Here is a 56849-nt window from a genome sequence, read left to right as displayed (position 1 = left end):
ACGACAAGGCCGCCGCCACCGAAGCGCTGGCCTTGATCGCGTCCACCGAAGAAGTGGCAGATGCCCAGGTCTTTGATGCGCGGGGCCAGTTACTGGCGCGTTGGCAGCGACCGGAAAACGGGCTGTTCTCCGGGCTGGAAATGCAGATCGCTCGCGGCATTCTGGAAAAACCGATCAGCCTGTCGATCGTGCATCAGGACCGTGAAGTCGGCCACGTTCTGCTGGTCGGCCATGGTGGCAGCCTGATGCGATTTTTGCTCAGCGGTCTGGCAGGGATCATCCTTTGTACCGCGATCAGTGCCTGGGTCGCGCTGTATCTGGCGCGCCGCCAGTTGCGCAGCATCACCGGCCCGCTTCGCAGCCTCGCGGCGGTGGCCCATGCCGCTCGCAGCGAGCGCGCGCTGGATCGACGCGTACCGCCAGCGCAGATCGCCGAGCTGGATAACCTCGGCAACGACTTCAATGCCCTGCTCGACGAACTCGAATCCTGGCAAACCCACCTGCAAAGCGAGAACGAAACCCTCGCCCATCAGGCCAGCCACGATAGCCTTACCGGCTTGCCGAACCGGGCGTTTTTCGAAGGTCGGTTGATTCGCGCGCTGCGCAATGCCGGCAAGCTCAACGAACGGGTCGCGGTGTTGTTCCTCGACAGCGACCGCTTCAAAGGCATCAATGACAACTTCGGCCACGCCGCCGGCGATGCGGTGCTGGTGGCGGTCGCCAACCGGGTACGCGCGCAGCTGCGTGAAGAGGATCTGGTGGCACGGCTGGGCGGCGATGAGTTCGCCGTGCTGCTCGCGCCGCTGCACAAGATCGAAGATGCCGAGCGTATCGCAGACAAGATTCTTGCCAGCATGGACATGCCAATTGCACTGCCAGGCAATACCAGTGTGGTGACCTCGCTCAGTATCGGCATTGCGGTCTTTCCCGATCATGGCGTCACGCCAGGCGCCTTGCTCAACGCCGCCGACGCGGCGATGTACCAGGCCAAGCGCTTGTCGCGTGGCGCTCAATTCACTGCCGGGTCGGAGAACCCGGTCGTCAATTTTCAAACCAGGAGCTGATTCCCGTGTTCACATTTCCCGCTCGATTGTTTTCCGCCTTGCTGATGATTGCCGTATTGGCGTTGACCGGTTGCCAGACCGCACCGCAAAAAGGCCTGACCCCGGCGCAGATCGCCGTACTCAAACAACAGGGCTTCGAGCCGACCGACGAGGGCTGGGCGTTCGGCTTGTCGGGCAAAGTGCTGTTTGGCAGTGATGTCGAAAGCCTGAACTCGCAGAGCACCGAGATCGTCGAACGCATCGGCAAGGCGCTGGTGGGGATCGGCATTGAGCGGGTGCGGGTCGACGGTCACACCGATGCGTCCGGTAAAGAAACCTACAACCAGCAACTGTCGCTGCGTCGGGCCAAGAGCGTGGCCAAGGTGCTGACCACCGTCGGCATGAAGGAAGAGAACATCCAGTTGCGCGGATTGGGCAGCAGTGAGCCGGTGGCGTCCAACAACACCGCCGCAGGACGCACCGAAAATCGCCGGGTGTCGATTGTGGTCAGCGCCGATTAATCGGCGAACTGCATCTCCCGCGTCTGCCCCATCAGCAGACCCTGATTGCGCTCGGTCACCTCGCGGATGTAATCCCACAACAGGGTGATCCGCTTGAGTTTCCTCAGGTCCTCCCGGCAGTACATCCAGAACTGCCGGGTGATGTCGATTTCCTCGGGCAATACCGGCAGCAGGCGCGGATCCTGCGCGGCGAGGAAGCACGGCAGAATCGCCAGTGAACGCCCTTGCTGCGCCGCGACGAATTGCGCGATCACGCTGGTGCTGCGCAGATGGGCGCTGGCGCCGGGCAGCACGTTCGCCAGGTACAGCAGCTCCGAGCTGAACGCCAGGTCATCCACATAACTGATGAATTGATGCTTGCCCAGATCGGCCGGGCGGCGGATCGGTGGGTGTTGGTCGAGGTAGTCCTGGGTGGCGTAGAGCTGCAACCGGTAGTCGCAGAGTTTGCAGCACACATACGGGCCGTGCTCCGGGCGTTCCAAGGCGATGACGATGTCGGCTTCGCGTTTGGACAGGCTGATGAAGTGCGGCAGCGGCAGGATGTCCACCGAGATCGCCGGGTAGGCGTCGACGAAATGGCTCAACTGCGGGGTGATGAAAAAGCTGCCGAAGCCTTCGGTGCAGCCCATGCGCACATGCCCGGAGAGGGCCACGCCAGAACCCGAGACCTGCTCACACGCCATGTGCAGCGTGCTTTCAATCGACTCGGCATAACCGAGCAGACGCTGGCCTTCGCTGGTCAGCACGAAACCGCTGGTGCGCGACTTTTCGAACAGCAATGTGCCCAACGCGGCTTCCAGCGAACTGATGCGCCGCGACACGGTGGTGTAGTCGACGGCGAGCCGTTTGGCCGCGGTGCTGGCCTTGCGGGTGCGGGCGACTTCGAGGAAAAACTTCAGGTCGTCCCAGTTCAGCGACCCCAGGGAGGTGATGTTTTTTTGCATGATGGACGGGCTTATATGTGCGTTCTTATTAGAAGTTTGCACATCTATACTCCAAAAACAGTCCGACAACCAATTCGTGACACACGCCTCATCTCAAGGCGAACCTATCGCCTTGGCTCCTACGATAAAAACAAGTTTCGGAGACCAGCATGAACGCATCGCTTACGCCCAACGAAACCACGGTCCAGAAGGTCAAGCTGCTGATCGACGGCGAGTGGGTCGAATCGCAGACCACCGAGTGGCACGACATCGTCAACCCGGCGACCCAGCAAGTGCTGGCCAAGGTACCGTTCGCCACGGCCGCTGAAGTCGATGCCGCGATCAGTGCCGCACACCGCGCCTTTCAGACCTGGAAACTGACCCCGATCGGCGCGCGCATGCGCATCATGCTCAAGCTGCAGGCGCTGATCCGCGAGCACTCCAAACGCATCGCCGTGGTGCTGAGCGCCGAGCAGGGCAAGACCATTGCCGACGCCGAGGGCGACATTTTCCGTGGCCTGGAAGTGGTCGAGCACGCCTGCTCCATCGGCACCCTGCAAATGGGCGAGTTCGCCGAAAACGTGGCGGGCGGCGTCGATACCTACACCCTGCGCCAGCCAATCGGTGTGTGCGCCGGCATTACGCCGTTCAATTTCCCGGCGATGATTCCGCTGTGGATGTTCCCGATGGCCATCGCCTGCGGCAACACCTTCGTCTTGAAGCCTTCGGAGCAGGACCCGCTGTCGACCATGCTGCTGGTGGAACTGGCGATCGAGGCCGGCGTTCCGGCGGGCGTGCTCAACGTGGTGCACGGTGGCAAGGACGTGGTTGATGGCCTGTGCACCCACAAGGACATCAAAGCCGTGTCGTTCGTCGGTTCGACCGCAGTCGGCACCCATGTCTATGACCTGGCGGGCAAGCACGGCAAACGCGTGCAATCGATGATGGGCGCGAAGAACCACGCCGTGGTGCTGCCGGACGCCAATCGCGAGCAAGCGTTGAATGCGCTGGTCGGCGCCGGTTTCGGTGCGGCCGGTCAGCGCTGCATGGCCACGTCGGTGGTGGTGCTGGTCGGTGCGGCGAAACAATGGCTGCCGGATCTGAAAGCGCTGGCGCAAAAACTCAAGGTCAACGCCGGCAGCGAGCCGGGCACCGATGTTGGCCCGGTGATCTCGAAGAAAGCCAAGGCGCGGATTCTCGATCTGATCGAAAGCGGCATCAAGGAAGGCGCCAAGCTTGAGCTCGATGGGCGCGACATCAAGGTGCCGGGTTACGAGCAGGGCAACTTCGTCGGCCCGACCCTGTTCTCGGGCGTGACGACTGACATGCAGATCTACACCCAGGAAATCTTCGGCCCGGTGCTGGTGGTGCTGGAAGTCGACACCCTCGACCAGGCCATTGCGCTGGTCAACGCCAACCCGTTCGGCAACGGCACAGGCCTGTTCACCCAGAGCGGTGCGGCGGCGCGCAAATTCCAGACGGAAATCGACGTCGGCCAGGTCGGCATCAACATCCCGATTCCGGTGCCGGTGCCGTTCTTCAGCTTTACCGGGTCACGTGGTTCGAAACTCGGCGACCTCGGCCCGTACGGCAAGCAAGTGGTGCAGTTCTACACCCAGACCAAAACGGTCACGGCGCGCTGGTTCGACGACGACAGCGTCAACGACGGCGTGAACACCACCATCAACCTGCGCTGAGGAACGGCCATGAAAATCGCATTTATCGGTCTGGGCAACATGGGCGCGCCGATGGCGCGCAACCTGATCAAGGCCGGCCACTCGCTGAACCTGGTGGACCTGAACAAGACCGTGCTGGCGGAATTGGCGCAACTGGGCGGCAGCATCCGCGCCTCGGCCCGTGAAGCGGCCGAAGACGCTGAACTGGTGATCACTATGCTCCCGGCGGCGGTGCATGTGCGCAGCGTCTGGCTCGGCGAGGACGGTGTGTTGGCCGGCATTCGCCAGGGTGTGCCGGCGGTGGATTGCAGCACCATCGATCCACAGACTGCCCGTGATGTCGCGGCCGCAGCGGCCAAGCAAGGCGTGGCGATGGCGGATGCACCGGTCTCCGGCGGCACCGGTGGCGCGACCGCCGGCACGCTGACCTTTATGGTCGGCGCGACGCCCGAGCTGTTTGCCACCCTGCAACCGGTTCTGGCGCAGATGGGCCGCAACATCGTGCATTGCGGTGAAGTCGGCACCGGGCAAATCGCCAAGATCTGCAACAACCTGCTGCTGGCGATCTCGATGGTCGGCGTCAGTGAAGCGATGGCCCTTGGCGATGCACTGGGGATCGACACCACAGTGCTCGCCGGGATCATCAACAGCTCGACCGGGCGTTGCTGGAGTTCGGAAATGTACAACCCGTGGCCGGGCATCGTTGAAACAGCTCCAGCCTCGCGTGGTTATAGCGGCGGCTTCGGGGCCGAACTGATGCTCAAGGATTTGGGGCTGGCCACCGAAGCGGCGCGTCAGGCGCACCAACCGGTGATGCTCGGCGCGGTGGCGCAGCAGTTGTATCAGGCGATGAGCCTGCGTGGGGACGGCGGGAAAGACTTCTCGGCGATCATCAACAGCTATCGCAAGCCGCAATAAACAGGCAGCAAATTGTGGGGGTGATCTTCTGTGGCGAGGGAGCTTGCTCCCGCAGGTCTGCGCAGCCGGGCGGGAGCAAGCTCCCTCGCCACAGGTTTTTATAGGACGCACAAAAGATCGCAGCCTTCGGCAGCTCCTACATGGGGAAATGTACCCCTGTAGGAGCTGCCGAAGGCTGCGATCTTTTGCTTGTCAGGCGAAGACAAAGTATTTGCGCACGGTCTCGACCACTTCCCACGTGCCTTTCATCCCCGGTTCAACCACGAAGATATCGCCGGCGCGCAGATGGATCGGCGCCATGCCGTCCGGGGTGATGATGCAATAGCCTTCCTGGAAGTGGCAGTACTCCCACTTCACATAATCGACCCGCCACTTGCCTGGGGTGCAGATCCAGGTGCCCATGATCTTGCTGCCGTCTTCGCTGGTGTAGGCATTGAGGTTGACGGTGTGCGGGTCACCTTCGAGTTTTTCCCATTTGCAGGCGTCGAGAACCGGCAGCGGGTGGGTGTCGCGCAAAACGGTGATGGGGGCGGTCGCGGTCATGAGAACTCCGGGCAGTGGGCGGATGGCAAAGAAACCAGCTCGCACCCTATAGCGCCCGATTGCCGCTCAGTTGTCTGTGCTCGACATCGAGCTGCTCAGAAACGCGCAAACCGTCACAGATTCTCCAGCGGGCATTCGGCCCGCGCCCGTTCAAGATCGATTTCGAAGCCTTCCAGCTGGGCGTATTGCCGCGTCAGCTCAGCGATGCTGCTGTTGATCTCGCGTTTTTTTGCCTCGATGGCCTGTTGTGCCAGATCCCACGGCATGGCTTGACCATGATGCGCGGCGAATAGTGTCTGCAATTCCCGCAGCCGGAAGCCCATTTCTTTTGCGCATTTGATGAAGATCAGCAGTTCGATGCTCTGCTGGTCGTAGAGGCGGTATTTCCCCAGGCGCCGGGGCTTGGGCAGCAGACCGATCGCCTCGTAGTGACGAATGCTTTTGATGGTGGTGCCGGCACGTTGCGCGGCTTGGCCGATGTACATAAAAGTCCTTTTTCAATGTGAAACCCTGCGGCGCATTATCGGCAGACTCAGCCGCGGGCGATAGCGTGCGCCTGTTGCAGCCAGCGCTGGCGCTGTCGATCACTGGAGTCAAGCAGCGGGCCGAAGGTCAGCGTGCGCAGGGGTTTGATACCACAGAACTGCAGGGTGGTCTTGCGCACCTGATGCAGTCCCGGCATGCGGTAGATCCAGCGGTAATACCAGGAGGGCGTGTCCATCGTCACCAGCAAATGCGCGGTGCGCCCCTTGAGCAATTGCTCGGGGAACGCTTTGCCTTTTCGGTATTTGAAGGCGAATCCCGGCAGCAGTACGCGATCAAAAAAACCTTTGAGCAGCGCCGGAATACCGCCCCACCAGATCGGGTAGACCAGCACCAGATGTTCGGCCCAGAGGATGTCGGATTGCGCGCGGCTCAAGTCTTCTTCCAGCGCTTGATCCTGTTGATAACCCTGGCGCAGCACCGGGTCGAAAGCCATTTCCCCCAGACGCAACTGACGCACCTGGTGTCCGGCATCAAGCGCCGATTGTGCATAGCGCTCGGCGAGTGCGGCGCAGAAGCTCGACGCGCCGGGATGGCCGAGAATCAGCAGAATGCGTTTGCCCATGGTCATGCTCCTTGCCGTTGAACGCCAAGGATGAAGTCTGCCCCTCAGGGGAGAGTCAAGGCTTTCAGCAAGGCTTTGGCATAACCGGGCAGGGTGCTGAAATCCCGAGCGCAGAGCATCAGGGTGCGACGCGCCCATGGCTCATTGAGGGCAATGCTCTTGAAGGTGCGCGGCGTCGCGCGTTCGATGGCGGCCACCGGCACGATGGCGAGGCCGGCGCCTCGGGCGACCATGCGCAGCACCCCGTCGAAACCGTCGGCGCGGATGCGTACCTGCATGCGCGAGCCGCTGTGCAGCGCCTGTTCTTCGAGGTAGATCGCCAGTGCGCTGTCGGTGCTCAGACCGACGAAATCATGCTGCAGGGCGTCGCTGAAGCTGACTTCGGCGGCGTCGACCAGTGGATGCCCGAGCGGCACGATCAGCCGCAACGGGTCGTCGCGAAACCGCTGGGTCTGCAGATCGGTGGTGTCCACTGCATCGGAAACGATGCCGATATCGGCTGCGCCCTGGCGCAAGGCGTGGGTGATGCGCGCACTGGGCAGTTCCTGCAGGTCGATGTCGAGGTTGGGATGCTCGCGCAGAAAGTCTGCGAGCACTTCCGGCAGGTATTCGGTGATGGCCGTGGTGTTGCACAACAGCCGCACCTGACCTTTGACGCCCTGGGCGTACTCGGCCAGATCCTGCTGCATGCGCTCGGCCTGTTGCAGGAGGATCCGTGCGTGGCGAGCCAGCGCCTTGCCGGCCGGTGTCGGTGTGACACCACGGCGCCCGCGTTGCAGGAAGTCAGTACCCAGTGAGGCTTCCATGGCCCGGATCCGCGCGCTGGCGGCGGCGAGCGAGAGATGGCTGCGTCCGGCACCAGCGGTGATGTTGCCGCTGTCGAGGATGTGCAGGTAGAGGCGCAGGTCGGTGAGGTCGAAGTGCATGGGGCAGCCTCTGGTTTTTGTGGTGTCTGGGCGGCCCCCATCGCTGGCAAGCCAGCTCCCACAGGATTTGTATTGTGCACAAATCCTGTGATCCACACTGAAACCAAGCTGGCTTGCCAGCGATGAGGCCAGAAGTCTTGATCGAATACGTAGCCTTCTGCATTGGCAGAGGCAGCCTCAGTATATGGCAGATTTTCAGCACACTCGCCAAAGCGCACAGTAGCGCCATGAACACACTTCTTGATTTCTACCAGAACCTCGGCCTGGCCTTGTCATTGCTGGTCCTCGCCACGTTCATCATGGCCGGCCTGATCAAAGGCGTGATCGGCCTCGGCCTGCCTACGGTCGCGATGGGCCTGCTCGGTCTGGCTATGGCGCCGTCGCAGGCTGCGGCATTGCTGATCATTCCGGCGACGCTGACCAACGTCTGGCAACTGGCATTCGGCGGGCATTTGAGAGGGTTGCTCAAACGCCTGTGGCCGATGCTGCTGATGATCTTCCTCGGCACCGGTATTGGTACAGGGTTGATCGGCATGACGGGTGGGCATTGGGTGGTGCGCGGGCTAGGTGCGGCGTTGTTGCTGTATGCGTTGAGCGGCTTGTTGCTGCCGACGCTGCAGGTCAATCCTCGGCATGAGCCGTGGCTCGGCCCGGTGTGCGGGGTGGTCACGGGCGTCATCACATCGGCCACCGGGGTGTTCGTGATCCCCGCCGTGCCTTACTTGCAGGCGCTGGGTTTGAACCGTGATGAACTGGTGCAGGCGCTGGGCCTGTCGTTCACGGTCTCGACCCTGGCGCTGGCCGGCGGCTTGTTCTGGCGCGGTGCGCTGGGCGCGGCTGAGTTGAACGCCTCGCTGCTGGCGCTGATCCCGGCGCTGCTGGGCATGTGGCTCGGCCAATGGCTGCGCCAGCGGATCAGCGCCGGGCTGTTCAAGCGCGTGTTTTTTCTCGGACTGGGCGCGCTCGGCACCCATCTGCTGATCAGCGGTTAGCCGACGACGTGCTGAGCATCTCGATCGGGCGGATATCGAAATCACGCTCCAGGTACGTCATGCGGTTGTCGAAAAACTCGCGCATGTGCGGCAGGTTCGAGTGCACGTCCAGATGCGCCTGGCTTTCCCAGATCTCGTAGAAGATGAACAGCGTCGGGTCCTGCTTGTCGCGCAGCATGTGGTACTCGATGCAGCCGGGTTCGGCGCGGCTCGGCTCGACATAGGCGCGAAACAGCGCTTCGAAGGCCTCGGCTTTTTCCGGGCGGGTCTTGGCGTGCAGGATGAAACCGTGGCGTTCACTCATCGAAACAACTCCTCAAATGCTGATGGCCGGAAATGCTATTGCAACAATCGGTATTCGATTCGTGCTTTTTGATCAAATGTATTTTGCGCCGACGTGGCTTATTCCGCGCGAGATGGGTGGTTAACCTGCCGCCATTCGTTTTTCCATCTTTCTCCAGCCCATGGCTGCACGAGGCGTTCTCATGAAAAAAGTGTTGTTGCTCAATGGCGGCAAAAAATTCGCTCACTCCGACGGTCGATACAACGCCACCCTGCACGAAACCGCGCTGAGCGTGCTGGATCGCGGCGGCCTGGATGTCAAAACCACGTTCATCGACGAGGGCTACGACGTCGCTGAAGAAGTCGCCAAGTTCCTCTGGGCCGATGTGATCATTTATCAGATGCCGGGCTGGTGGATGGGCGCGCCATGGACCGTGAAAAAATACCTCGACGAAGTCTTCACAGAAGGCCACGGCAGCCTCTATGCCAGCGATGGTCGCACCCGTTCCGACGCGTCGCAAAAGTACGGCAGCGGCGGCCTGATTCAGGGCAAGCAATACATGCTGTCGCTGACCTGGAATGCGCCGCAGCAGGCCTTCGATGACCCGACTGACTTCTTTGAAGCCAAGGGTGTCGACGCGGTGTACTTCCCGTTCCACAAGGCCAACCAGTTTTTGGGCATGACTGCTTTGCCAACGTTCCTCTGTGTGGACGTGATGAAGCGTCCGAACATCGAGAATGATGTGGCGCGCTATGAGCAGCATCTGAAAGAGGTGTTTGGCCTCAAGGCTTGAGTGAATCAAGCTACTATCGAATAGCTTGGCCAAGTCCTGTGGCGAGGGAGCTTGCTCCCGCTGGACTGCGCAGCAGTCCCACAGAACTTGCGACCGCTGCGCGCTCGAGCGGGAGCAAGCTCCCTCGCCACAATGAATATGCATTCGATTAGAGAGTTTCCGTGAAAGCCAGATCCGATGAGTTGCAGATTTTCGTCTGCGTGATCGAGTGCGGTTCGATTTCCGCTGCCGCCGAGCAGGTCGGGCAGACGCCGTCGGCAGTCAGCCGCACGTTGTCGCGGCTGGAAGCCAAGCTCGACACCACGCTGATCAACCGCACCACGCGGCGCATGGACCTGACCGAAGAGGGCAAGTATTTCTTCGAGCAGGCCAAGCTGATTCTCGATCAGATGGATGCCCTCGAAGAGCGTCTGTCCTCACGCCAGCAAACCCCGTCCGGACGCCTGCGAATCAATGCCGCGTCGCCATTCATGCTGCACGCCATCGTGCCCTACATCGACGAGTTTCGCGGGCTGTACCCGGACATCCAGCTCGAACTCAACAGCAACGACCTGATCATTGACCTGCTGGAACAAAGCACCGACGTCGCCATCCGCATCGGCACCCTGGCCGATTCGACGTTGCATGCGCGTTCGTTGGGTTGCAGTCCGTTGCTGATCGTCGCCAGTCCGGCCTATCTGGAGAGGCGCGGAGCGCCGCAGCAAGTGGCGGACTTGAGCGAACACACTTTGCTCGGCTTCACCCACAACGAAGGCCTCAACCAGTGGCCGCTACGATACGTGCACGGTGACCGCTGGCCGATCACCCCGGCGATCAGTGCTTCCAGCGGCGAGACCGTGCGCCATCTGGCGCTGGAGGGCCAGGGCATTGCCTGCCTGTCGCACTTCATGACCATCGACGACATTCGCGCCGGGCGCCTCAAGGTGCTGCTGGCGGAATTCAACAGCGGTTATCGCCAGCCGATCAACGCCGTGTACTACCGTAACTCGCAACTGGCGCTGCGCATTCAGTGCTTCCTCGATTTCATCCAGAGCAAACTCGCGGCCTACGCCAGCGCCGACTTCAAGGGCTGATTCGTGATCCCTGCGCAAGAGTGAATTGGGCGAGGACGGGTTTTTCCATCGGGGTGACCGGTCGATACTCGCTGCATCAATTACTCACGCAGGGAGTTTCTCCATGAACGTATTCATCACCGGCGCCGCCGGTTTTATCGGCGGTTCCATCGCCACCGGTCTGGTTCAAGCCGGCCACCACGTCACGGGCCTGGTGCGCAGCACCGAACAGGCCGATGAGCTGAAAGCACTGGGCATCACCCCGGTGATCGGCACCCTCGAAGACAGCGCGTTGCTGGCCGGGCAGGCTCGCGCCGCTGACGCCGTGATCAACGCCGCCAGCAGCGACCATCGCGGAGCGGTCGAAGCCTTGCTCGACGCCTTGCGCGGGTCGAACAAAGTGTTCCTGCACACCAGCGGATCGAGCATCGTGGGCGATGCGTCGGGAGGAAAATCCAGCGACGTCATCTACTTCGAAGACCACCTGCCGGCACCCACCGTCGACAAGGCGGCCCGCGTGGCGATCGACAACCTGATCCTCGCGGCAGCGAAGGACGGGGTGAACTCGGCGGTGATCTGCAACACCCTGATCTACGGCCACAGCCTGGGTGTGCAGCGCGACAGCGTGCAATTGCCGCGACTGTTGAAGCAGGCGCGCAAGAGTGGTGTGGTGCGTCATGTCGGCACCGGGCAGAACATCTGGTCCAACGTGCACATCGAAGACGTCGTCGCCCTGTACCTGCTGGCGCTGACCAAGAACGTGCCGGGCACCTTCTACTTTGTCGAAAGCGGCGAAGCGTCGTTCATCGACATGACCACCGCCATGGCCCAGGCCTTGAATCTCGGCAAGCCACAAGACTGGCCATTGAAAGACGCCGAAGCCGAATGGGGCTATGAAATGGCCAACTACGGCCTCGGCTCCAACAGCCGGGTACGCGGCAAACACGCCCGCGAACTGCTGGGCTGGGCGCCGAAGCGTACGTCGGTGGTGGAGTGGATTCGTAACGAAATGGTGTGAATCCTGCTGCAGCGCATCAAGCCCTTCGCGAGCAGGCTCGCTCCCACAAATAGAACGCATTCTGGCTGAAGGAATGCAATCAACCTGTGGGAGCGAGCCTGCTCGCGAAAGCGCTGGATCAGACAACAGAAAAGTTGAATGGCACGCCGTCATCGCCCGTTTTTTTGTCCCGGTAAACCCCCGCAAATACGCCGCATGCCAGTGGAATTTAATTTTTAGCAGGGCCTTCGACGGGCGCTCGGGAAATAACCGACTAGGCTGCTACCCCGGTGAAACGAAGGCGGCTGCGATGCCTGTCGCCCTCGACGTGTTGCAGGCATGAGGCCTGTTCAGCACAGCACCGCCCCTGGAGTTTTCTGGCAAAAGGAATTTGCGATGGCAGCACACATTGATGCCTTCTTCTGAAGGTGTATCTCCCGGCGGACACACATGAATCCGCTTACTCCCCGTGAGTGATGGTCGGCCATGACGGCCGGCATCTGTCATTGACTCTGGTTGGCGCATTGCACGCTACGCGCGTGGGCGAAGCCGTCACCTCAATTGGCGAAGACAAGGAATAGTTATGATCATTTTGGGTGTTACGAACAACGATTTGGCGGGTGCTTGCCTGGTGCGTGATGGTCAGATTCTGTCCGCGGTCAGTGAAGAGCGGTTCACCCGCATCAAGGACCATAAAATCTGGCCGGCCAAATCCATCGAGTTTGTGTTGAGCCAGGCCGGTGTATCACTGGAAGACGTCGATCATGTCGCCTACGGATGGAACGCCGGCTTCAGTGCCGACAAACATCTTGAGCTGTATTTCGACCGCATCGTTGAAGAGGTCAGGAACAACCCGCAAGGCTTGGCGCAGTTCCGGCAACGGGTGACCGACGAAATAAACAACGACAAGGAAAAGCGCGGCGAATTTGACCAGTTCATCGCTGCCAATGGTTTGCAGGGCAAGGCGTACTACATCGATCACCACGAATGCCATGCGCTCGGTGCCTATGTCTGCTCGCCGTTCGAAGATGCGTTGACCCTGACCTGCGACGGACGCGGCGACTTTCAATCGCTGACCGTCACCTGGTACAGCCCCACGGAAACCACCGTGCTGCAACGTGAAACCAGCATCGACAGCCTGGGCTATTTCTACGGCCGCATCACCCACCTGCTCGGTTATAAACCTAACCGGCACGAGGGCAAGGTCACGGGGCTGGCGGCCTTCGGTGATCCGCAGAAACTGTTGGGGGTGATGCAGCAGATGATCCGTTTCGAAGACGGACGCATCAAGGCCTGCTGCGGCGATCTGTTCCTGCCGTCCTACAACACCTACAGCGAGCCGTTGGAAACCCTGTTTGCCCGGGAAACCCCCGAGGACATCGCCGCCGCCGTGCAGCGTCACAGCGAAGACCTGCTGGTGGCGACCGTCACTCATCATCTGGCGCAGCGCGGCAGCGCCAACCTGTGCCTGGCCGGCGGCGTGTTTGGCAACGTCAAACTCAACCAGCGCCTGCGCGAAATCCCGGGCGTGAAAAACGTTTACGTGCTGCCCTGCATGGGCGATGGCGGCCTGGCACTGGCGGCTGCAGTCGGTGTCGCGTACCTGGAAAACGGCACTCGCTTCAAAACTCCGTCGATGATGCTCGGGCCGCAATCGCGCAGCGTTTCGCAGAACATCAACCTGATCAACCGCGACTACCCTGAACTCGGTTATCACACGCCGTCGAACATCATCGACATGCTGACTGAGGCGCTGATGGAAAATCAGGTGCTGGGCATGTTCAAGGGCAAGATGGAGTTCGGTCCGCGTTCGCTGTGCAACCGCAGCATCGTCTATCACGCTCAGGACGCCGAGGTGAACGACTGGCTCAACAAGCGCATGCACCGCACCGAGTTCATGCCGTTCGGCCCGGTCACCGCCATCGAGCAGGCGCCGGCCTGCTACGTCGGTTGGGATGAGGATCAGGTGGCCGCCGACACCATGACCATGACCTACGACTGCCACCCGCAGTTCACCGAGGCGAGTCCGGCCGTGGTGCACATCGACGGCACCGCGCGGCCGCAGATCATTCGCCCGCAAAGCGATCCGTTCATGCATCGCCTGCTGACGGCCTGGCACCAGAAAACCGGTCAGGCGGCGCTGATCAACACCTCGTTCAACCGCCATGAAGAACCGATCGTGTGCTCTTCCCAGGACGCACTGGATGCGCTGAAAGAAGGCATGGTCGATCTGGTGGTCATGAGTGAATCGCTGATCGTCTGGCGCAAAGGCAAAAACAGCTTCACTCAGCAACGCTTTGAATAAATGGAAGGTATTCAGGGCTCCTGCGGGAGCCCTGTTTCTGGAGTGTCAGGCGTATGGTTGACGAATGTATTTAATTTTTTTCGGATTCTTCGCGGCGGAAGGGATCATCTATCCGTTCTGGCCGACCTGGCTGGATTCCCTGGGCTTCAGTGCCAGTGAAATCGGCTTGCTGATCGCTGCGGCGTATTGGCCGCAAGTGTTCACCGGGGTGTTGATCACCTACGTCGCCGACTGGCGTGTGGACCAGTTGCGGCTCGCGGCTTTTCTGGGCTTTACCGCCGCGTTATGCACGTTGCTGTTCTACTTCATCCCGGCGCACCTGTGGATGTTCGTGTGCCTGAGTGTGCTGTTTGGCGGGGTGTGGATGGTGGTCTTGCCGTTGTCCGAGTCTTACCTGCTCAAGCGCGACAAACTGGCCCTGCAGAATTACGGCTGGGTGCGGGCGGTGGGCTCCTCGGCGTTCATCCTGACCTCGACGCTCGGCGGCTTTCTGTTTGCCCGGTACAGCCAGTCCTGGGTGCCGCTGGTGATCGCGGCGAGCATGTTGCTCACCGCCGTGGCCTGCCTGCGCCTGAAGCGTCAGGTGTCGCGGGCACATCTGGCGCCGCCCGGCCCGGCGCGCACACGGCCTGACTGGAAGGCGCTGTTGGCCCACAAGAGCCTGCTGATCGCGATTGCCGCCGCCAGCTTCATTCAACTGAGCCACACCCTGTACTTTGCCACCGCCTCGATCGGGTGGGGGGTGAAGGGCTTCTCTTCCTCCGCCATCGGCATGTTCTGGGCGGTGGCGGTGATGGCGGAAATCACCTGGTTCGCGCTCTCCAACAAGGTCCTGGCGTTTTGTGCGCCGTTGTCCCTGGTGATGTTTTCCAGCGTCTGTGCGGCGCTGCGCTGGGCGCTGTTTTCCAACAGCGACGCGGTGGCGCTGATCCTGCTGGGGCAGTGTCTGCACGCACTGAGTTTTGCCGCCTACCACGCGGCGATCATGCGCTTCATTCGCGATCAGGCACCGCAGGCTATTCAGGTCTTTACTCAAGGGGTTTATTACTCCCTGGCAGTGGCCTTGCCCATGGGCCTGGCCACACCCTTTGCCGGCTACCTGTACGAGACCCAGCCGCAGTGGTCGTACTACGTGATGGCGCTGTTCGCGCTGGTCGGGACGGTGCTGGCATTCATTGCTCATCAGAAAATGCGAAGTTCAACTCATGGCACAACAAACGTTTACAGCCGTCTGCTTTGACATGGACGGCGTACTGATCCAGTCGCGCGAGGTGATCGAGCGCGCCTGGACCACCGTGGCGCGCCATTACGGAGTCAGCGTCGATCAGGCGTTCATCGACGAGCACATCCACGGCCGTCCCGGCGGCTATACCCTCAAGGCGCTGTTTGCTGACTTCGACGAAGCGCAGCGGGTGGCGATCAAGCGTGAAGTCGACGCCATCGAGCAGGTGTCGAACTGTGCGCTGGTGCCGGGCGTCGCGACGTTGATCGCTCGACTCCGCGAGCACGCCGTGCCCCTGGCGCTGGTCACCAGCAGCTGGCGGGCGCGGGTCGAACACGTGTTGCAGCAACACGACCTGACGTCGGCGTTCGACAGCATCATCTGCCGCGACGACGTGCACCGCGGCAAACCGGCGCCCGATCCTTATCGCCTGGCGGCGGCCCACCTGGGCCGACAAAGCGACGAATGCCTGGTCTTCGAAGACTCCGTCAGCGGTGTGCAGTCGGCAGTCAGCAGCGGCGCCCTTTGTATCGGCATTGGCGACGACCCGACGCTGACCGCGCATGGCGCCGCCGGCACGTATGCCGATTTCACCCAGCTTGCGCTGGCGTTGAACGGCAGGGGCGCGCACGGTTACGCCGACGGTGCGCTGTACATCAGCGAGCAACCGAGCCGGAGGTTCGCCCGGCCATGACACTGACCTTGCAGCACGCCAGCGTGCTATGGCAATTCCTCGGTGCGGGGCGCCAGCACAGCGCTTGTGAACTGATCGTGGTCTGCGGCTCCTACGACCTGCGGGTCTGCGATTACGCCTGCCAACTGTTGAAAGACGGCGTGGCCCCCCACCTGTTGTTCACTGGCAATACCGGCAACTGGACGAAGCATTTGTGGGCACGCACCGAAGCCGATATTTTTGCCCAACGGGCCCTGGCGCAAGGGGTGAAGGCGGCGCAGTTCACCCTGGAAACCCGCGCGACCAATTTTGCCGAAAACATCGCGTTTGCCCGAGCGCTGTTTCCCGACGTGCGCCGCGCGACCTTTCTAACCAAGCCCAATTCGATCCGGCGCGTGGCATTGACCTTGCCCGTGCAATGGCCGGGCCTGGAAGCCTGGGTGGATGCGCCGTCGTTCCGTTTTCCCGATGACGTCAGCAACCTGATCGGGGTCTTGGGCCTGATCGACGAAATGGTCGGCGATGTGCACCGCATCATGGTTTACCCTGCGCTGGGGTTTCAGGTCGAGCAAGCCATCCCCGATGAGGTTCAGGTGGCCTGGCGGTATCTGGTGGAGCAAGGCTTCGATCACCATTTGATCAAGGGCAGGAGTTGACGCTGACTCCTGCCGGGAGACAGACATGCAGTACGACACGCTGATTCGCAACGCCCTGGTCATCGATGGCAGCAACACACCCGGCTACCGCGCCGACGTGGCGATTCTCAACGGGCGCATCGAGCGCATCGGCGACTTGCACGATGCCCGCGCCAGCGAGGAAATCGACGCCGCCGGTCGCGTGCTGGCGCCGGGGTTCATCGACGTGCACACCCACGACGACACGGTGGTCATCCGCCAACCCGAGATGCTGCCCAAGCTCAGCCAGGGCGTGACCACAGTGATTGTCGGCAACTGTGGGATCAGCGCCTCGCCGGTCAGATTGAAGGGCAATCCGCCGGATCCGATGAACCTGCTGGGTACGGCGGAAGCCTTCGTTTATCCGCGCTTCAGCGATTACCGCGCGGCCGTCGAAGCGGCCAACACCACGCTCAACGTCGCCGCACTGGTCGGCCACACGGCGCTGCGCAGCAATCACCTCGACGACCTGTTCCGCACCGCCACGCCAGATGAAATCGCTGCCATGCGCGAGCAATTGCGCGAAAGCCTTGAAGCCGGCGCGCTCGGGTTATCCACAGGCCTGGCCTACGCCAGCGCCTTCAACGCCTCCACCGACGAAGTGCAGCAACTGACTGAAGAACTGACGGCATTCGGCGCGGTGTACACCACCCACCTGCGCAGTGAATTCGAACCGGTGCTGGAGGCGATGGAAGAAGCGTTCAGCATCGGCCGCCACGCGCAGTCGCCGGTGATCATCTCCCACCTCAAATGCGCCGGTGTCGGCAACTGGGGGCGCAGTCCGCAGTTGCTTGCGGCGCTGGAGGAAGCCGCGAAAACCCAGCACGTGGGCTGCGATTGCTATCCCTACGCGGCGAGTTCTTCGACCCTGGATCTGAAGCAAGTCACTGATGCCCATCGCATCACCATCACCTGGTCAACGCCGCACCCGCATGTCAGCGGTCGCGACCTGATCGACATCGCTGCCCAATGGAACATGCCACTGCTCGAAGCGGCCAAGCGCCTGCAACCGGCGGGCGCGGTGTACTACGGCATGGACGAGGCGGACGTACGAAAAATCCTCGCGCATCCACTGTCGATGGTCGGTTCTGACGGACTGCCGGAAGACCCGTTCCCGCATCCACGCCTGTGGGGCGCTTTCCCACGGGTATTGGGACATTTCAGTCGCGATGTCGGGCTGTTTCCGCTGCATACCGCCGTGCACAAGATGACCGGTCTGTCGGCGGCGCGCTTTGGCTTAAAGGGGCGCGGCGAGATTCGTGAAGGCTATTGGGCGGATCTGGTGTTGTTCGATCCGGCGACGGTGCGGGATGTGGCGGATTTCCATGATCCGCAGCAGGCGGCGCAGGGCATTGATGGGGTGTGGGTCAATGGCGTGTTGAGCTATCGCGACGGGCAGGCGAAGGGGCGCCGGGAAGGGCGGTTTCTGGCGCGGGAAGGGGATTTGCGCGAAGGTTTTCGTTGATTGTGATGACGCCAAAAGATCGCAGCCTTCGGCAGCTCCTACAGGAGATCGCATTCCAATGTAGGAGCTGCCGAAGGCTGCGATCTTTTGATCTGTGTCTCATAGTGGCACTGTGCAATTAAAGAAAGCCATCAACAAGCCGAATTGCTGACATCTACCCCGTCTACACGGTGGGGCCAACCAGTCAGGGAGCACCCCATGAGCTTCGGCAAAACCACCCCGATCCTGCGGATCTTCGATGAAGCCAAAGCCGTAGAGTTTTACGTCGACTTCCTCGGCTTCAAGATCGACTGGCAGCATCGCTTCGAAGCGAACTTCCCGTTGTATGTGCAGGTGTCGCGTGGCGAATGCGTGCTGCACCTGTCCGAACATCATGGCGATGCGACGCCGGGTTCGGCGTTGCGCATCGAGACCGATGAGCTGGAGGCGTTTCAGCAGCAGTTGCTGGCCAAGGCTTACAAGTTCTCGCACCCGCAGATTCAGGCGATGCCGTGGGGCAGTCAGGACATGACGATTGCGGATCCGTTTGGGAATCGACTGGTGTTCACCAACGCGATCAGTGTCTGAGCCGAGGCATACAAAAAAGCCCGCTGCCCAACCATTAAGGTCTGGCCGCGGGCTTTTTTGTTACTCGGTCGGCACTAACTGATCAAGCACGCGGTTGACGGCGATTTCCGCCACCATCACCACCTGCGCGATGCCTTGCAGGGTCTTGCGATGCGAGCCTTCCAGCAGGCCGGCGAAGTCGTTGAGCATCACGGTGGCCGAGCCCAGGGTTTCGCAGGCATCGGCCAGCAACGGTTCGGTGCCGCTGTCGGGGTGGGCCTGGTAGAGGCGATTGGGCTGGTACGGGGTGGCCATGATGGCGGGCGTCGGCGGGCCGAGATAGTGGTCGAGGGCGCGCTCGGCGGCTTCGTGGAATTTCTTTGATTCGGGGGATGCGTAGGGCGAGGCCGCGTCGGTGGGCGGTGGGTTGGGCGTAACTTTGAACATGGGAGCGTACCTTGTAAGGCCGCATCCATTTCGCCGCTAAGCAAAAGGGAGGCAGCTGTGCGCAAGTTAGCGGACCGGTCGCATCCCACCCCGGCGCACCCGAAGGTGCCATGCGCACAGCCACCATCAAGCGCAGGCAAATACCTGACTGGATAATTACTTGTGCAACCGGGAGCGAACGTAGCCGAGCCGCTAAGCTCGATCACTGGGAATCAGTGACGGAATCAAGTTACCGACGGCCTCCGGGGCGCACAAGCCGGCGGATTCTGGCGTAGCCGTAGGCAGTGGCGCAAGGATTTGTAGGCAGTAGGGCGTAACACTGAGTGTCTTTAAACACGGACGATGTGAAGTGTTTGTTGTGCGCCACGGTTTGACGATTTGTCTGTCGGACGCTGCTGCGCCCACTGACGCCTTCGCGAGCAGGCTCGCTCCCACATTGGGTCGGCGGCGGACACCAAACTGATGAACAACCTATATCAACTGTGGGAGCGAGCCTGCTCGCGAAGAGGCCGACAGCATCACCCCCGATGCATCTGCCGAAACTCCCCCGGCGGCATCCCGCGCCGGCTCTTGAACGTGCGGTGAAACGACCGTGGCTCGGTAAATCCCAGATACTGCGCAATGTCCTGAATCGGCAACGTACTGTTGAGCAAATAATGCTCGGCCAGCTCCTGACGCAAATCATCCAGAATCTGCTGATACGACGTCCCCGCCTGATGCAACTGCCGTTGCAACGTGCGCACCGACACCGCGAGCTGCTCGGCCACCTGTTCCTTGCGCGGCAAGCCTTCCTTGAGCAACTGGCGCAGGATGCTTTTGACCCGTTGTTCCAGCGACGCATCTTCCAGCGTCGCCATCAGCCCCATCGCGTGTTCTTCCAGCGTGCGCAGCAATTGCGCGTCGGCCTGGCGTAACGGCAATTGCAGATAAGGCAGCGGCACGATCAGCGCGGAATAGGGCTGCTCGAATAACACCGGGCAATCGAAGAACGCTTCGTACTGCGCCTGTGTGGCGTCTGTCGGGCATGGATGTTCCAGCCACACAGCGGCTGGCGACATCTGCGTGTCAGCGATCCAGCGCGCATATTGCAGCCACGAACCGAGGACGTTTTCCACCAGATGCCGGCGGATCCGTGGGCGCTCGTAGCGGCACGTCCAGATCAGGTGCACGTGACCGTCCTGCACCTCGGCGCGGCTGACGCCCATGTCGCCCACCAGTTTTTCGAACGGCATGATCCGGCTCATGGCCTCACCCAGGGTCGCGCAGTTCATGGTGATGTAACCCAGCACGCTCCAGGAATTGGGCAGCACGAAGTTCGCGGCGTTGAGACCGAACAGCGGATCGCCCGAGTGTTCGCAGAAGTAATCCAGCAGGCGCTCATGCACCTCACCCGGCAGGCGCAGGCTGTTGTCGCTCAACTGCGGCGCCTGCAAACCGGCCGCCGCCAGCGCCGGCTCGATGGCCATGCCCAGTTGCTCGGCATGACGCACGTATTTGAGCAGCGGCGGAACGGAGGTGAAGCCGAGCGATTGCATGATCCAATTCCCTTGATCAAGGCCTGCGTGAGCGAATGAATGGCTGAAAGGTAATTTGAAACCCCGACTAAAGTAAATGGCTGGCACTTGCGCGACGTTTGACTCAATTGGCTACTCGAACTGGCCGGATGCGACCGTGACACTTTTCGGCCGCTGACTAGTATGGAGGCCTGCCACATCACTGATCAGACTGCAGAAGAAGGACACACGCATGCGACGCTGGAACGGCTGGGGAGATGCAACCACGGTGGTCGAACTGCCGGCCCAGGGCGCGAGTTTTCTCCATGAACGACTGGGAGCCGGGCGCGCGCTGCCCGATGCCACGCTTGAAGCGGCATTGGCGCGGGTGCCGGTCTCGCGGCTGGCGCCGCACGCCTTGTACAGCGTCGACGCCCATGATCGCCTGCTGCATGCCCGGGGTCAGAGCCTGCCGGACTGGCTGGCGCTGCGCGAGGGCGCGCTGGGCATCTATCCCGACGCGGTGGCATTCCCCGAGACTGCCGAGCAGATCCGCCAATTGCTGGCGCTGGCCCATGCGCAGGACCTGTGCCTGATTCCCTACGGCGGCGGCACCTCGGTGGCCGGGCACATCAATCCGCCCGATTCGATGCGGCCGGTGGTGACGGTGTCGCTGGCGCGGATGAATCGCCTGATCGATCTCGATGAGCAGAGCCAGTTGGCAACGTTCGGCCCCGGCGCCAGTGGCCCGCAGGTGGAAAGTCAGCTGCGCGCTCGCGGCTACACGCTGGGGCATTTCCCGCAGTCGTGGGAGCTGTCGACGCTCGGCGGTTGGGTGGCCAGTCGCTCCAGTGGTCAGCAGTCGTTGCGTTATGGGCGCATCGAGCAATTGTTCGCTGGCGGCACCCTGGAAACCTTTGCCGGACCCTTGGACATTCCGACGTTCCCGGCCTCGGCGGCGGGGCCTGATCTGCGCGAAGTGGTGCTCGGTTGCGAGGGCCGTTTCGGGATCATTTCCGAGGTCAAAGTGCGGGTCAGCGCACTGCCCGCTGACGAACGTTTTTACGGTGTATTCCTGCCGAGCTGGACCAAAGCACTGCAAGCGATTCGCCAACTCGCTCAGGCCCGCGTGCCGCTGTCGATGCTGCGTTTGTCCAACGCCGTGGAGACCGAAACGCAATTGGCGCTGGCCGGTCATCCGCAACAAATCGCCTGGCTGGAAAAGTATCTGAACCTGCGCGGGGCGGGCGAGGGCAAGTGTCTGCTGACCTTCGGCGTGACCGGCAATCGTCGGCAAAACGCGCTGTCACTGAGCCAGGCCCGCCAGCATCTGAAAGCCTTCGGCGGGGTGTTCACCGGCACCTTGCTCGGCAAGAAATGGGCGCAGAACCGCTTCCGTTTCCCCTACCTGCGCGAGAACCTGTGGAACGCCGGCTACGTGGTCGACACCCTGGAAACGGCCACCGACTGGAGCAACGTCGACACTCTGCTCAACCTGATCGAAAACAGCCTGCGTGACGCGTTGGCGGCGCAGGGCGAGCGGGTGCATGTGTTCACCCATTTGTCCCACGTCTACGGCGAGGGTTCGAGCATCTACACCACCTACGTGTTTCGCCCGGCGGCGGATTACCCGGCGACGCTCGCGCGCTGGCAGGCGCTCAAGCACGCGGCCAGCCAGACCATCGTCGACAACCACGGCACCATCAGCCACCAGCACGGCGTCGGCAAGGATCACGCGCCGTACCTGCTGCGCGAGAAAGGCGCGCTGGCGATGGACACCTTGCAGGCGCTGAGCAAGCACTTCGATCCGGCCGGGCGCCTCACCCCCGGCACGCTGTTGTCGGAGTGACGGCCATGAATCAGCACTGGAATGCCGCATGGCGCCAGCAGATTTTGCCGACGCTGGCCAAGGAGACCTGGGATCTGATCGTCATCGGCGGCGGCATCAGCGGTGCCGGCATCCTGCGCGAAGCGGCGCGGCGTGGCTGGCGTTGTCTGCTGCTGGAGCAGCGGGATTTCGCCTGGGGCACCTCCAGTCGATCATCAAAAATGGTCCACGGTGGTTTGCGCTACATCGCCAAGGGCCAGTGGCGCCTGACCCGCGATTCGGTGCGCGAGCGTCAGCGTCTGCTCGACGAAGCGCCGGGGCTGGTGGAGCCGATGAGTTTCATGATGCCGCACTATCGCGGCGGCTTTCCCGGGCCGCGTGTGCTCGGCGGCTTGTTGTCGGTTTACGACGCCTTGGCCGGACGGCGCAGCCATCGTTTTCATGACGCGCAGCAACTGCGGTTTCTGGCGCCGGGGGTGAAGGAAAACGGTCTGCTCGGCGGCACCTGTTTTGTCGATGCGCTGACCGATGACGCACGGCTGGTGATGCGCGTGTTGAGCGAAGCGCGGGCCGATGGCGCGGTGGTGCTCAACGGTGTGCGGGTCGAACATTTGCTGCGCGAAAACGGGCGAGTGTGCGGGGTTCAGGTCGAGGATTGTGAGGCCGGTGCGTCGCTACAACTGCGCTGTGGTGTGCTCGCGGTGGCCACCGGTGCCTGGGCGGAGCGCTTGCGACCGACAGAAGCGGCAAGGCAATTGCGCCCGCTGCGTGGCAGTCATTTATTGCTGCCGGGCTGGCGCTTGCCGGTGGCCCAGGCGTTCACCTTTCTGCATGAACGGGATCGGCGTCCGGTGTTCGTGTTTCCGTGGGAAGGGGCGACGGTGGTTGGCACCACTGACCTCGATCACCGCGAGAACCTGGACCAGAGCGCGAGCATCAGCGCCGAAGAACTCGACTACCTGCTGGCGGCTTGCACGCAACAATTTCCAAGTGCCGAAGTGACGGCGGCGGATGTGCTGTCGACCTGGTCGGGCGTGCGCCCGGTGGTGGGCAGTGCGGCGGGTGAGCAGCAAGGCAAACCGTCGAATGAAACCCGTGAACATGTGCTGTGGCGGGAGCCGGGTTGCGTGACCCTGGCCGGCGGCAAACTGACCACGTTTCGCCCGCAAGCCATCGAAGTGCTCAAGGCCTGTGCCGACATGCTTGGCCGCAATTTCGAAGATGACGGCGCAGCGGTTTTTGCCGCGGTAGCGCCACTGCCGATCCCCGGACTCAGCCCGCAACAGTGGCGACGTCTGGCCGGACGCCACGGCCGTGATCTGCCGAGGCTGGCGCAGTTGATCACCGAGCTGGGGCACGCCAGCGTCGGCAATACCGACACCCTGTGGGCAGAGCTGGCCTTCGCCTGCGAGGCGGAAATGGTGCTGCACCTCGATGATTTGCTGTTACGCCGTACCCGTCTGGGCCTGTTGCTGGCGCGCGGTGGCGAAGCGCATTTCGCCGCCATCCGCCAGCTCTGCCAGCCTCGTCTGGGCTGGGACGATGCACACTGGCAGCAAGAGCTGCAGCGTTACCGGGCGTTGTGGCAACGCCATCACGGTTTGCCGGAGGCCGCGCCTTGATGCCCCTCGAAGAGAGCTCCATGGATAAGCAACCGAACACGCGTTACCTGCTGGCGATCGACAACGGCACCCAGAGCGTGCGCGCGCTGCTCTTCGATCTGCAGGGCAATCTGCTGGGCAAAGGCAAGGTGGAGTTGCAGGCGTATTACTCGACGCAACCGGGCTGGGCCGAGCAGGACCCGGATTATTACTGGGCGAAACTCGGCGAGGCCTGTCAGCAGGTGTGGGCGCAAACCGGGATCGATCGCTCGCAGATTGCCGGGGTGTCGCTGACCACCCAGCGCGGCACGGTGATCAACGTCGATGCCGAGGGCAAGCCGCTGCGCCCGGCGATTTTGTGGCTCGATCAGCGCCAGAGCGAAGTCGAGGGCGGGATCAAGGGGCCGTGGGGCTGGCTGTTCAAACTGGTCGGCGCGCAGGCCACCGTCGATTATTTTCGCGCTCAGGCCGAGGCCAACTGGATCGCCAGACATCAGCCCGAAGTGTGGGCCGCGACCGACAAGTTTCTGCTGCTTTCGGGGTTTCTCACCCATCGCCTGTGTGGGCGCTTTGTCGACTCTGTCGGATGCTGCGTCGGCTACCTGCCGTTCGATTTCAAACGCCTGAAATGGGCCGCGCCCAGCGACTGGAAATGGCAGGCGCTGGCGGTGCGTCCCGAGCAATTGCCGACCTTGCACAAACCCGGTGAAACCCTCGGCTACATCAGCGCCGAGGCCAGCCGTCACACCGGGATTCCCGAGGGCTTGCCGCTGATTGCGGCGGGCGCTGACAAGGCCTGCGAAGTGGTCGGTTCCGGGGTGGTCGATGCGAGCACCGTGTGCCTGTCCTACGGCACCACGGCGACGATCACCAGCACCCGCTCGCGTTACCTGGAAATCGTCCCGCTGATCCCGCCTTACCCGTCGGCGGTGCCGGATCAATACAACTGCGAGGTGATGATTTATCGCGGTTACTGGATGGTCAGCTGGTTCAAGAACGAATTCGGCCTGCGCGAGATGCAGCAGGCAAAAGAGCAGGGCATTGAGCCGGAGCAACTGTTCGATGCACTGGTCAACGCGGTGCCGCCGGGGTCGATGGGCTTGATGCTGCAACCCTACTGGTCGCCGGGGATTCGTGAGCCGGGCGTCGAGGCCAAAGGCGCGATGATCGGCTTCGGCGATGTGCACACTCGCGCGCACATTTACCGGGCGATTCTGGAAGGGCTGGCGTATGCGTTGCGCCAGGGCATGGAGAACATCGAGAAGCGTTCGAAGGTCTCGATCAAGCGTCTGCGTGTGGCCGGTGGCGGCTCGCAGAGTGATGCGGCGATGCAGCTCACGGCGAATATTTTTGGCCTGCCGGCGGAGCGTCCGCATGTGTACGAAGCGTCCGGATTGGGCGCGGCGATTTGCTGTGCGGTGGGGTTGGGGTTGTATGCGGATTTCCCCAGTGCGATTTCGGCGATGACCCGCGTCGGCACGGTATTCACCCCGCAACCCGAGGCGCAGCAGGTCTACGAACGGTTGTACAAAGAGGTGTACCTGCGCATGTATCGCCAGCTCAAACCGTTGTACCAGAGCATCCGCAAAATCACCGGTTACCCCGCCTGAAAAAAACTCCGCACACCTTCCTGTAGGAGCTGCCGAAGGCTGCGATCTTTTGCCTTTGATTTTTAAAAACGAGATCAAAAGATCGCAGCCTTCGGCAGCTCCTACACAGGTGGGCGGTGAGCCTCATATGGCGCTATCGGAGACTTTTTCTGGTGAGATTGGACAGTGTCAGCGCCGGGGGCGGTTGCTAGGCTCAACCCCCACAGCACCTCCAATAAGAACTAAAAGCAATGAAGCTGACTTTTCTCCTGTTGCTGCTTTGTGCAATGGCCCCGACGGCGTGGGGCTGGTCGAACCACACGGTGGGCAGCTATCTGGCGTTGCAGCAACTGCCGGCGCTGCGTGATGCACCACCGGTCGAGGTCGAGCCGCTGGAGCGTTTTCTCGCCGAGCAATATCCGGCCGTGGTCGCGCTGCTGGAGCAACAGGAAAGCTTCGCCCGTGAGCACTTCGCCCAGTACCCGCCACGCCCCGACAATCTGCAACTGCCCGCCGTGCCGGGCGACAATCTGCGCCACGACTTTCTCACTGCGTTGCGCCTCAATCCGCGCATTCATCTGGCGATGGTCATTCAGCCGCTGCCGGGTAAGGATCTGCCCGAGCGCGAGCATCTCGGTGCCGATCAGGTGATGGTCGAGCAGACGCTGTCGCCGTGGAATCGTCAGCGTTTCATTCGCGTGGCCGATGGCGAAAAAGTTGCGCCGCTGGCGGTGCTGGCCAGCGCTGCCGATGAGCCGGATTACGGCCACGACATCAACCTGTTCAGCGACAACCCCGGTGAGGTCGGCGCGCTGTATGGCTTCGGCCCGCAGCCGTTCGGCGACGCGCGGTTTCAGTACAGCTCGCAGGCGCCGTTCCACATGGGCTTCTTCCATGAGAGCGCGGTGGTGTATGCCGCTGCCGGATTTCTTCAGCGCAGTTGGCCGGACTGGCGCGCCTATCAATACCTGGGCCTGGCGCGACTGGCGTTCGCTACTGGCCATCCTTACTGGGGCTACCGCTTTCTCGGCTGGGGCGTGCACCACGTGCAGGACCTGACCCAGCCGTATCACGCCAAGCCATTGCCCGGGGTCGAGCTGCCGAGTCTGTTGCTATTGGAAGGCAAGGCGCTGGCCGGTTTTGCCGATGATAAAAAGGCCTCGATCGAACGCGTCGCCACCCGCCACATGGAAATCGAAAAGTACCAGTCGACCTGGTTGCGCCGGGTGCTGCGTGCCGGTCAGGCGCATCCGATGCTCGCGGCCTACGCCGATGTGGCTCAAGACCAACAGTATCCGCCGTACTCGGTGGACTACTTGCGCAACGTGGTCAGCGCCGAGTCGGTCGAGGACTCGGCGGCGTTCGATGAAGCCATCGGCCAATGGCTGGAGACGGCGCCGGTGACCAGCGATTTCAGCAGCGGCAACGCGTTGCAGCGCGAGACCTTCGAGCATCCCGCGCTCAATCAGCAGTTGTTCACGTTGCTCGGACATTTCGGCGCGCACAGCCGGATTTATGTCAGCGCCGCACTGGCGCCCCCGCCCTAGCGGTATTGCACCCCACAACAATAAAACCAGGGAAAGAGGAACAGATCATGAAAGCTCGATTTCGCCTGTCTGGCGTAGCGCTCCCCGGCGTCGGTCTGGCAGGGCTGCTGCAACTGTGCGCAGTCGATGGCGTGCAGGCCAAGGAGTTCAGCGTGCTGGACAATCAGGTCACCGGCTCGATCGACACGACCCTGTCCTATGGCCGCTTGTGGCGGGTGCAGGGGCGCGACAAGAACAACGATGACGTCAACACCAACGACGGCAATCGCAACTTCGACACCGGGCTGGTTTCCGAGGTGTACAAGATCACTTCGGAGCTGGAAGCCAACTATCAGAACTACGGGATGTTCCTGCGTGGCACGGCGTTCTACGACACCCAGCTGATGGACAAGCGCAACGATTACTACCGCAACAACAACCCGTCGCAGCCGAGTCAGAGCTACCCGCAGGACGACCGCTTCACCCGCCAGACCCGCGACATCGCCGGCAGCCGGATCGAGATGCTCGACGCCTATGTCTACGGCAACTGGGACGTGGCGCAGATGCCGCTGACTGCGCGCATCGGGCGTCAGGTGTTCAACTGGGGCGAGGGGATTTTCTATCGCGGCGGGATCAACACCACCAATCCGGTGGACGCGGCGAAGTACCGTTTACCGGGCGCCGAGGTCAAGGAAGTGCTGATGCCGGTGGAGGCAGTGAGCTTCAACATCGGCCTCAGCGATTCGCTGACCCTGGAAAGCTTCTATCAGACCAACTGGAAGGAAACCCGCATCGACCCGGTCGGCACCTTCTACTCGCAGACCGACCTGTTCGCCGATGGCGGCAACACCGGTTACAACAACTTCAGCGGCACCGCGCTCGATACGCCGGTGCCGGGTTTTGGCAACGTCATCGGCCTGTACAGCGCGCTGGGCAACAACCCGTTGCTCGGTCCGGCGCTGAAAAGCACCGGCCTCTACGCCAACGGCGTGACCCCGGCCTACGGCAACACACTGAAAGTGGCGTCGATCGGCAAGGACTACAACGCCCGTAACGACGGCCAGTTCGGCTTCGCTTTCCGCTACATCGCCGAAGCGCTCAACAGCACCGAGTTCGGCCTGTACATGGTCAATTACCACGCCAAGGAACCGACCATCGCCGCTGACTTGGGCGGCTACAAGGGCATCGACATGAATGCCCTGACCAACATGCTTTCCAGCGTCGCCGGCAGTCAGGCCGGGGCGCTGGCCAACGGTCTGGCGACTGCCGATGTGATGGGCAACATCCAGGCGCATCGGCGTTATGCCGAAGACATCCGCATGTACGGCTTCAGCTTCAACACCACCCTGGGTCAGGCCTCGGTGTTCGGCGAAATTGCCTATCGGCCAAACCTGCCGATCGGCGTCGCGGCCACCAACGATCTGATTGGCGACCTGGCCAACGGTGCCGCGGTTGCGGTGACCGGCAAGCCCGTCAACGTCGGCGGGCAGATGGTCACCCTCGACAGCGAGATCAATAACGCCGAACGCGTCGAAGCGTTCAACACCTCGCTGGGCAGCATCTACAACTTCGGGCCGACGCTGTCGTTCGACTCGATGTTCGGCATCTTCGAACTGGCCTCCGAGCACCTGCGCGGCAGCAGCCTGCAATACACCGCTTATGACGGCAGCACGCGTTATTACGCCGGCACCGGCAACACTTCTTATGTGTCCGGCGGTGATCGCGACGATCAGGTCAACCGCAATTCCTACAGCTACACGGTGATGTTCAACGGCACCTGGAACGATGTGTACGCCGGGGTCAATGTTTCGCCCTACTTGGTCTACAAGGACGACTTCAAGGGCAACAGCTATCAGGCCGGCAACACCATCGAGGGGCGCAAGGCCTACACCCTGGGGATCAAGGCCAACTACCAGAACAAGCTCGAGGCCGAGGTGCAATACACCAACTTTTGGGGCGGCGGGCAGAACAACGGCATTCGCGACCGCGACAACGTCGGGTTCAACCTCAAGTATTTCCTTTGATATCCAGAACACAGGCGCACCCCCTTGTAGGAGTGAGCCTGCTCGCGATAGCGGATTTTCAGTCGCAGTCGATGTTGTCTGTCACACCGCTATCGCGAGCAGGCTCACTCCTACAAGGGACTTGCGGTGATTTTCAGACCTCACTCCCATCTCGGAGATCGATCATGTTTTACACATCACGATTCAGCAAAACCATGCTGGCGCTTGTTCTGGGCCTGAGCGCCGGTGGTGCCCTCGCCGCCATCACCCCACAACAAGCCGAACAACTGAAAACCACCCTCACGCCCATGGGCGCCGAGCGTGCCGGCAACGCCGCCGGCACCATTCCAGCGTGGACTGGTGGCATCACCCAGGCGCCGGCCGGCTACAAACCGGGGCAGCACCATCCGGACCCGTACGCGGCGGACAAACCGTTGTTCACCATCACCAAGGCCAACCTGGAGCAGTACAAGGCCCACCTCAGCCCCGGGCAGATCGCGCTGTTCAACAGCTACCCGGACACGTTCCAGATGCCGGTCTATCCGTCGCGTCGTTCAGGCTCGGCGCCGCAGTGGCTGTATGACAACACCCTCAAGAACGCGACCTCGGCCAAGCTGCTGGAGGGGGGCAGCGGGTTCGCCGATGCCTACGGCGGCGTGCCGTTCCCGGTGCCCAAGGACGGCGTCGAAGTGTTGTGGAACCACATCACCCGTTATCGCGGCATCTACGTGGTGCGTCGTGCATCCGAAGCGCCGGTGCAACGCAACGGCAGCTTTGCGCTGGTCACTTCGCAGCAGGAAGCCCTGTTCAACTTCTACCGTCCGGGCGGCCAGTACGCCGACCTGAAAAACATCCTGTTCTACTACCTCGCCTTCGTGAAAAGCCCGGCGCGACTGGCCGGTGGTGCGGCGCTGGTGCACGAGATGCTCGACCAGCTCAAGGACCCGCGTCAGGCCTGGGTCTATGACGCCGGTCAACGCCGCGTGCGCCGTGCGCCGAACCTTGCCTATGACACGCCGATCGCCTCGTCCGATGGCCTGCGCACCGCCGATGACACCGACCTGTTCAATGGCTCGCCGGACCGCTACGACTGGAAGCTCAAGGGCAAGCAGGAAATCTACATCCCCTACAACAACTACAAGGTCGGCAGCCCTGACGTGAAGTACGCGCAACTGCTGACCCCGGGCCACCTCAACCCGCAATTCACCCGTTATGAGCTGCACCGCGTGTGGGTGGTCGAAGGCAACCTCAAACCGGGCGCGCGGCATATTTATTCCAAGCGCGTGCTGTTTCTCGACGAGGACAGCTGGGGCGCGGCACTGGTCGATCAATACGACGGGCGCGGGGAGTTGTGGCGGGTGTCGATGGCCTACCTGAAAAACTTCTACGACCTGCCGACCACCTGGAGCGCACTGGACGTGTTCCACGACCTGCAGGCCCGGCGTTACTACGTGCAGAACCTCGACAACGAAGAAACCTCCACCGTGGATTTCTCGCAACCGCTGCCGGAAGACGCGTATTTCATGCCGTCGGTATTGCGCCAGCGCGGGACGCGGTAATAAATAAATGCGCTGATTGCGAGCGCGTTAATTGCCATCGAGTCTAAAGACCTGTCATTTATGACAGGTCATTCTTTGCGGTGCTTGCGGCATGCTTACCGGACTCCAATCGTTCGGTTGAGAGACAACGGGAGATATCCATCATGGCAGTCAGCGGCACTATGTACGGCAAGATCAAGGAATACAGGCGGATTGACCAAAAACTGATGGCAACAATCGATTTTGTCTCGAATCGAGTGGGGCGGATGAATTATGAAGGCATGCGAGTTCATGCCGATATGACCTCCCCGAGGCAGATAGGCATGGGCTTCAACCTGTCCGAGGAGAATCAGCCGACCGGTACTTTTGAGTTTCCGAAGGATGACAAAATCATCAAAAGCATTTTTTATTCTGATGATCTGGGTAAGCTTCTGTCTGCAACGAAGGGCTTTGTGAGGCTGAAGAACCTTGCTCCGGATAAGGTGCAGATCAGCGGCAAACTGGAGTTCACCACGGAAGACTATAACGGGCGGTACTTTCAGATCCATGTCAATTACGACATCGCTGGCATGGGTGAAATGCCCTGAAATAGATCATGGCACCGCTGCAACTGACCACCCGGGCGCGTCAGTTGGAATGAGAGTGCCGTCTGGAAGTTCATCGAGTTTTAGCCAGAAAAGAAGTGCCAGCATCACCATCAGAAACCTCGACGAGAAGCTCAAGGAACAGTTGCTCCAGTGAGCATGGGGTGCCTGGGCTGACGCCATCGCGGGCTTGCCCGCGATTGGGTTTACGCTTAGCCGCTGACTGAAGGTCAGACGCGGAAGTGGCTGACCATCTGCTGCAACTGACCGCCCAGGCGCGCCAGTTCAACGCTGGACGCTGCGGTCTCGTCGCTGGCGGCGGCGGTCTGTTCCGACACGTCGCGCACGTTGATGATGCTGCGGCTGATCTCTTCGGCCACGGCGCTTTGCTGTTCGGCAGCGGCGGCGATCTGCTGGTTCATCGACTGGATGTTCGACACCGTGCGGGTGATGTTTTCCAGGGAATCGCCAGCCTTGCGGGTCAGGGCCACGCTGCTGTCGGTCAGGGCGCGGCTGTTGTTCATCACGGCCGCGACTTGCTGGGTGCCGTTCTGCAGACCGGCGACCAGGCCTTCGATTTCCTCGGTGGACTTCTGCGTGCGCTGGGCCAGGCCACGGACTTCGTCGGCAACCACGGCAAACCCTCGACCGGCCTCACCGGCGCGCGCCGCTTCAATGGCTGCGTTGAGCGCCAGCAGGTTGGTCTGTTCGGCGACGGCCTTGATCACGTCCATGACGCTGCCGATCTTGTCGCTTTCCTGTTGCAGCACGCTCATGGCTTCGGTGGACCGCACCACTTCGCTGGCCAGACGCTCGATCTGCGCGATGGCTTCGTTGACCACTTTGTCGCCTTCACGGGCTTCGCCGTCAGCGGCGGCAGCGGCTTGCGAGGCTTCCTCGGCGTTGCGCGCGACTTCCTGCACAGTGGCGGTCATCTCGTGCATGGCGGTGGCGACCTGATCGGTCTCGACCTTCTGGCTGTTCACACCGGCGCTGGTCTGTTCGGTCACGGCCGAGAGTTCTTCGGCGGCGCTGGCGATCTGGGTGACGCCGTCGCGGATGCCGCTGATCAAGTCGCGCAGGGTCACGCCCATGCGCGCGATGCCTTGTTGCAGCACGCCGAGTTCGTCGCGACGGGTGACGGTGACGTTCTGGGTCAGGTCGCCGCTGGCGATGCGTTCGCCCACGGCCAGGGTTTCCTGCAGCGGACGGGTGATCTGACGGGTGATGATCACCGCAGCAATCACGCCCACCAACAGCGCCAGCAGGGTGCTGATCAGCTGGAAGGTACGGGCCTGGGCGCTTTCGATGTCGCGACGGTCAAGCTGGATCTGGTACAGCTGCTCGCTGGTGTTGACGATCGCGGTGCCTTGATCGGTCATCTCTTTACGCGCCTGCACGGCGTCGCTGTTGGCGTTCTTGTACGCCTGCAACGCGCTGCGGTAGTTGGTCAGGGCGGTTTCCAGCTGGCGCAGGGCGTCCTGTTGGCTCGCGGCGAAATGCACGTTCAGTTGCTTGAGGCTGGCAATCGCCACGTCCAGCTGACGAACGGCTTTCTGCTCGGTTTCTGCATTGGTGGTGGCGGTGTAGCCGCGCACTTCGTAGCGGGCGAGGATGAACGCTTCCTTGGCTTCGGTGATCGCCTGGAACTGCTCGAAACGCTGCTCGCTCATGTCCATCTGCTGCACGCGTTTGCTGATCGCTTCGATCAGGCCGTACGCGGTATCGGCGTTGGTGCCCATCACGTCGCGCGCGCTGTTACCGGTGCGGTAGGCGTTGCGCATCTTGTTCAGCGAGGTCTGGTATTCAGCGATGGTCGCCGCCTGCTCCTTGAGCAGTTTGACGTTTTCCGGGCTCTTGAACTTGTTGATCAGTGCCTGCTGTTGCGCGGCAAAGCTTTCGAGGGTGGTCTGCACATTCTGCGCGGCGGTTTCGTCGCCGTTGGTCAGCATGTATTGCAGGCGCACCACGCGCAGTTTGGTCAGGCCGGCGTTGAGCTGGGTGATGTCGCTCATCCAGTTGCTGCGGTCGATCAGACCGCCGAGGCTGGTCCAGCCGGTCAGGGCCAATACGCAGGTCAGGGCCAGGACCAGGCCGAAGCCCAGGCCCAATTTCATGTTCACGCTGATGTTGCCGAACCAGCTATTCATCACAATTCCTCCAGGAACGTAGAGCTACTTGATCGTCGGTCAGGCTGGAAGATTGTTGTTTTTTTGAGCCAGCAAGGGTGTTAGCAGGTTTGTATCGGCCGCAAACACGAGAGCTGAAAGGATTTTGTCCTACGGAATTTGTAACAAAGGCATCTCAAGACTTTTTTCACATGCGTTTCACTCGCTGCTTACGCCCGTTTCTCTACCCTCGCCGCATCGAATTGACTGTGATGCATGCCGACGAGGCGGCCCGATGTGGAATTGAGACTGAGTCTGTTCGGCGTCAAACGCTCGATCTCCCTGAGCGGATTGGCCCGCTATCGCAATACCTGGGTCGTCCTGGGCGCCTTGCTGCTGGTGATTCCGCTGACCCTGTGGCTGCTCGCCCCGGCGGCGGTGCCGGACCTGGCGCATGGCAACGTGTCCGGCGCCCGCGCGCTGGCGGCGGGGTGGGCCAAGGGCGAGATGATTGTGCTGGTGCGTCACGTCGAGCGCTGCGACCACTCGCCGGCGCCGTGCCTGACCGGCGATGACGGCATTACCGATCGCTCGCGCAGTGTCGCGGTCGGTGTCGGCGCGCAATTCGAGCACCTGGGCCTGAATAACGCCGAAATCTATAACAGCCCGATGCTGCGCACCGTGCAGACCGCCGGCTACATGTTCAACCGCGCGGCCAGCGGTGAAGACTGGCTGATCAGCTGCAAGGGCCGCATTTTGCAGGAAGCGCTGGCGCACAAGCTCCCGGGCCGCAATCTGATCCTGGTGACTCACAGCGAATGCATGGCAGAGCTGGAAAAGGACCTGGATGTACCGGTTTCCGACCCTGGTTACGGCTCCTCGCTGTTCGTCTCCGCCGCGAACAAGGCGGCCCCGCGCATGTTGGGCTTCATCGAAGCCTCCGACTGGCACTCATTGACCACTCGATGAACTGAGGTGCGCAAAGCGTCAGCCCAAACAAAACCCGCCAGTTCCGGCGGGTTTTTTATGGTCTGGCGCGACGGCCGTCAGTAGCTGACGAAATAGTACGCCTGCCGCCCGACCATCATGGTCTTGAGCACCTTGAGTGGTGCGGCGGGTTCGCTGTCTGCCGAGATTACCGCGACGTTCGCCGGCGAGGCGCTGAGGAAATCGTGCAGTTGCGCATCGGTGTCCAGCCCTTTGAGCACACGCTGGGTGTAGAACACGCTGGCGCCGCCGACCCGCTCATTGGCCTGGAACAGCGCGACGTGCTGGCCGTTGGCTTGCAGGGTCTGAATGTGTTCGGTCAGCGGCAGGAACGACAGCTCCTTGTCGGCATTGGGCAAGGCCCACTGGGCGGCGCCGAGGTAGCTGGCGATCACCACCGTGAGCAAACCGGCGGCAAGCGCTAGACGATGACGGGCGATTTTTCCGATGAAGCGGTCGGCGGTTTCACGCGCCTGCAAGCGCTCGAACAACACGCGTGCGTACTCGGCGGCGATCACGGCGGCGGCCGGGGTCATCGACATCAGGTACACCGTGCGCTTGCTGGAAGCCAGGGTCAGCATGATGAACTGCGCCACGATCCACAGGCTGAAAAACAGCAGGTAACGGTTGGCCTTCAACTGCTTGCGGAAATGCCACAGCCCCAGGTACACGAGAATGTTCCACGGCAGGAACGCTTCCGGCAGTTTGGCCAGGTAGTAATAGAACGGCTCATAGTGCCCGGCCTCGACGAACGAACCGCTGAAGCGACCGACGCTGTTGGTCAGCAGCACTTCCGCGACGGCGTGCGAACCACCGCGTTGATAGAGCACGGCGAGCCAGATCAGCAACGGAATCAGGCCCACGGCCGTGAGCAGGCCGGGACGCAGCCAGGCGCCGACCTTCAAGCGTTTGTCGATCAGGTTGTCCGCCAGCAGGTAGGCAAAAATCACCACCCCGGGCATTGCCAGCCCGAGCACGCCCTTGCTCAAGGTGGCGATGGCGATCCCGACGATAAACAGCAGCGAGTTACCGGCGTTCGGCGCGCGTTGCGCCTGAAAGAACGCCAGCAACGCGGTGGTCACGCCGAGCGCCAGCAGCGCATCCTCGCCGACCCCGCGCACGTTGCTCCAGTAACTGGCCATGGTCGCCAGCAGAATCCCTGCCGTCCACGCGACGGCTTTCGGGCGCCCGAAGCGACGCAGCATGCCGTACAGCAACATCACGCTGAGCAACCCGGCCACCGCCGACGCCAGCCGCACCGCCCACGGTGAAACACCGAACACGCGCATGGCGCCGGCGTCCAGCCACAGGCTCAGCGGCGGTTTTTCCAGAAACGGCTCGCCAAACAGGCGTGGCGTCACCCAGTCATCGTCCAGATGCATCTCCATGGCGATCCCGGCGACCCGGGCCTCGGTGGAGCCTTGCAACTGGTGGTTACCCAAGGCGAAAAAAAACAGCAGGGCGGCGAGTAGAAACAGCGAAGTGGCGGCACGCGGCATGGATTTCAGGCAACCGGAGAGGGCAGGAGCCCTGAGCATACTTCGCCAATGCTTAACGAATTGTGAAACTCACGCCAATTGGCGCGACCAGCGCTTCTCGGGCGTCTCGAACAACGGGTTGACCAGCGCCGTCAGCACATGGTCCTGCCAGCGCCCGGCGATGTTCAGGTAAGCCTTGGCATAGCCTTCGCGCTCGAAACCCAGGCGCTCCAGCAGCCGCGCACTGCGCTCGTTGCCGGGCATGTAGTTGGCCATGATTCGGTGCAGGTTCTGCGTGTCGAACATATAGCCGATACCGGCCACCAGGCCTTCCTGCATCAGGCCCTGGCCCTGATGAGCGTGGTCGATGTGATACCCCAGATAACACGCCTGAAACGCGCCGCGGATGATCCCGCTGAAGTTACACGCGCCGATCATCTGCTGACCATCCGGCGTCAACAGGGCGAAATGCATCGCCAGCCCGCTCTCGTAGGCGCTGGCCTGAATCTCAAGGCGTCGGCGAATCTGTGCGGTGGAAAAGTACTCGGTGGTGCGAATCGGCGACCACGGCGCGAGGTGGCGTTGGTTGCGGTGGTAGAAATCACTTTCCAGTTCGGCCTGGTCCGGGGCCAGGATGGCGAGCGTCAGGCGTTGGCAGGGCAGACTCAGCAGTGACATCGGGCGCTCCGGTTGGCAGGGTCGAGGGACAGGATTGATCACGGGGCGGAAAAAAACAAACCGCGTGTATCGCTTCGGCACCAAACGCCAGGCAAAAAAAAGCCCGCGGGAGAGCGCGGGCGAACCGTAGTTTCTTGAATGAGCGAGCGGACTGTACCGTGTTGATCGAACGGGGGCAGTGAAGAAAAATTCATCTCGGCAGCGAACGCTCTGCAACGCTTCAGGGCAGATGATCCGCAGCGAAATCGGCTTCCGAACGAGCCCTCAGCCGGCCCTTGCGACAAGCGTCCTGAAAGCGTTCGAAGTCGCGCTCGTTCTGCGCGGTGTAACGGCGGGCGTATTTGAACAGGGCGTCGGCCAAGGCATCGCCCTTGCCGAGGTAGCCGCTGATGACCGCCGCGTTGCCTGAGGCTTTGGCGTGGGCGCGGGCCAGGGCGCGACCGCAGACCCGGGCATAGGCGGCGAAGGTTTCGGCGTCGAAGTTTTCCAGTTCGGCGGAGATCTTCATGTCGCGCAATTGCCGGACATAGAAATAGCGCCCGTTGGGACCGGTGGTCCAGCCAAGGAACAGATCGCTGGCCGACTGCATCAGCCGTTGGCCCTCGACCACCCGTTGACCTTCATGGCGCATCCGGGACTTGGCTTTCACGTAATCGGCGAGCACCGAACGCCGCGCCTCCTTGAACTGCAGAAACAACGGAAATTCCTGATCATCGGTCAGCAGCGCCACCAGACAGCGCGTGCCGACGCTGCCCACACCGACCACCTTGAACGCCAGATCCTGCACCTTGAACCGCGAGAGCAGTTCCCGCCGGTCAGCCTGCAGGCTGGATCGATAATCCCGCATGAACGTGTCGAACAACGGTCGCCAGTCCGCCAGCCGCAACCAGTCATCATCGGCGTCGAGCAGCGTGGTGTTCTTGTGCAGGTGGAAGATTTCCGGCAAATCATCACGAATGACCAACCGTCCGTGGGCGTCGCGCTCGCTGATCTTCGGCAGCAACTCGGCGTGGGTACGCCGCTCGGCTTTGTCGACGGCCCGCTGCACATGCTCCAGCGCACTCTTGCGCGCCTGATCGAGCAGGTCTTCGTACTTGATCGAGTCGTACCAGGTTTCCAGCGCACTCTGTTCGGCACACTCCAGCATCGTCGCCTGATAGGCGCCGACCATCTGCCGACACACGTCTTCCTCAACCGATTCGCCATGACGCAAATCCCGAGCCGCCACCACGAAACTCGCCGCCAAGCGCTTCACATCCCACTCCCACGGGCCTGGATGCGCCTCGTCGAAATCATTGACGCTGAACAACAGATTGCGCTCGGGCGTGGCAAAACCGCCGAAATTCATCAAATGCGCGTCACCGCAGATTGGCCCGACCAGCCCCATGTTTTCTGTGCTCGACAGATCATGCGCCTGAACCAGCGCATTGCCACGAAAGAACGTGAACGGCGACACCAGCATTCGTCCGTAACGCAACTCCACCAGCGAGGCGACACGGCCCTGACTGGAGGCCTTGATCAGTGGGATCGGATCTCGGTTCATCTTTCCGGTGGTGGCGTGGGCGCTGCGCGAGCATTGTTTGCGGGCGTCCTTGCCTTGCTTCATGCGGTCTTGGAGGGTGGTCATGGGGGCTTGTCGTGGCGGTGGGGGCGGTGTGAGTGTAGAAGCGGTTTGAAGGTTTATCCGCCGGCCGCAACGCGCCCAGTTATTTCAAAACGCCGTGACCTTGTCCTCACGCAAAATCCAACCCGCTTCACCTGCGACCAACCTGTATTGGACCTGGCGCATGGGCAGGCGGAGACGCGATTCGGTGGGGAAGGTCGGTCATAACTGTCCATGTCGAATCGCAAAAGCGCTTCAGCCAGGCTGAGAGGGCGCGAATCCTACGCGGGCTCTTGTGCGTCAATAAGCTGGTTTTTAGCCACTTGAAGTCATTTGCAATCGATCGTTTGAGGGGAAACGTGCTGAATTCCAGGCACAAAAAAAGACGTCCGAGGACGTCTTTTTTCGTTGAGTTGGTGGAGCCGGGGGGATTTGAACCCCCGTCCGCCAGTGCTCCGCTGTCGGTACTACATGCGTAGCCGTGTCTATTAAGTTAACCCTCAGCGACCCGACGGGCAGGGTGCTTTGGGCGAGTTGTGTAAGTTTTAGCCGCTTCGTCCACAACGTACTGCACGGCGATTCTGTTCTATATGACAATCATTTCGGGTTTACAGACATCCCCTGATGATTGCTGGGCCCGAAGGCACCAGGAGTGCATGTCAGCTGCAATTAAGCAGCGAGAGCAGCACCGTATTGGTCGTCATTGGCAACTATAAGAAGTTGCAACAGTGGATTTACGACTTCTGTTACCAAGTCGGCATGCACCTAAAGTTTCGTCACCGGCGTCGAATCCTAATCGGCCCCGAACTCATTGCCTCGTACATCAGATGAGGCAACAAGCCTGCGCAGTGTACGCCAAACGGCCGGCGAGGCCAACCCGAAGGTTGGCCTCGTGGCATATCAGTTGCGTGTTGGATTGCGGATTTGCATTTTGGTGATCAAGGAAGAGGTCACCTCAACGCAATCCTTGTCATTGCCGGCCGCCTGCGCGGCTTCAGCTTTTTCCTGCGCTTCTTTGACGTTATTCATGGACGACTCAGGAATGGACGGCTGGCTGGTAACAAAGTCTTTGATGGTTTGAAGATTCCCGGCACAAAGGTCTTTGTCTGCCGCAAACACCGGCGACGTCAGCAGGGCACCAGCGATGAACAATCCAGCAATTGCAGAATGCTTCATGGGTATCTCCTTGAACGGTTGGTCTCGGTGCTGCCGGACGGTCTGGCGGCGATGCCGAGGTCGTAACAGGCCGTGTTTGGTAGTGGGCCTGTTCAATCGACCGCGGCCGTCCGCAGGAATTCGGTTTTTTTTACATCGTGGCCCTTCAACCAAACCCCCGCTGGATCAGGCCAACCTGAACGCTGGTCGGCCCGAGGTTTACTTCTTGGTGTCCCCCGTCGAGTTCTGGATTTCCAGGAGGGTTTGCTGGGTTTCCGCCAGGCAGTCGTCGATCCTGCCCTGGGCCTTGAGGGCCTGGGCTTTGCTGACGCTTGCCGATACGCGCGAATTCAGATCCGGCGACGTTTGATATTGTGTCTTGGCGCTTTCGATTTTTTGCAAGTTCGCCTCGCACAAGTCAGAAGGCTTGCCGTCGGCGAACGAAGTAGAAGCCATCATCGATGCAGTAACGAACAGACCTAACAGTACAGAATGCTTCATGAGTATCTCCTTGCACTGGGGAATCCAGACTCTCGCTGACCGTCAGAGCAGGCCAGCGAAAGGAGGAAGCGCCCCGCAAGTTCGGGGCTTGTTCTGTGGACTACCACCTCGCTCAAGGGTTCTAACTTTCTTTAGCAGGCTTTCGCTCGAGTGACCCGATCCACCAGATAGACCAGCCCGTGATAGTCGATGCCACCGTGTTGCGTCAGGCCGATTTCACAGGTGCGGCTGGTGGAAATCCCTTCGCTGCAATGCTGCACCGCGTCCTTGAGCGTGCGCAGCGAATGGCTGTTCAGCTCCGGGGTGGTGAAGCCCTTGTCGCCGGCAAACCCGCAGCAGTGGATGCCTTCGGGGATGACCACGGTGTTGCTGCATTTGCGCGCCAGATCGATCAGCGCCTGGCTCTCGCCAAGGTGCTGCGTGCTGCAGGTCACGTGAACCGCAATCGGTGCTTCTTGCGGCGTAAAGTCCAGTCGATCGAGAAGATGCGTACGGATGAAGCGCACCGGGTCGTACAGGTCCAGGCGCACATCTCCCACGTCCTGCACCAGGCGCAAGGTGCACGGGCTGGTGTCGCAATAGATCGGATCGAGCCCGCCGCGACTGGCGTGCAGCAGGGCGCTGATCAACTCCTGACGCTTGTGCTCGGCCTGTTCGGCATAGCCTTTGGAGGCGAAGGGCTGACCGCAGCAGAGGTTGTCCTGATTGTCCGGGAACACCACTTGGTAACCGGCCTTTTCCAGCAGGCCACGGGTTTTGTCGTAGAGCGACATTTGCTCCTTGTCACCGGCCGCCGGGCCCATGACCCGCGATACGCACGCCGCCAGATAGACCACGCGCGGACGCTCATCGGACACGCTCGGACTGAAGCGAATGGCTTTTTCCGGCTGCGGCATCGCGTTGGTCCACAGCGGCACCTGGCCTTTGGACAAACGCGTTAGCGTCGCCGAAAGCTTTGCCAGACGCGGTGCGCCGAGCAGCATTCGCGCGCCGTTGGCCACGTGCAGGGTGAAGCGTGCGCCTTGTAGGGTCTTGGCGAAATTTCCTTCGATCCAGTCAGCGGTTCTCTGATGCGTGGCGGTGCGGGCGCGAAGCTTTTTCACCAGCTCACCGGTATTGATGCCGACAGGGCAACGCTGCGCACACAACCCGGTCGCCGCACAGGTGTCGATGCCTTGATATTCGTAGGCTTTTTCCAGCTCGGTGGTGTCGATGCCGGCGCGTTTTTTCGCCTGAATGTCGCGCCAGATCACGATGCGCTGACGTGGGCTGAGGGTCAGGCCTTTCGACGGGCAGACCGGTTCGCAGAAGCCGCACTCGATGCATTTATCGACAATTTCATCGGCTGCCGGCAGCGGCTTCAGGTGCTTGAGATGGATCTGCGGATCTTCGCTGAGCACCACGTCCGGATTGAGGATGCCGTTGGGGTCGAGCAGGCGTTTGAGCTGCCACATCAGTTGATAGGCATCGCTGCCCCATTCCAGCTCAACGAACGGCGCCATGTTGCGCCCGGTGCCGTGCTCGGCCTTCAGCGAGCCGCCGAACTCCACCGCCACCAACTGCGCCACGTCGTCCATGAACGCCTGATAACGTGCAACTTCTTGCGGACTGTTGAAGCCTTGGGTGAAGACGAAGTGCAGATTGCCTTCCAGCGCGTGTCCGAAAAGGATCGCTTCGTCGTAGGCATGTTTTTCGAACAGCTCGATCAGGCGATTGACGCCGATGGCCAGCTGCTCGACCGGGAAGGTCACGTCTTCGATGATTACCGTGGTCCCGGTTTTGCGCACCGCGCCGACGGCGGGAAACGTGTCCTTGCGGATGGCCCAGAGCTTAGCGTTCTCGGCCGCATCTTCAGTGAAATCGACCTGCTTCTCCACGGGGAAACTGGCCAGCGATGCCATGATCTGCGCCAGTTGTTCCTGCAGCAAAGTGGAAGAGGCGGCGCGGGATTCGATCAGCAGGGCGCAGGCATTGTTCGACAGGTGTTGTACGAAATCCGGCATGCCGGGTTTGTCTTGCACCGAACGCAGGCTGCGTCGATCGAGCAATTCGACGGCCGACACCGGTTGGCTTTTCAGCACGGTGACCGCGTTGCAGCAGGTTTCCACATCCGGAAACACTATCAGCGCCGACGCCTTGTTCGGGTGGTCGATCACCGTGTCGTAAGTCACCGCGCTGATGAAGCCGAGGGTGCCTTCGGAACCGACCAGCAGGTGGCTCAAGATATCCACAGGCTCGTCGAAATCCACCAGCGCATTGAGCGACAGGCCGGTAGTATTTTTCAGACGGTATTTGTGGCGAATTCTGGCGGCCAGTTCGGCGTTGGCGCGGGTCTCGCGGCCCAACGTCGCCAGGCGCTCCAGCAGCTCGCCGTGACTTTCGCGGAATGCGGCGACACTGGCGGCGTCTTCGGTGTCGAGGCGCGTACCGTCGGCCAGCACCAGGCGAATCCCGGCCAGCGTGTGATAGGTGTTTTGCGCCGTGCCGCAGCACATGCCGCTGGCGTTGTTGGCGACGATACCGCCGATCTTGCAGGCATTGATCGACGCCGGGTCCGGACCGATCTTGCGGCCGAACGGGGCTAGCCATGCGTTGGCCTGCGCGCCGATGACGCCCGGCTGCAGGCGGATTTGCATGCCGTGATCACGAATCTCGCGGGCGTTCCAGTTATCCCCAAGCACAATCAGCACCGAATCGCTGATCGCCTGCCCGGAAAGGCTGGTCCCGGCGGCGCGGAAGGTCACCGGGACCTGATCGCGCTGGGCCAGTTTCAGCAGCGCGACCACTTCATCTTCGGACTCGACGCGGATCACCAGTTGCGGAATCAATCGATAGAAGCTGGCATCGGTGCCGAACGCCAGGGTCGACAACGGGTCGTCAAAGCGGCGCTCGGCCGGGATCAGTTGTTGCGCATCTCGCAGGAAAGTCGCCGGTAACGTCATTGGTCCTCCAGGATCAGCACCACCAGGTCTTTCGGGCCGTGGGCGCCGTAGGCCAGCACTTGTTCGATGTCGGCCGTTTTCGACGGGCCGGAAACCAGCAGCGCGTTGGTCGGCAGGCCTTGTGCCCACTCGAATTCCTGTTGCACCTGATAGAAGTTGTCGCGGATTTCGCTGGCCTTGAGCAAGGCGAAATGCACCGGCGGCACGAGGCTCATCAAGCGCGGTTCTTCGCGGGTGGGCCAGATGATCAGGCTGCCGGTCGCGGCGATCGCCCCGAGGGTGCTGGTGAGGCTGGCCGGGGTGTCATTGAACAGCTCGGCTTTCCACTCATCCATCGGCCGGTCGTAGGATTTCAGTACCGGCAGCTCCGGATGGTTCGCCCAGTGCTGTGTGATGCGTTGACCGTGGGCTGTCGTCGGTGCGATCAACAGGCTCGGTAACTGACGGTCACGCAGCAATTGCGCGAGCAGCGCCGGCCAGTCTGCGCCGGTCGACAGATGGATCTCGGTGTGCACCGCTTCCATCAGTTTGCGCAGTTGCGGGATGCGTTGCTCGGCGCTGTAGGTGTAAGGCTGCGTCACCAGATCGACGTCGAAGTCGTCGGCAATCGGCGTGGTGCCAGTCAGACTTTTCCGTAACTTGGCGAGGATATTTTGCTTGGCGCTCATCAGCGGTCTCCCTGTTTGGCCAGATGCTCGCGGGCCATATCGTGCAGCGAGCGGGCGGCGGGTTTCGGTGCGCTGTGGTTTTGCGTCCACGGGCCGACATTGTTCGGTGTCAGCGCACGCAGGCGCGTGGCGAGGAAGCCGAACAGTCGATACAGGGTCGGCGAGCTGTTGAGTTTCGCCCAGGCGTTCCAGATGAAGCGTTCCTTGCGCGAATACTTGCTGCCCTGGCCGCGCATCACTTGATGCGGCGCGTCCGGGGCTTTGACGTTTTCTTCGCGCAGACGGCGCAGCAGGGCAGGGATCGGAATTTTCACCGGGCATACTTCACCGCAGGCGCCGCACAGCGACGAAGCGCTCGGGTGATCCGGGACTTTCGCCAGGCCGACCATGTGCGGGGTGATGATTTTGCCGATAGGGCCCGGGTACACCTCGCCATAGGTGTGACCGCCGACGCGGGTGTAGACCGGGCAATGATTCATGCACGCGCCGCAGCGGATGCAGTTGAGGGTCTGGCGCAGTTCGCTGTCGGCAAAGGCCTGGCTGCGACCGTTGTCGAGCAGCACCAGGTGCACTTCCTGCGGGCCGTCGAGTTCGTGTTCCTTGCGCGGGCCGGAGATCATGTTGACGTAGGTGGTGATCGGAATGCCCAGCGCCGAGCGGGTCAGCAATGACAGCAGCGGCACCACGTCGCGCAGGTTTTCCACAACCTTTTCGATACCGGTGACGGCGATGTGCACCGGCGGCACGGTGGTGGTCATACGCCCATTGCCTTCGTTTTCCACCAGCAACAGGGTGCCGGTTTCGGCGACGGCGAAGTTGACACCGGAGACGCCGATGTCCGCTTCGAAGAATTTCTGCCGCAGGACTCTGCGACCGATCTGAATGAGTTGGTCAACGTCCTTGGTGTATTCCACGCCAAGTTTGTCGTGGAACAAGGACGCGACCTGACCGGCATTCTTGTGGATCGCCGGCATAATGATGTGTGAAGGCTTCTCGTGGTCGAGCTGGACGATGTATTCCCCCATGTCGGACTCCAGGCATTCAACACCTTGAGCCTCGAGGAAATGGTTCATCTCCATCTCTTCGCTGACCATCGATTTGCCCTTGATCACTTGCCGCGCCTCGTGAGCGCGGATGATCGACAAGACGATGCCATTGGCCTCGTCCACCGTTTCCGCCCAGTGCACTGTCACACCGTTGCGGGTCAGGTTCTGTTCCAGTTGCTCGAGCAGGTCGGGCAACTTGGAGAGCGCGCGGGCCCTGATCGAGTTGCCCAGGGCGCGCAAATGTTCTCTTTCGTGGGCGTCGCTGAAAGCCGCTGCCCGCTTGGTCATCAGTGAATCCATGGCAGTGCGGAAGTTGTTCCGCAACTGCGCATCGCCCAGGGCGTTGTGGGCCCGAGTGCGGAAATCTTCTTCTACGGCAACCGTAGGAATAATCGTCGAGGTGCTCATTGCGCACCCCCGGTTCGTTGCCACAAAAAGCTGGCGAGATGTTGCCCGCGCAGCGCTTCTTTTTGTTTCTCCAATGCGCCGTTGATGTTCATCAAACAGCCGCAGTCGGCGCTCAAGACCTTGTGCGCACCGGATTCCTTCAGCGCCCGGGTCTTGTCAGCCACCATCGCGCCGGAAATGTCTGGCATACGGACGCTGAATGTCCCACCGAAGCCACAGCATTCGCTTTCGTGGTCGTGGTTGACCCGTTCCACGTTGCTCAACTGCGCCAACAACTCGCGGCCGTGCAGGTGGGTGTTCATTTCACGGCGTGCCGAACACGAGGTGTGCAGCGCGACCTTGACCGGCTCGCCACTGTCTTTGAGTTGCACCTTGCAGACGAACAGCAGGAACTCGGCCAGCTCATAGGTCCGGGCCGCGAGGGCCTTAACCTGTTTCAGTGTTTCCGGCTCGTCCTTGAACAAGTCGGCGTAATGCTCGCGCAGCATCCCCGCGCAGGAACCCGACGGCACCACCACCGGATAATCCCCGGCAAACAGTGCCAGTTGCGAGCGCGCGACCGTCCGCGCCTGCTCGGTGTAACCGGAGGTGTAGGCCGGTTGTCCGCAGCAGCTTTGCCCTTGCGGGTACTCGACCTTGATCCCTTCGTGTTCCAGCAAGTGGATCGCGTCCATCCCGGCTTCGGGGTAGAACAGATCGACCACGCACGTGCCGAACAGGTAGACCCGCGACGGTTTCTCGCTGGGGTATTGCCGAGGTTCGGGCAGTCGCGGTGCAACGCGGGTCGCGTTTGGCACAGCGTTGTAAAAAAGCTCGCTCATCAGGCGTGTCTCCGGGTGGTCCCGGTTATCCGTCCGTTGAGGCCGCTGAAATATAGAGCGTGTTGCTTTCAGCAGCCTTACAGACCGGGGTGTGAATTGCTGACGCCGGAATCACGAACCGGCGTCGGTTATTTCCATGTTGCTTGTAGGCTTCTTGCAGGTTTAGTGCACCAGCATGCCGGTGAACCAATAGGCCTGAGCCAAAGTGATCAGGCCGACAATCGTGGCAAAGAATAGGCTGTGCTTGAGGGTGAAGCGGAACAGATCCGATTCCTTGCCCACCAGGCCGGTCGCAGCGCAGGCCACGGCGATCGACTGTGGCGAGATCATCTTGCCGGTCACGCCGCCGCTGGTGTTGGCCGCCACCAGCAGGGTGTCATTGACGCCGATCTGGTGTGCGGTGGTCGCTTGCAACGAACTGAACAGGGCGTTGGACGAAGTATCCGAGCCAGTGAGGAACACGCCCAGCCAACCGAGGAACGGCGAAAAGAACGGGAACGCTGCGCCGGTGGCCGCCAGCACCAGGGCCATGGTCGACGACATGCCCGAGTAGTTGGTGACGAAGGCGAAGGCCAGCACCATGCCGATCGACAGGATAGGCCAGCGCAGTTCGTAGAAGGTCTCTTTCAAAGTGGTAAGACCAGTTTTGAAGTTGATCTTCAGCACCAGCATTGAGATCAGCGCGGAGAAGAAAATCGCGGTGCCGGTCGCGGAAATCGGGTCGAGTTTGAATACCGCCGGGATGGCGGTTGGGGTGGCGACGATCGGTGCGGTCTTGATGACCAGTTGATCAAGGTGCGGGATCGCAAAGTTGAACACCCAGGCGTACATCGAACCGCCGGCGGCGAACATGGCCTTGAAGGGTTTGAGGGTCCAGATGGTTACCAGCACGGTGAGGATCAGGAACGGCGACCAGGCAATGAAAATTTCCCAGAGGCTGTAAGGCGATGCCACGGTGCTGCGCTTTTGGCCGAAACCGCCGACGCTGGCAGTTACCACTGAGGCTGACACGGCACCGGCGATGTGTTGGCCAGCGGCGCGCCGTGGCTGCCAGACTTTGAGGAACAGGGTCAGCGAAATCAGACTGGCCAGGGCCGAGGTGATGTCCGGCAGTTCCGGACCGATGAAGTTCGACGTGAAGTATTGAGTCACGGCGAAGCTCAGGCCCGCGACCAGGGCTGCCGGCCAGGTTTCACGTACGCCGCGCAGACCGTCCATCATGAATACCAGCCAGAACGGCACGAACAGCGACAGCAGTGGCAGTTGGCGACCAGTCATTGCGCCAATCTTGAATGCGTCGATACCAGTGACCTGGCCGGCGACGATGATCGGGATGCCCAAGGCGCCGAAGGCTACGGGGGCGGTGTTGGCAATCAGGCACAGTCCGGCGGCATACAGCGGGTTGAAGCCCAGGCCAACCAGCAGCGCGGCGGTAATCGCCACGGGTGCACCGAAACCGGCGGCGCCTTCCAGGAACGCACCGAAGCAGAAACCGATCAGCAGCACCTGCAGACGCTGGTCGTCAGTGATCGACAATACCGAGCTGCGAATAACCTCGAACTGACCACTTTTGACCGTCAGTTTGTAGAGGAACACCGCCGCAACAATGATCCAGGCAATCGGCCATAGACCGTAGGCAAAGCCGTATCCGGCCGCGGCGAAGGCCATGTCGACCGGCATGTGAAAGGCGAAAATTGCCACGGCGATCGACAGCGCCAGCGTGATGCTGCCGGCTACATGCCCCTTGAGGCGGAACACCGCCAGAGCGAGGAAGAAGAAAACGATGGGAATGACGGCCGCAAGTGCGGAAACGCCGAGACTGCCGAGCGGGGTATAGAGCTGTTGCCAGGTTTGCATATGGGGTGGCCCCTAATTGTTGTTGGTCAGGCACTGTCAGCGTTCTTGGTTAATTGGTAATACCAATTTACAATCGCTGTTGGCTAGGGTAAAAGCCTTGATATCGGTGTGTCAATTTGTCGCCCTGAAACTTTTGTCGAATAAGCGGTGCAGATGCCATCTGATCCGCTTGGGCGAATGTGCTCTGACAGGTGTCGGCGGGGCGCCGATAGGCCAGAATAGAGAGCCCGGCGAGCGGTCGGGATCGTGGAGAAATGAGTTATGGGGTTTGATCAGATTCGTCAGCGCCGTTTGTCTGACGATATTGTCGAGCGACTCGAGGGGATGATTCTCGAGGGCACGCTGAAGTCCGGTGAGCGGCTTCCGGCCGAGCGTGCGCTGGCCGAGCAGTTCGGCGTATCGCGCCCGTCGTTGCGCGAAGCGATTCAGAAACTGGCGGCCAAGGGCTTGCTGGTCAGTCGTCAGGGCGGCGGCAATTATGTGGTGGAAACCCTCGGTTCGACGTTCAGCGATCCATTGCTACTGCTGCTGGAGAGCAATCCCGAGGCGCAGCGCGACTTGCTGGAATTTCGGCACACTCTGGAGGCATCGTGCGCCTATTACGCAGCATTACGCGCTACCGACGTGGATCGCGAACGGCTGACAGCGGCGTTCAACGAGCTGCAGGATTGCTATACGCGGCATGACGAAGTGAGTCGGGTGGAGGAGGGCGCGGCGGATGCGAAATTTCACCTGGCTATCGCCGAAGCCAGCCACAACGCGGTGCTGCTGCACACCATTCGCGGGCTGTTCGATCTGCTCAAGCGCAACGTCGTGACCAACATTGGCGGCATGTACAAACAACGCACGGAAACCCGCGACATGCTGATCTCTCAGCACCGCGAACTGTATCTGGCGATTATCGAGGGGCGTGCGGAGCAAGCGCGGGAAGTCTCCAGCCGGCACATTCTGTATGTGCAGGAAGTGCTGGAAGAGGTGCGGCAAGAGGTTCAGCGCATGGCTCGGGCGGAGCGGCGCAAAGGAATGTAGCGTTTAGATGCAAAAAGATCGCAGCCTTCGGCAGCACCTACAGGGAAATTCTAATTCCTGTGTAGGAGCTGCAGTAGGCTGCGATCTTTTCAGGCAGAAGAAATTATTCTTCCTTGCCCTTGTTGCGCACGGCGCGCTGCAGCTCTCGACCGGCGTCGCGTTCACGCTCGGTGTTACGCTTGTCGTATTCCTTCTTGCCCTTGCCCAGAGCGATCTCGCACTTGACCATGTGCTTGCTCCAGTAGAAGGACAGGCAGACGCAGGCGTAGCCTTTCTGTTGCACGGCAGCGGCGAGTTTTTCCAGCTCGCGTTTGTTGAGCAGCAGTTTGCGGGTGCGGGTCGGGTCGGCGATGACGTGGGTGCTGGCGGTCATCAACGGTGTGATGTGACTGCCGAGCAACCAGGCTTCACCGTCCTTGAGCAGCACGTAACTGTCGACCAGTTGCAGTTTGCTTGCCCGCAGACTTTTTACTTCCCAGCCGGCCAGGACCAGACCAGCCTCGAACCGATGTTCGATGAAGTAATCGTGTCGCGCCTTTTTGTTCTGCGCGATGGTCCCTGTTGGGTGTTTCTTCTGTTTAGCCATAGGGGCGGCATTATATGGAGATAAACGGTCCTCGGCTACGGTGATGCTGCGTGCTTGAGCAGGTTGAGTGAATCCCGGACAATGCGGCCTCTTTTTCTGATGCTTGGGCGTGATATTCGATGTCGACAGACAAGGTTTCTGTCCACGGCAGTTGGGCTAGCCGCTGGGTTTTCATATTCGCCGCGACCGGTTCGGCCGTGGGACTGGGCAGCATCTGGAAATTCCCCTACATGGTCGGGGTCTACGGTGGCGGCGCCTTCGTGCTGATGTTTCTGGCCTGCATCGCCCTGATCGGGGTTCCGGTCATGCTGGCTGAAACCCTGATCGGCCGGCGCGCGCGGCAGAGTCCGGCGAACGCCCTGAAGGTGCTGGCCCAAGAGGCCGGGCATTCGGGCAAGTGGTCGTGGGGCGCGTTTGCCGGGATGATCACGGCGCTGCTGATCCTGTCTTTCTATAGTGTGGTCGGCGGCTGGTCGCTGGATTACATCATCGACATGGGGCGCGGGGACTTCCAGGGCGCTACGGCGGAGCAAGTCGGCGCTTATTTCGGCAACGTCATCTCCGACCCTTGGCGCCTGACACTTTGGCACACAGTTTTCATGCTGTTGTCGGCGGTGGTGATTGCCAAAGGCGTGGTCGCCGGGCTTGAGCGCAGCCTGCGAATCATGATGCCGCTGCTGTTCGTGATGGTGCTGGTATTACTGGGTTACAGCATGACCACCGGGCATTTCATGGAAGGCGTGCATTTCATGTTCGACTTCCACCCGGAAAAAGTCCTCGACGGCTTGCTGCCGGCGATGGGCCACGCGTTCTTTTCCCTGAGCGTGGGCGTCGGCTCGATCATGATCTACGGCGCTTACATGACCAAGGAAGCCTCGCTGTCCGGCACCGTGGTGGGTGTGGCGTTGCTCGACACCTTCGTGTCGCTGGTGGCGGGGCTGGCGTTGTTCCCGATCGTATTTGCTGGCGGTTTGAACCCTAGCGAAGGCCCGGGCCTGATGTTCGTCAGCCTGCCATTTGCCTTTGGTAACGTGGTATTCGGCCAGTTGATGGGCGTGGTGTTCTTTGTCCTGGTGGCGATTGCGGCGTGGAGTTCGGCGATTTCCCTGCTCGAACCGATGGTCGCCTACCTGGTTGAGCGCACTAAAATCAGCCGCGGCTGGGTGACGTTCTGGCTGGCATTCATCTGCTGGTTCGTCGGTCTGGGCACGGTGTTCTCCTTCAATATCTGGAAGGACGCCAAATTTTTCGTGAACGAAGGCGGACTGTTCCATCTCTACCAATGGGGGGCGACGGGCGGTCTGGACTTCTTCGGTGTGATCGACTTCTTTACCTCGCGGATCATGCTGCCGCTCGGTGGCCTGTGTTTTGTGCTGTTTGCCGGTTGGGTGATGGGGCGTGATGCGGTGCGCGAGGAATTGGCGATCCGCAATCCGCTGCTGTTTGCCCTGTCCTTGTTCTTGATGCGCTACGTGGCGCCTATCGGCATTCTTGTAGTGTTTGCCGCTCAGCTCTGGAAGTAACGCTTACATGACGACACATATTCAACGTTCGGCGTTGCTGCCATACCCGGCGCAATTCCTCTACGACCTGGTCAACGACGTCGCGCGTTACCCGGAATTCTTGCCATGGTGCTCCTCCGCGGAGGTGCTGGAGAGCTCGCCCGAGCACATGCGCGCCAGCGTGGGCGTGGCCAAGGGCGGTCTCAGCCAGCACTTCGTCACGCGCAATACGCTGGTGCCGGGGCAGTCGATCGAGATGAATCTGGAAGAAGGTCCGTTCAACCAGCTGCATGGTGTCTGGGTGTTCAAGGCGTTGAACGAGAAGGCCTGCAAGATCAGTCTTGACCTCTCGTTCGACTACGCCGGTCCGATAGTGCGCGCGACACTCGGCCCGCTGTTCAATCAGGCGGCGAATACGCTGGTGGATGCGTTCTGCCAGCGCGCCAAGCAGATGCATGGTTGAGCCGGTGATCGAGATCGAGGTGGTGTATGCCGCCGTGGATCGTCAGGTTTTGCGCACGGTCTGCGTTCCTGAAGGGACAACCGTGCGTGATGCGGCGCAGAAGTCCGGTATCGGTGCTGAGTTCCCGGAGCTGGACATGGGCGAGTGCCCGTTGGGTATCTTCGGCAAAGTGATCGCGGATCCGCAGGTACGCCTGATTCAGGCGGGGGATCGCATCGAGATCTACCGGCCATTGCTGGCGGATCCGAAAGAGGTGCGGCGCCTGCGCGCGGCCAAGGCAGCCGAGGCCAAAGCGCGAAATCAGTAGATGGGCCAAATCGCAGGCAATAAAAAACCCGGAATTTCCGGGTTTTTTATTGCCTCGCACATTATTGCGGCGAGGTGTCCAGCGGCTCAGGCGTCGGAACCGGAACGGTTTCAACACCGTCCACGTCCTTCTGGATCGAATCCAGCAAGGAGCCTGGCTTGGCAGGTTGTTCCGGCTTCGGCTTCTCGGCGTTTTCAGCAGGGGCGGTCACGCTAGTGCCACTGTCCTTGCCGAGAATGGCTTCGTCACGGCTCACGCCCGGCATGAAGTCACCGGACAGGCTGACAAGCTGGTCGTTAGAGTTGAAAATTACACTCATGCGTTCCTGTTGGCGTTCACCGCCGCCAGGTTGCAGGCTGTACAGATAATCCCAGCGATCGGCATGGAACGTGTCGGCCAGCAGAGGGTTACCCATGATAAACCGTACTTGCCGGCGGGTCATTCCCGGGCGTAACTGGTCTATCATGTCCTGCGTGACGACATTGCCCTGCTGGATGTCGATTTTGTAAACCCCGGGGAATGAACAACCGGCGAGTGCGAGCAGTCCCACAAAGGTGAAACTGGTTAGCAAGAGCTTGGTGTTTTGCATCGGTGGGCGACTTCCACTATCTTGGCTGGGACAACGTAAACGCCGATCATACCCGCATTAAGAGAAGCTGCGAAGCAGCATCGCGAGAAAGCTGACCATGGTTGAAAATAGCGAACTACGCAAAGCCGGCCTCAAAGTGACCCTGCCACGGGTCAAGATCCTGCAAATGCTTGACTCTACCGAGCAGCGTCACATGAGTGCCGAGGACGTCTACAAGGCGTTGATGGAAGCGGGCGAGGACGTCGGTCTGGCCACGGTTTACCGTGTTCTGACCCAGTTCGAAGCCGCTGGCCTCGTGGTCCGTCACAACTTCGACGGTGGCCACGCGGTATTCGAATTGGCCGACGGTGGCCACCACGACCATATGGTCAACGTGGAGTCGGGTGAAGTCATCGAATTCTTCGACGAAGAAATCGAAAAACTTCAAAAATCGATCGTCGAGAAGCATGGCTTCGAAATGGTTGATCACAATCTGGTGCTGTACGTCCGCAAGAAAAAGTAAGCATGTCGCGCGAATTTCAGGTTCGCGAAACGAACGAAGGCGACCCAAGGGTCGCCTTCGTGCTTTCTGTCGTACCTGAATCTGAGGTCAGGCCTTTGCGGTGACCACCATCTTTTTCGCGTGAGCCAGGGATTCTTTGGTCAGGTCTATGCCACCGAGCATCCGCGCCACTTCTTCTATACGGTCGTTCTTGCTCAGTTTGGACACGGCGGTATGAGTCGCTTGATCGCCGCGCACCTTGTGTACGAACAGATGCTGATGCCCTTGCGCCGCCACTTGCGGCAAGTGCGTCACGGTCAATACTTGCCCGCGCTCACCGAGGCGGCGCAGCAACTGGCCGACAATCTCCGCCGTTGGCCCGCCGATGCCCACGTCCACTTCGTCGAATACCAGCGTCGGCACCCGTGAGGTTTGTGCGGTGATCACCTGAATCGCCAAGCTGATCCGCGACAGCTCGCCACCCGACGCTACTTTGGCCAGTGCCTTCAGCGGTTGACCAGGGTTGGCACTGACCAGCAGTTCGACTTGTTCCAGGCCGTTAGGCAGCAACTCATCGCTGCTGTTGGCGCGTAATTCGATGGTGAAACGACCACCCGGCATGCCCAGGCGCTGGATTTCTTGCTCCACTGCGCTGGCGAGGCTGCCGGCCGCCTGATGGCGCAGGTCGCTCAGCTCGCGAGCCTTCTCCTGATAATGACGGGCATAGGAGGCCAGTTCCTCACCCAGGCGTTCGATGGATTCATCATTGGCGTTCAATGTCTCGATTTCATCGAGCAGTTTCTGTTGCATCTCGGCGACTTCGGTCGGCTGGATGCGGTGCTTGCGTGCCAGGGTGTAGATCGCGTCGAGGCGTTCTTCCAGATATTGCAGACGCGCCGGATCGGCATCGAAGTTGTCGAGGAAGCGATTGAGCTCGCCGACTGCCTCTTCGACCTGAATCTGCGCGCTGGTCAGCAGGCTGCTGGCTTCGCCCAACGCACCAATCGAGTTGTTTACGCTCGACAGGCGGTTGAGGCTGGCGGTCAGCGCGTTCAGCACATTGCCGGAATCACTCTCGCTGCACTGCTCGACCACTTGTCGGCAAATGCCGAGCAGGGTTTCGGCGTTGGTCAGGTTCTTGTGTTCCTGCTCCAGCTGCTCCAGCTCGTTTTCGCCGAGACCGAGGTTTTCCAGTTCCTCGAGCTGGTAGCTGAGCAATTGATGGCGCGCGCGCTGTTCGTCGCCGGAGTTGGAGAGACGCTCCAGTTCCTGGCGGGTCTGGCGCCAGCGCTGGGCGGCCAGTTGCACCTGGCGGGCCAGATCGGTCGCGCCAGCATATTCATCGAGCAGGCGCCGGTGGGTATCGGTCTTCAGCAGCGACTGGTGTTCGTGCTGGCTGTGGATATCGATCAGCAGTTCGCCGAGGGCCTTGAGATCGCCGAGCGGGCAGGGCGTGCCATTGATATAGCCGCGTGAACGGCCTTCGGCGGTAATGACCCGGCGCAGGATGCACGGGCCGTCGCTTTCAAGGTCACGTTCGGCCAGCCAGGCATGGGCCTCGGGGATGTCGACCAGGTCGAAGGTGGCCAGGATGTCGGCCTTGTCTGCGCCAGGGCGGACCACGCCGCTGTCGGCGCGATCACCAAGGGTCAGGCCCAGCGCGTCGAGCATGATCGACTTGCCGGCGCCGGTTTCCCCTGTGATCACGCTCATCCCGCGATCGAGTTCGAGATCGAGATGTTCAACGATGGCGTAGTTGTGTACGGACAGGTGCACCAGCATAAAGGCCGCTCCCAGGCTTTAGGTCTGGTTATTTATACAGTGTTTTGTTTCGGACTGACAATGGGCTCGCTTAGCTCGATTTGCTTGATCCGATCAAATGCTTAGTTCGACCTGGAATGACAATGCAGCACTTTTTTGTAGGGTTAATCATTGCAGGCCCTTGAAGCCTGATTTTGCGGCCCCATATATCGGGGCAGAAGCGCGAGTACTGCTCGCGGACGTAATTGAAAGGAGAATTCTATGGCTGACGAACAGACAGTAGATACGCAAAATCCAGAAGCCAATCAGGCGCCCGAGACTTCGGGTGACGACCTGGCGACCCGTGTACAAGTGCTCGAAGAGCAGTTGGCCGCCGCGCAGGATCAGTCGCTGCGCGTAGCTGCCGATCTGCAGAACGTCCGCCGTCGTGCCGAGCAGGATGTCGAGAAGGCGCACAAGTTTGCGCTGGAAAAGTTTGCCAGTGACCTGCTGCCGATCGTTGACAGCCTGGAGCGCGGCCTCGAGCTGTCGAGCCCGGACGACGAAAGCATCCGTCCGATGCGCGAAGGCATCGAGCTGACCCTGAAAATGTTCCACGACACCCTCAAGCGCTACCAGCTTGAAGCGATCGATCCGCATGGCGAACCGTTCAACGCTGTTCACCATCAGGCGATGGCCATGCAGGAAAGCGCCGACGTCGAACCGAACAGCGTTCTGAAGGTGTTCCAGAAGGGCTATCAGCTCAACGGCCGCCTGCTGCGTCCGGCGATGGTTGTGGTCAGCAAGGCGCCAGCACCGATTTCGCCTTCGATTGACGAGAAGGCTTGAAATTAGCCGCAAGGCCCCCATTTAGAAGTCAAGCGTTTAAGTATTACCGCAGTTAGCCACCACTGCTGCGGCAAAAAAATCCAAAGTTTCGGGAGAGTGAACATGGGCAAAATTATCGGTATCGACCTGGGGACTACCAACTCCTGCGTCTCCGTGCTGGAAAACGGCAAAGCCAAAGTTATTGAAAATGCTGAAGGCGCGCGCACCACGCCGTCGATCATCGCTTACGCCAACGATGGCGAAATCCTGGTAGGTCAGTCGGCCAAGCGCCAGGCAGTGACCAACCCGCACAATACTCTGTACGCGGTCAAGCGTCTGATCGGTCGTCGTTTCGACGAAGAAGTTGTGCAGAAAGACATCCAGATGGTCCCTTACAAGATCGTCAAGGCTGACAACAACGACGCTTGGGTAGAAGTGAACGGCCAGAAAATGGCGCCGCCACAAATCTCGGCTGAAATTCTGAAGAAGATGAAGAAGACCGCCGAAGACTACCTCGGCGAGCCAGTGACCGAAGCGGTGATCACCGTTCCGGCCTACTTCAACGACAGCCAGCGCCAGGCGACCAAAGACGCCGGCCGCATTGCCGGTCTGGATGTTAAACGTATCATCAACGAACCAACCGCAGCTGCTCTGGCTTACGGTATGGACAAGGCCAAGGGCGATCACACCGTGATCGTTTACGACCTGGGTGGCGGTACTTTCGACGTTTCCGTGATCGAGATCGCTGAAGTTGACGGCGAGCACCAGTTCGAAGTGTTGGCCACCAACGGTGACACCTTCCTCGGCGGTGAAGACTTCGACATTCGTCTGATCGACTACCTCGTTGACGAATTCAAGAAAGAAAGCGGCATGAACCTCAAAGGTGACCCGCTGGCCATGCAGCGCCTGAAAGAAGCCGCTGAGAAAGCCAAGATCGAGCTGTCGTCCGCTCAGTCGACCGACGTCAACCTGCCGTACATCACTGCAGACGCGACCGGTCCTAAGCACCTGAACGTGAAAATCTCGCGTGCCAAGCTCGAAGCACTGGTTGAAGACCTGGTTCAGCGCACCATCGAGCCTTGCCGCATCGCCATGAAAGACGCCGGTATCGACGTTGGCGCGATCAACGACGTGATCCTGGTCGGCGGTCAGACTCGTATGCCGCTGGTACAGAAGCTGGTCACCGATTTCTTCGGCAAAGAAGCACGTAAAGACGTTAACCCGGACGAAGCGGTTGCCATGGGTGCTGCCATCCAGGGTGCGGTTCTGGCCGGTGACGTGAAAGACGTTCTGCTGCTCGACGTCAGCCCGCTGACCCTGGGTATCGAAACCATGGGTGGCGTGATGACCGCGCTGATCGAGAAAAACACCACGATTCCTACCAAGAAATCGCAAGTGTTCTCGACTGCCGACGACAACCAGGGCGCCGTGACCATTCACGTCCTGCAAGGTGAGCGTAAGCAAGCTGCGCAGAACAAGTCTCTGGGCAAGTTCGACCTGGCCGACATTCCACCTGCTCCACGTGGCGTGCCGCAGATCGAAGTGACCTTCGACATCGACGCCAACGGCATCCTGCATGTCGGCGCGAAAGACAAGGCGACCGGCAAGACTCAGTCGATCGTGATCAAGGCCAACTCCGGTCTGTCCGACGAAGAAATCGAGCGCATGGTGCGTGACGCCGAGGCGAATGCCGAGGAAGACCGCAAGTTCGAAGAGCTGGCTGCTGCCCGTAACCAGGGTGATGCACTGGTTCACTCGACTCGTAAAATGGTTGCTGACGCGGGCGACAAAGTCACCGCCGAA

The 56849-nt window shown here is 60.9% G+C and carries 50 protein-coding genes, 1 other RNA gene and 2 pseudogenes (2 of these 53 only partly in view); 29 read left to right on the top strand and 24 right to left on the bottom strand.

Translation table 11 applies throughout. The annotated features are described in order from the left end of the window. Both dgcN and yfiB read left to right on the top strand, forming a co-directional pair. A protein-coding gene (gene dgcN, locus HBN98_RS05050) for a diguanylate cyclase DgcN/YfiN (protein ID WP_064585852.1) crosses the window boundary here: on the top strand, window positions 1-1064 show its 3' portion. Its footprint begins 205 nt before the window's first position; 1064 of the gene's 1269 nt are visible here — the last part of the coding sequence; the start codon falls outside the window, past its left edge; the stop codon is at window positions 1062-1064. Between the two features lie 5 nt (window positions 1065-1069). Next, the gene (gene yfiB / locus HBN98_RS05045) at window positions 1070-1564 is read left to right on the top strand and encodes an outer membrane lipoprotein YfiB (protein WP_064585853.1); all 495 of its coding nucleotides are present in this window, start codon (window positions 1070-1072) and stop codon (window positions 1562-1564) included. Here the strand turns inward: yfiB and HBN98_RS05040 are convergent. Further along, entirely contained in the window at window positions 1561-2508 is a 948-nt protein-coding gene (locus tag HBN98_RS05040) for a LysR family transcriptional regulator (RefSeq protein ID WP_083367085.1), read from the bottom strand. The two genes, yfiB and HBN98_RS05040, sit on opposite strands and share 4 nt — an antisense overlap. Before the next feature lie 149 nt (window positions 2509-2657). On the opposite strand from HBN98_RS05040, the gene HBN98_RS05035 reads away from it, so the two are divergent. Continuing rightward, window positions 2658-4184 carry a CoA-acylating methylmalonate-semialdehyde dehydrogenase gene (locus HBN98_RS05035; RefSeq protein ID WP_083367084.1) on the top strand — a complete coding sequence of 509 codons (1527 nt, stop codon included), beginning with the start codon at window positions 2658-2660 and terminating at the stop codon, window positions 4182-4184. Window positions 4185-4193: 9 nt separating this feature from the next. Next, on the top strand, window positions 4194-5081 hold the full coding sequence (gene mmsB / locus HBN98_RS05030; RefSeq protein WP_083367083.1) for a 3-hydroxyisobutyrate dehydrogenase: 888 nt from the start codon (window positions 4194-4196) through the stop codon (window positions 5079-5081). Between the two features lie 192 nt (window positions 5082-5273). Here the strand turns inward: mmsB and HBN98_RS05025 are convergent, their stop codons facing one another. The 4 genes from HBN98_RS05025 to HBN98_RS05010 form a co-directional block, all read right to left on the bottom strand. Next, window positions 5274-5624, bottom strand: coding sequence for a cupin domain-containing protein (locus HBN98_RS05025; RefSeq protein WP_003221437.1), 351 nt, complete (start codon window positions 5622-5624; stop codon window positions 5274-5276). 113 nt (window positions 5625-5737) lie between these two features. Beyond that, window positions 5738-6109 (bottom strand): MerR family transcriptional regulator, encoded by a 372-nt coding sequence (locus HBN98_RS05020; RefSeq protein ID WP_083367082.1) that lies wholly within the window; start codon window positions 6107-6109, stop codon window positions 5738-5740. Between the two features lie 47 nt (window positions 6110-6156). After that, entirely contained in the window at window positions 6157-6732 is a 576-nt protein-coding gene (locus HBN98_RS05015; protein ID WP_083367081.1) for an NAD(P)H-dependent oxidoreductase, read from the bottom strand. A 44-nt stretch (window positions 6733-6776) separates the two neighbouring features. Beyond that, window positions 6777-7658 carry a LysR substrate-binding domain-containing protein gene (locus HBN98_RS05010; RefSeq protein ID WP_083367080.1) on the bottom strand — a complete coding sequence of 294 codons (882 nt, stop codon included), beginning with the start codon at window positions 7656-7658 and terminating at the stop codon, window positions 6777-6779. A 227-nt stretch (window positions 7659-7885) separates the two neighbouring features. Here HBN98_RS05010 and HBN98_RS05005 point away from each other — a divergent pair, with 227 nt between their 5' ends. After that, complete coding sequence (locus HBN98_RS05005; RefSeq protein WP_083367079.1) at window positions 7886-8650, top strand: sulfite exporter TauE/SafE family protein; 765 nt, start codon at window positions 7886-7888, stop codon at window positions 8648-8650. On the opposite strand, the gene HBN98_RS05000 is transcribed toward HBN98_RS05005, so the two are convergent. Beyond that, a complete protein-coding gene (locus HBN98_RS05000) occupies window positions 8640-8954 on the bottom strand; it encodes a putative quinol monooxygenase (RefSeq protein ID WP_083367078.1) in 315 nt (104 codons plus the stop codon). The genes HBN98_RS05005 and HBN98_RS05000 overlap by 11 nt on opposite strands. Window positions 8955-9135: 181 nt before the next feature. On the opposite strand from HBN98_RS05000, the gene mdaB reads away from it, so the two are divergent. From mdaB to HBN98_RS04955, 9 genes are all read left to right on the top strand, one after another. Next, window positions 9136-9726, top strand: a complete 591-nt coding sequence (mdaB, locus tag HBN98_RS04995) for an NADPH:quinone oxidoreductase MdaB (protein WP_083367077.1) — start codon at window positions 9136-9138, stop codon at window positions 9724-9726. A 161-nt stretch (window positions 9727-9887) separates the two neighbouring features. Continuing rightward, the gene (locus HBN98_RS04990) at window positions 9888-10799 is read left to right on the top strand and encodes a LysR family transcriptional regulator (protein WP_083367076.1); all 912 of its coding nucleotides are present in this window, start codon (window positions 9888-9890) and stop codon (window positions 10797-10799) included. Between the two features lie 103 nt (window positions 10800-10902). Beyond that, the gene (locus HBN98_RS04985) at window positions 10903-11796 is read left to right on the top strand and encodes an NAD-dependent epimerase/dehydratase family protein (RefSeq protein WP_083367075.1); all 894 of its coding nucleotides are present in this window, start codon (window positions 10903-10905) and stop codon (window positions 11794-11796) included. 562 nt (window positions 11797-12358) lie between these two features. Further along, entirely contained in the window at window positions 12359-14080 is a 1722-nt protein-coding gene (locus tag HBN98_RS04980; protein ID WP_083367074.1) for a carbamoyltransferase family protein, read from the top strand. A gap of 64 nt (window positions 14081-14144) precedes the next feature. Next, complete coding sequence (locus tag HBN98_RS04975; protein ID WP_083367073.1) at window positions 14145-15320, top strand: MFS transporter; 1176 nt, start codon at window positions 14145-14147, stop codon at window positions 15318-15320. Between the two features lies 1 nt (window position 15321). Further along, window positions 15322-15996: an HAD family hydrolase gene (locus HBN98_RS04970; RefSeq protein WP_229754987.1), complete on the top strand. Its 675-nt coding sequence runs from the start codon at window positions 15322-15324 to the stop codon at window positions 15994-15996. After that, window positions 15993-16631 (top strand): YdcF family protein, encoded by a 639-nt coding sequence (locus tag HBN98_RS04965; protein WP_083367071.1) that lies wholly within the window; start codon window positions 15993-15995, stop codon window positions 16629-16631. Before HBN98_RS04970 ends, HBN98_RS04965 begins: the two co-directional genes overlap by 4 nt. A gap of 25 nt (window positions 16632-16656) precedes the next feature. Then, a complete protein-coding gene (locus tag HBN98_RS04960) occupies window positions 16657-18114 on the top strand; it encodes an N-acyl-D-amino-acid deacylase family protein (RefSeq protein ID WP_083367070.1) in 1458 nt (485 codons plus the stop codon). A 198-nt stretch (window positions 18115-18312) separates the two neighbouring features. Beyond that, window positions 18313-18681, top strand: a complete 369-nt coding sequence (locus HBN98_RS04955; protein WP_064585880.1) for a glyoxalase superfamily protein — start codon at window positions 18313-18315, stop codon at window positions 18679-18681. Between the two features lie 60 nt (window positions 18682-18741). Here HBN98_RS04955 and HBN98_RS04950 read toward each other — a convergent pair whose 3' ends face one another. Beyond that, window positions 18742-19107: a DUF6124 family protein gene (locus tag HBN98_RS04950; protein WP_083367069.1), complete on the bottom strand. Its 366-nt coding sequence runs from the start codon at window positions 19105-19107 to the stop codon at window positions 18742-18744. A 518-nt stretch (window positions 19108-19625) separates the two neighbouring features. Continuing rightward, window positions 19626-20642, bottom strand: a complete 1017-nt coding sequence (gene gliR, locus HBN98_RS04945; protein WP_064585881.1) for an AraC family transcriptional regulator GliR — start codon at window positions 20640-20642, stop codon at window positions 19626-19628. Window positions 20643-20853: 211 nt separating this feature from the next. Between gliR and HBN98_RS04940 the strand changes: the two genes are divergently transcribed. The 7 genes from HBN98_RS04940 (at window position 20854) to HBN98_RS04910 (ending at window position 31272) form a co-directional block, all read left to right on the top strand. Continuing rightward, window positions 20854-22449 carry an FAD-binding oxidoreductase gene (locus tag HBN98_RS04940; protein WP_083367068.1) on the top strand — a complete coding sequence of 532 codons (1596 nt, stop codon included), beginning with the start codon at window positions 20854-20856 and terminating at the stop codon, window positions 22447-22449. Between the two features lie 5 nt (window positions 22450-22454). After that, window positions 22455-24050, top strand: a complete 1596-nt coding sequence (locus tag HBN98_RS04935) for a glycerol-3-phosphate dehydrogenase/oxidase (protein WP_083367067.1) — start codon at window positions 22455-22457, stop codon at window positions 24048-24050. Window positions 24051-24070: 20 nt separating this feature from the next. Further along, window positions 24071-25639, top strand: coding sequence for an FGGY-family carbohydrate kinase (locus HBN98_RS04930; RefSeq protein WP_083367066.1), 1569 nt, complete (start codon window positions 24071-24073; stop codon window positions 25637-25639). Between the two features lie 230 nt (window positions 25640-25869). Further along, on the top strand, window positions 25870-27165 hold the full coding sequence (locus HBN98_RS04925) for a phospholipase C/P1 nuclease family protein (protein ID WP_083367065.1): 1296 nt from the start codon (window positions 25870-25872) through the stop codon (window positions 27163-27165). Window positions 27166-27212: 47 nt separating this feature from the next. Beyond that, window positions 27213-29168, top strand: a complete 1956-nt coding sequence (locus HBN98_RS04920) for a DUF1302 domain-containing protein (RefSeq protein ID WP_169844031.1) — start codon at window positions 27213-27215, stop codon at window positions 29166-29168. 164 nt (window positions 29169-29332) lie between these two features. Next, the gene (locus HBN98_RS04915; RefSeq protein ID WP_083367064.1) at window positions 29333-30706 is read left to right on the top strand and encodes a DUF1329 domain-containing protein; all 1374 of its coding nucleotides are present in this window, start codon (window positions 29333-29335) and stop codon (window positions 30704-30706) included. A 143-nt stretch (window positions 30707-30849) separates the two neighbouring features. Next, window positions 30850-31272, top strand: coding sequence for a hypothetical protein (locus HBN98_RS04910; protein WP_083367063.1), 423 nt, complete (start codon window positions 30850-30852; stop codon window positions 31270-31272). Between the two features lie 227 nt (window positions 31273-31499). On the opposite strand, the pseudogene HBN98_RS28175 reads toward HBN98_RS04910, so the two are convergent. Beyond that, window positions 31500-32096: pseudogene (locus HBN98_RS28175) on the bottom strand (methyl-accepting chemotaxis protein); the annotation flags it as partial. Between the two features lie 261 nt (window positions 32097-32357). Further along, window positions 32358-33386: pseudogene (locus tag HBN98_RS28170) on the bottom strand (methyl-accepting chemotaxis protein); the annotation flags it as partial. A 288-nt stretch (window positions 33387-33674) separates the two neighbouring features. Here HBN98_RS28170 and pmrG point away from each other — a divergent pair. Next, complete coding sequence (pmrG, locus tag HBN98_RS04900) at window positions 33675-34346, top strand: lipopolysaccharide core heptose(II)-phosphate phosphatase PmrG (RefSeq protein ID WP_083367061.1); 672 nt, start codon at window positions 33675-33677, stop codon at window positions 34344-34346. A gap of 77 nt (window positions 34347-34423) precedes the next feature. Here the strand turns inward: pmrG and HBN98_RS04895 are convergent, their stop codons facing one another. The 11 genes from HBN98_RS04895 to HBN98_RS04845 all read right to left on the bottom strand — a co-directional run bounded on the left by HBN98_RS04895 (window position 34424) and on the right by HBN98_RS04845 (window position 47521). Next, on the bottom strand, window positions 34424-35902 hold the full coding sequence (locus HBN98_RS04895) for an ArnT family glycosyltransferase (protein WP_083367060.1): 1479 nt from the start codon (window positions 35900-35902) through the stop codon (window positions 34424-34426). A gap of 30 nt (window positions 35903-35932) precedes the next feature. Continuing rightward, entirely contained in the window at window positions 35933-36520 is a 588-nt protein-coding gene (gene rimJ / locus HBN98_RS04890; protein WP_083367059.1) for a ribosomal protein S5-alanine N-acetyltransferase, read from the bottom strand. Window positions 36521-36740: 220 nt separating this feature from the next. Then, window positions 36741-38147, bottom strand: coding sequence for a DUF2252 domain-containing protein (locus HBN98_RS04885; RefSeq protein ID WP_083367058.1), 1407 nt, complete (start codon window positions 38145-38147; stop codon window positions 36741-36743). A 390-nt stretch (window positions 38148-38537) separates the two neighbouring features. Beyond that, window positions 38538-38927: a transfer-messenger RNA gene (ssrA, locus tag HBN98_RS04880) on the bottom strand. 96 nt (window positions 38928-39023) lie between these two features. Next, window positions 39024-39299, bottom strand: a complete 276-nt coding sequence (locus tag HBN98_RS04875) for a hypothetical protein (protein ID WP_064585893.1) — start codon at window positions 39297-39299, stop codon at window positions 39024-39026. Between the two features lie 198 nt (window positions 39300-39497). Then, the gene (locus HBN98_RS04870; RefSeq protein ID WP_064585894.1) at window positions 39498-39779 is read right to left on the bottom strand and encodes a hypothetical protein; all 282 of its coding nucleotides are present in this window, start codon (window positions 39777-39779) and stop codon (window positions 39498-39500) included. A gap of 131 nt (window positions 39780-39910) precedes the next feature. Continuing rightward, complete coding sequence (locus HBN98_RS04865; RefSeq protein WP_083367057.1) at window positions 39911-42721, bottom strand: FAD-binding and (Fe-S)-binding domain-containing protein; 2811 nt, start codon at window positions 42719-42721, stop codon at window positions 39911-39913. Next, entirely contained in the window at window positions 42718-43389 is a 672-nt protein-coding gene (locus tag HBN98_RS04860; protein ID WP_083367056.1) for a LutC/YkgG family protein, read from the bottom strand. Before HBN98_RS04860 ends, HBN98_RS04865 begins: the two co-directional genes overlap by 4 nt. Continuing rightward, window positions 43389-44843 carry a LutB/LldF family L-lactate oxidation iron-sulfur protein gene (locus tag HBN98_RS04855; protein ID WP_083367055.1) on the bottom strand — a complete coding sequence of 485 codons (1455 nt, stop codon included), beginning with the start codon at window positions 44841-44843 and terminating at the stop codon, window positions 43389-43391. The genes HBN98_RS04860 and HBN98_RS04855 overlap by 1 nt, the downstream gene beginning before the upstream one ends. Further along, on the bottom strand, window positions 44840-45664 hold the full coding sequence (locus HBN98_RS04850; protein ID WP_083367054.1) for a (Fe-S)-binding protein: 825 nt from the start codon (window positions 45662-45664) through the stop codon (window positions 44840-44842). The genes HBN98_RS04855 and HBN98_RS04850 overlap by 4 nt, the downstream gene beginning before the upstream one ends. Window positions 45665-45826: 162 nt before the next feature. Continuing rightward, on the bottom strand, window positions 45827-47521 hold the full coding sequence (locus HBN98_RS04845) for a lactate permease LctP family transporter (RefSeq protein ID WP_083367053.1): 1695 nt from the start codon (window positions 47519-47521) through the stop codon (window positions 45827-45829). A gap of 261 nt (window positions 47522-47782) precedes the next feature. Between HBN98_RS04845 and HBN98_RS04840 the strand changes: the two genes are divergently transcribed. Further along, window positions 47783-48550 (top strand): GntR family transcriptional regulator, encoded by a 768-nt coding sequence (locus HBN98_RS04840; protein ID WP_025110467.1) that lies wholly within the window; start codon window positions 47783-47785, stop codon window positions 48548-48550. 103 nt (window positions 48551-48653) lie between these two features. On the opposite strand, the gene smpB is transcribed toward HBN98_RS04840, so the two are convergent. Further along, window positions 48654-49136: an SsrA-binding protein SmpB gene (gene smpB, locus HBN98_RS04835; RefSeq protein ID WP_083367052.1), complete on the bottom strand. Its 483-nt coding sequence runs from the start codon at window positions 49134-49136 to the stop codon at window positions 48654-48656. A gap of 119 nt (window positions 49137-49255) precedes the next feature. Here smpB and HBN98_RS04830 point away from each other — a divergent pair, with 119 nt between their 5' ends. Genes HBN98_RS04830 through HBN98_RS04820 form a run of 3 tightly spaced genes read left to right on the top strand, consistent with a single transcriptional unit; the run spans window position 49256 to window position 51408 of the window. Continuing rightward, the gene (locus HBN98_RS04830; RefSeq protein ID WP_064585900.1) at window positions 49256-50659 is read left to right on the top strand and encodes a sodium-dependent transporter; all 1404 of its coding nucleotides are present in this window, start codon (window positions 49256-49258) and stop codon (window positions 50657-50659) included. Window positions 50660-50666: 7 nt separating this feature from the next. Beyond that, window positions 50667-51101 carry a type II toxin-antitoxin system RatA family toxin gene (locus tag HBN98_RS04825; RefSeq protein ID WP_083367051.1) on the top strand — a complete coding sequence of 145 codons (435 nt, stop codon included), beginning with the start codon at window positions 50667-50669 and terminating at the stop codon, window positions 51099-51101. Continuing rightward, complete coding sequence (locus tag HBN98_RS04820; RefSeq protein WP_083367050.1) at window positions 51094-51408, top strand: RnfH family protein; 315 nt, start codon at window positions 51094-51096, stop codon at window positions 51406-51408. The genes HBN98_RS04825 and HBN98_RS04820 overlap by 8 nt, the downstream gene beginning before the upstream one ends. Before the next feature lie 61 nt (window positions 51409-51469). Here HBN98_RS04820 and HBN98_RS04815 read toward each other — a convergent pair whose 3' ends face one another. Continuing rightward, window positions 51470-51997 carry an outer membrane protein assembly factor BamE gene (locus HBN98_RS04815; protein WP_064585903.1) on the bottom strand — a complete coding sequence of 176 codons (528 nt, stop codon included), beginning with the start codon at window positions 51995-51997 and terminating at the stop codon, window positions 51470-51472. Between the two features lie 97 nt (window positions 51998-52094). Between HBN98_RS04815 and fur the strand changes: the two genes are divergently transcribed. Beyond that, the gene (gene fur, locus HBN98_RS04810; protein WP_016771770.1) at window positions 52095-52499 is read left to right on the top strand and encodes a ferric iron uptake transcriptional regulator; all 405 of its coding nucleotides are present in this window, start codon (window positions 52095-52097) and stop codon (window positions 52497-52499) included. An 87-nt stretch (window positions 52500-52586) separates the two neighbouring features. Here the strand turns inward: fur and recN are convergent, their stop codons facing one another. After that, complete coding sequence (gene recN, locus HBN98_RS04805) at window positions 52587-54260, bottom strand: DNA repair protein RecN (protein WP_064585904.1); 1674 nt, start codon at window positions 54258-54260, stop codon at window positions 52587-52589. A gap of 240 nt (window positions 54261-54500) precedes the next feature. Here recN and grpE point away from each other — a divergent pair, with 240 nt between their 5' ends. Together grpE and dnaK are read left to right on the top strand one after the other, a co-directional pair. Further along, entirely contained in the window at window positions 54501-55067 is a 567-nt protein-coding gene (gene grpE, locus HBN98_RS04800; protein ID WP_003221519.1) for a nucleotide exchange factor GrpE, read from the top strand. Between the two features lie 102 nt (window positions 55068-55169). Beyond that, window positions 55170-56849 carry the 5' portion of a molecular chaperone DnaK gene (gene dnaK, locus HBN98_RS04795; RefSeq protein ID WP_064585905.1) on the top strand. It continues 237 nt past the right edge of the window, so the window shows 1680 of its 1917 coding nt (coding positions 1-1680); its start codon is at window positions 55170-55172; its stop codon lies beyond the right edge, outside the window.

Origin of the sequence: Pseudomonas koreensis, assembly GCF_012986595.1 — a bacterium.
Taxonomy (GTDB): Bacteria; Pseudomonadota; Gammaproteobacteria; order Pseudomonadales; family Pseudomonadaceae; genus Aquipseudomonas; species Aquipseudomonas koreensis.
The sequence above is the reverse complement of the archived record's forward strand: the minus strand, read 5'-3'. Positions and strand labels throughout refer to the sequence as shown.

What these genes read in the sequence shown, in the direction of transcription:
- HBN98_RS04830 (WP_064585900.1), top strand. Translation starts at nt 49,256, where the DNA reads ATGTCGACAGACAAGGTTTCTGTCCACGGCAGTTGGGCTAGCCGCTGG.
- rimJ (WP_083367059.1), bottom strand. Translation starts at nt 36,520, where the DNA reads ATGTCACTGCTGAGTCTGCCCTGCCAACGCCTGACGCTCGCCATCCTG.
- HBN98_RS04910 (WP_083367063.1), top strand. Translation starts at nt 30,850, where the DNA reads ATGGCAGTCAGCGGCACTATGTACGGCAAGATCAAGGAATACAGGCGG.
- HBN98_RS04960 (WP_083367070.1), top strand. Translation starts at nt 16,657, where the DNA reads ATGCAGTACGACACGCTGATTCGCAACGCCCTGGTCATCGATGGCAGC.
- HBN98_RS05000 (WP_083367078.1), bottom strand. Translation starts at nt 8,954, where the DNA reads ATGAGTGAACGCCACGGTTTCATCCTGCACGCCAAGACCCGCCCGGAA.
- HBN98_RS04860 (WP_083367056.1), bottom strand. Translation starts at nt 43,389, where the DNA reads ATGAGCGCCAAGCAAAATATCCTCGCCAAGTTACGGAAAAGTCTGACT.
- HBN98_RS04940 (WP_083367068.1), top strand. Translation starts at nt 20,854, where the DNA reads ATGCGACGCTGGAACGGCTGGGGAGATGCAACCACGGTGGTCGAACTG.
- HBN98_RS04875 (WP_064585893.1), bottom strand. Translation starts at nt 39,299, where the DNA reads ATGAAGCATTCTGCAATTGCTGGATTGTTCATCGCTGGTGCCCTGCTG.
- HBN98_RS05005 (WP_083367079.1), top strand. Translation starts at nt 7,886, where the DNA reads ATGAACACACTTCTTGATTTCTACCAGAACCTCGGCCTGGCCTTGTCA.
- HBN98_RS04855 (WP_083367055.1), bottom strand. Translation starts at nt 44,843, where the DNA reads ATGAGCACCTCGACGATTATTCCTACGGTTGCCGTAGAAGAAGATTTC.
- smpB (WP_083367052.1), bottom strand. Translation starts at nt 49,136, where the DNA reads ATGGCTAAACAGAAGAAACACCCAACAGGGACCATCGCGCAGAACAAA.
- HBN98_RS05040 (WP_083367085.1), bottom strand. Translation starts at nt 2,508, where the DNA reads ATGCAAAAAAACATCACCTCCCTGGGGTCGCTGAACTGGGACGACCTG.
- HBN98_RS04975 (WP_083367073.1), top strand. Translation starts at nt 14,145, where the DNA reads ATGTATTTAATTTTTTTCGGATTCTTCGCGGCGGAAGGGATCATCTAT.
- grpE (WP_003221519.1), top strand. Translation starts at nt 54,501, where the DNA reads ATGGCTGACGAACAGACAGTAGATACGCAAAATCCAGAAGCCAATCAG.
- HBN98_RS04930 (WP_083367066.1), top strand. Translation starts at nt 24,071, where the DNA reads ATGGATAAGCAACCGAACACGCGTTACCTGCTGGCGATCGACAACGGC.
- HBN98_RS05010 (WP_083367080.1), bottom strand. Translation starts at nt 7,658, where the DNA reads ATGCACTTCGACCTCACCGACCTGCGCCTCTACCTGCACATCCTCGAC.
- HBN98_RS04840 (WP_025110467.1), top strand. Translation starts at nt 47,783, where the DNA reads ATGGGGTTTGATCAGATTCGTCAGCGCCGTTTGTCTGACGATATTGTC.
- HBN98_RS05025 (WP_003221437.1), bottom strand. Translation starts at nt 5,624, where the DNA reads ATGACCGCGACCGCCCCCATCACCGTTTTGCGCGACACCCACCCGCTG.
- HBN98_RS04895 (WP_083367060.1), bottom strand. Translation starts at nt 35,902, where the DNA reads ATGCTCAGGGCTCCTGCCCTCTCCGGTTGCCTGAAATCCATGCCGCGT.
- HBN98_RS04955 (WP_064585880.1), top strand. Translation starts at nt 18,313, where the DNA reads ATGAGCTTCGGCAAAACCACCCCGATCCTGCGGATCTTCGATGAAGCC.
- gliR (WP_064585881.1), bottom strand. Translation starts at nt 20,642, where the DNA reads ATGCAATCGCTCGGCTTCACCTCCGTTCCGCCGCTGCTCAAATACGTG.
- HBN98_RS05020 (WP_083367082.1), bottom strand. Translation starts at nt 6,109, where the DNA reads ATGTACATCGGCCAAGCCGCGCAACGTGCCGGCACCACCATCAAAAGC.
- HBN98_RS04980 (WP_083367074.1), top strand. Translation starts at nt 12,359, where the DNA reads ATGATCATTTTGGGTGTTACGAACAACGATTTGGCGGGTGCTTGCCTG.
- HBN98_RS04870 (WP_064585894.1), bottom strand. Translation starts at nt 39,779, where the DNA reads ATGAAGCATTCTGTACTGTTAGGTCTGTTCGTTACTGCATCGATGATG.
- mmsB (WP_083367083.1), top strand. Translation starts at nt 4,194, where the DNA reads ATGAAAATCGCATTTATCGGTCTGGGCAACATGGGCGCGCCGATGGCG.
- HBN98_RS04850 (WP_083367054.1), bottom strand. Translation starts at nt 45,664, where the DNA reads ATGAGCGAGCTTTTTTACAACGCTGTGCCAAACGCGACCCGCGTTGCA.
- HBN98_RS04920 (WP_169844031.1), top strand. Translation starts at nt 27,213, where the DNA reads ATGAAAGCTCGATTTCGCCTGTCTGGCGTAGCGCTCCCCGGCGTCGGT.
- HBN98_RS05035 (WP_083367084.1), top strand. Translation starts at nt 2,658, where the DNA reads ATGAACGCATCGCTTACGCCCAACGAAACCACGGTCCAGAAGGTCAAG.
- HBN98_RS04935 (WP_083367067.1), top strand. Translation starts at nt 22,455, where the DNA reads ATGAATCAGCACTGGAATGCCGCATGGCGCCAGCAGATTTTGCCGACG.
- HBN98_RS04845 (WP_083367053.1), bottom strand. Translation starts at nt 47,521, where the DNA reads ATGCAAACCTGGCAACAGCTCTATACCCCGCTCGGCAGTCTCGGCGTT.
- HBN98_RS04970 (WP_229754987.1), top strand. Translation starts at nt 15,322, where the DNA reads ATGGACGGCGTACTGATCCAGTCGCGCGAGGTGATCGAGCGCGCCTGG.
- recN (WP_064585904.1), bottom strand. Translation starts at nt 54,260, where the DNA reads ATGCTGGTGCACCTGTCCGTACACAACTACGCCATCGTTGAACATCTC.
- HBN98_RS04985 (WP_083367075.1), top strand. Translation starts at nt 10,903, where the DNA reads ATGAACGTATTCATCACCGGCGCCGCCGGTTTTATCGGCGGTTCCATC.
- mdaB (WP_083367077.1), top strand. Translation starts at nt 9,136, where the DNA reads ATGAAAAAAGTGTTGTTGCTCAATGGCGGCAAAAAATTCGCTCACTCC.
- HBN98_RS04950 (WP_083367069.1), bottom strand. Translation starts at nt 19,107, where the DNA reads ATGTTCAAAGTTACGCCCAACCCACCGCCCACCGACGCGGCCTCGCCC.
- HBN98_RS04965 (WP_083367071.1), top strand. Translation starts at nt 15,993, where the DNA reads ATGACACTGACCTTGCAGCACGCCAGCGTGCTATGGCAATTCCTCGGT.
- HBN98_RS04915 (WP_083367064.1), top strand. Translation starts at nt 29,333, where the DNA reads ATGTTTTACACATCACGATTCAGCAAAACCATGCTGGCGCTTGTTCTG.
- HBN98_RS04825 (WP_083367051.1), top strand. Translation starts at nt 50,667, where the DNA reads ATGACGACACATATTCAACGTTCGGCGTTGCTGCCATACCCGGCGCAA.
- HBN98_RS04820 (WP_083367050.1), top strand. Translation starts at nt 51,094, where the DNA reads ATGGTTGAGCCGGTGATCGAGATCGAGGTGGTGTATGCCGCCGTGGAT.
- HBN98_RS04925 (WP_083367065.1), top strand. Translation starts at nt 25,870, where the DNA reads ATGAAGCTGACTTTTCTCCTGTTGCTGCTTTGTGCAATGGCCCCGACG.
- fur (WP_016771770.1), top strand. Translation starts at nt 52,095, where the DNA reads ATGGTTGAAAATAGCGAACTACGCAAAGCCGGCCTCAAAGTGACCCTG.
- HBN98_RS05015 (WP_083367081.1), bottom strand. Translation starts at nt 6,732, where the DNA reads ATGGGCAAACGCATTCTGCTGATTCTCGGCCATCCCGGCGCGTCGAGC.
- HBN98_RS04885 (WP_083367058.1), bottom strand. Translation starts at nt 38,147, where the DNA reads ATGACCACCCTCCAAGACCGCATGAAGCAAGGCAAGGACGCCCGCAAA.
- HBN98_RS04815 (WP_064585903.1), bottom strand. Translation starts at nt 51,997, where the DNA reads ATGCAAAACACCAAGCTCTTGCTAACCAGTTTCACCTTTGTGGGACTG.
- HBN98_RS04865 (WP_083367057.1), bottom strand. Translation starts at nt 42,721, where the DNA reads ATGACGTTACCGGCGACTTTCCTGCGAGATGCGCAACAACTGATCCCG.